The 57,091-nt window shown below is 68.4% G+C and carries 54 protein-coding genes, 3 tRNA genes, 1 other RNA gene and 1 pseudogene (2 of these 59 running past the window's edge); 18 read left to right on the top strand and 41 right to left on the bottom strand.

Features of this window, described 5'->3' with window-relative positions; all coding sequences use genetic code 11:
* From ygfZ to ACZZZQ_RS12915, 3 genes are all read right to left on the bottom strand, one after another.
* On the bottom strand, nt 1–866 hold the 5' portion of the coding sequence (gene ygfZ / locus ACZZZQ_RS12925; protein WP_463507715.1) for a CAF17-like 4Fe-4S cluster assembly/insertion protein YgfZ. The gene continues 256 nt to the left of window position 1, outside the view; only the first 866 of its 1,122 coding nucleotides appear in the window; its start codon is at nt 864–866; its stop codon lies beyond the left edge, outside the window.
* Between the two features lies 1 nt (nt 867).
* On the bottom strand, nt 868–1,470 hold the full coding sequence (locus tag ACZZZQ_RS12920; RefSeq protein ID WP_053097319.1) for a nitrobindin family protein: 603 nt from the start codon (nt 1,468–1,470) through the stop codon (nt 868–870).
* A gap of 164 nt (nt 1,471–1,634) precedes the next feature.
* Entirely contained in the window at nt 1,635–1,922 is a 288-nt protein-coding gene (locus ACZZZQ_RS12915; RefSeq protein ID WP_053099202.1) for a hypothetical protein, read from the bottom strand.
* Between the two features lie 72 nt (nt 1,923–1,994).
* Here ACZZZQ_RS12915 and ACZZZQ_RS12910 point away from each other — a divergent pair, with 72 nt between their 5' ends.
* The 8 genes from ACZZZQ_RS12910 to ACZZZQ_RS12875 all read left to right on the top strand — a co-directional run bounded on the left by ACZZZQ_RS12910 (nt 1,995) and on the right by ACZZZQ_RS12875 (nt 11,246).
* Entirely contained in the window at nt 1,995–2,678 is a 684-nt protein-coding gene (locus ACZZZQ_RS12910; RefSeq protein ID WP_053097321.1) for a winged helix-turn-helix transcriptional regulator, read from the top strand.
* Between the two features lie 54 nt (nt 2,679–2,732).
* Nucleotides 2,733–4,898 (top strand): RNA degradosome polyphosphate kinase, encoded by a 2,166-nt coding sequence (locus tag ACZZZQ_RS12905; RefSeq protein WP_053097323.1) that lies wholly within the window; start codon nt 2,733–2,735, stop codon nt 4,896–4,898.
* Nucleotides 4,895–5,872, top strand: coding sequence for an NUDIX hydrolase (locus ACZZZQ_RS12900; RefSeq protein ID WP_053097325.1), 978 nt, complete (start codon nt 4,895–4,897; stop codon nt 5,870–5,872). Before ACZZZQ_RS12905 ends, ACZZZQ_RS12900 begins: the two co-directional genes overlap by 4 nt.
* 192 nt (nt 5,873–6,064) lie before the next feature.
* On the top strand, nt 6,065–7,168 hold the full coding sequence (gene pstS, locus ACZZZQ_RS12895) for a phosphate ABC transporter substrate-binding protein PstS (protein ID WP_053097327.1): 1,104 nt from the start codon (nt 6,065–6,067) through the stop codon (nt 7,166–7,168).
* Between the two features lie 129 nt (nt 7,169–7,297).
* The gene (gene pstC, locus ACZZZQ_RS12890) at nt 7,298–8,266 is read left to right on the top strand and encodes a phosphate ABC transporter permease subunit PstC (protein ID WP_053097329.1); all 969 of its coding nucleotides are present in this window, start codon (nt 7,298–7,300) and stop codon (nt 8,264–8,266) included.
* 1 nt (nt 8,267) lies between these two features.
* Nucleotides 8,268–9,377, top strand: a complete 1,110-nt coding sequence (gene pstA / locus ACZZZQ_RS12885; RefSeq protein WP_053097332.1) for a phosphate ABC transporter permease PstA — start codon at nt 8,268–8,270, stop codon at nt 9,375–9,377.
* 37 nt (nt 9,378–9,414) lie between these two features.
* Nucleotides 9,415–10,194: a phosphate ABC transporter ATP-binding protein PstB gene (pstB, locus tag ACZZZQ_RS12880; RefSeq protein ID WP_045254296.1), complete on the top strand. Its 780-nt coding sequence runs from the start codon at nt 9,415–9,417 to the stop codon at nt 10,192–10,194.
* A 602-nt stretch (nt 10,195–10,796) separates the two neighbouring features.
* Nucleotides 10,797–11,246 carry a DUF559 domain-containing protein gene (locus ACZZZQ_RS12875; RefSeq protein ID WP_463507714.1) on the top strand — a complete coding sequence of 150 codons (450 nt, stop codon included), beginning with the start codon at nt 10,797–10,799 and terminating at the stop codon, nt 11,244–11,246.
* 145 nt (nt 11,247–11,391) lie between these two features.
* On the opposite strand, the gene ACZZZQ_RS12870 is transcribed toward ACZZZQ_RS12875, so the two are convergent.
* From ACZZZQ_RS12870 to sigK, 4 genes and pseudogenes are all read right to left on the bottom strand, one after another.
* The gene (locus ACZZZQ_RS12870) at nt 11,392–12,276 is read right to left on the bottom strand and encodes an aminotransferase class IV (protein WP_463507713.1); all 885 of its coding nucleotides are present in this window, start codon (nt 12,274–12,276) and stop codon (nt 11,392–11,394) included.
* A gap of 206 nt (nt 12,277–12,482) precedes the next feature.
* Nucleotides 12,483–13,111 (bottom strand): annotated as a pseudogene (locus ACZZZQ_RS12865) (DNA-directed RNA polymerase subunit beta).
* A 28-nt stretch (nt 13,112–13,139) separates the two neighbouring features.
* Nucleotides 13,140–13,949: an anti-sigma factor gene (locus ACZZZQ_RS12860; protein WP_463507712.1), complete on the bottom strand. Its 810-nt coding sequence runs from the start codon at nt 13,947–13,949 to the stop codon at nt 13,140–13,142.
* Complete coding sequence (gene sigK, locus ACZZZQ_RS12855) at nt 13,946–14,545, bottom strand: ECF RNA polymerase sigma factor SigK (protein WP_187250573.1); 600 nt, start codon at nt 14,543–14,545, stop codon at nt 13,946–13,948. The genes ACZZZQ_RS12860 and sigK overlap by 4 nt, the downstream gene beginning before the upstream one ends.
* A gap of 223 nt (nt 14,546–14,768) precedes the next feature.
* Here sigK and ACZZZQ_RS12850 point away from each other — a divergent pair, with 223 nt between their 5' ends.
* The 3 genes from ACZZZQ_RS12850 to ACZZZQ_RS12840 all read left to right on the top strand — a co-directional run bounded on the left by ACZZZQ_RS12850 (nt 14,769) and on the right by ACZZZQ_RS12840 (nt 16,292).
* Nucleotides 14,769–15,431, top strand: a complete 663-nt coding sequence (locus tag ACZZZQ_RS12850; protein ID WP_053097339.1) for a fasciclin domain-containing protein — start codon at nt 14,769–14,771, stop codon at nt 15,429–15,431.
* 131 nt (nt 15,432–15,562) lie between these two features.
* Nucleotides 15,563–15,635 (top strand) — tRNA-Lys (locus tag ACZZZQ_RS12845).
* 108 nt (nt 15,636–15,743) lie between these two features.
* Nucleotides 15,744–16,292, top strand: a complete 549-nt coding sequence (locus tag ACZZZQ_RS12840) for a type 1 glutamine amidotransferase domain-containing protein (RefSeq protein ID WP_053097341.1) — start codon at nt 15,744–15,746, stop codon at nt 16,290–16,292.
* A gap of 23 nt (nt 16,293–16,315) precedes the next feature.
* Here ACZZZQ_RS12840 and ACZZZQ_RS12835 read toward each other — a convergent pair whose 3' ends face one another.
* The 14 genes from ACZZZQ_RS12835 to ACZZZQ_RS12770 all read right to left on the bottom strand — a co-directional run bounded on the left by ACZZZQ_RS12835 (nt 16,316) and on the right by ACZZZQ_RS12770 (nt 28,289).
* Nucleotides 16,316–16,837: a CGNR zinc finger domain-containing protein gene (locus ACZZZQ_RS12835; protein WP_463507711.1), complete on the bottom strand. Its 522-nt coding sequence runs from the start codon at nt 16,835–16,837 to the stop codon at nt 16,316–16,318.
* 241 nt (nt 16,838–17,078) lie between these two features.
* Nucleotides 17,079–17,711, bottom strand: coding sequence for a M23 family metallopeptidase (locus ACZZZQ_RS12830; RefSeq protein ID WP_463507710.1), 633 nt, complete (start codon nt 17,709–17,711; stop codon nt 17,079–17,081).
* A complete protein-coding gene (locus tag ACZZZQ_RS12825; RefSeq protein WP_463507709.1) occupies nt 17,708–18,235 on the bottom strand; it encodes a DUF1697 domain-containing protein in 528 nt (175 codons plus the stop codon). Before ACZZZQ_RS12825 ends, ACZZZQ_RS12830 begins: the two co-directional genes overlap by 4 nt.
* A complete protein-coding gene (locus tag ACZZZQ_RS12820) occupies nt 18,232–18,813 on the bottom strand; it encodes an isochorismatase family protein (RefSeq protein ID WP_463507708.1) in 582 nt (193 codons plus the stop codon). Before ACZZZQ_RS12820 ends, ACZZZQ_RS12825 begins: the two co-directional genes overlap by 4 nt.
* Before the next feature lie 86 nt (nt 18,814–18,899).
* Nucleotides 18,900–18,975 (bottom strand) — tRNA-Thr (locus tag ACZZZQ_RS12815).
* 51 nt (nt 18,976–19,026) lie between these two features.
* Complete coding sequence (locus tag ACZZZQ_RS12810; protein WP_463507707.1) at nt 19,027–20,583, bottom strand: alpha/beta hydrolase; 1,557 nt, start codon at nt 20,581–20,583, stop codon at nt 19,027–19,029.
* Nucleotides 20,580–21,737, bottom strand: a complete 1,158-nt coding sequence (locus ACZZZQ_RS12805; protein WP_053097355.1) for a DNA polymerase III subunit delta' — start codon at nt 21,735–21,737, stop codon at nt 20,580–20,582. The genes ACZZZQ_RS12810 and ACZZZQ_RS12805 overlap by 4 nt, the downstream gene beginning before the upstream one ends.
* A 111-nt stretch (nt 21,738–21,848) precedes the next feature.
* Entirely contained in the window at nt 21,849–22,478 is a 630-nt protein-coding gene (gene tmk, locus ACZZZQ_RS12800) for a dTMP kinase (RefSeq protein WP_463507706.1), read from the bottom strand.
* Nucleotides 22,475–25,333 (bottom strand): type I DNA topoisomerase, encoded by a 2,859-nt coding sequence (gene topA / locus ACZZZQ_RS12795; RefSeq protein WP_463507705.1) that lies wholly within the window; start codon nt 25,331–25,333, stop codon nt 22,475–22,477. Before topA ends, tmk begins: the two co-directional genes overlap by 4 nt.
* Before the next feature lie 98 nt (nt 25,334–25,431).
* A complete protein-coding gene (locus ACZZZQ_RS12790; RefSeq protein WP_056279855.1) occupies nt 25,432–25,761 on the bottom strand; it encodes an Rv3654c family TadE-like protein in 330 nt (109 codons plus the stop codon).
* 28 nt (nt 25,762–25,789) lie between these two features.
* Nucleotides 25,790–26,134, bottom strand: coding sequence for a TadE family type IV pilus minor pilin (locus ACZZZQ_RS12785; protein ID WP_053097363.1), 345 nt, complete (start codon nt 26,132–26,134; stop codon nt 25,790–25,792).
* On the bottom strand, nt 26,134–26,331 hold the full coding sequence (locus ACZZZQ_RS12780; protein ID WP_053097366.1) for a DUF4244 domain-containing protein: 198 nt from the start codon (nt 26,329–26,331) through the stop codon (nt 26,134–26,136). Before ACZZZQ_RS12780 ends, ACZZZQ_RS12785 begins: the two co-directional genes overlap by 1 nt.
* Nucleotides 26,332–26,385: 54 nt before the next feature.
* On the bottom strand, nt 26,386–27,282 hold the full coding sequence (locus ACZZZQ_RS12775; RefSeq protein WP_463507704.1) for a type II secretion system F family protein: 897 nt from the start codon (nt 27,280–27,282) through the stop codon (nt 26,386–26,388).
* A complete protein-coding gene (locus ACZZZQ_RS12770; protein WP_463507703.1) occupies nt 27,276–28,289 on the bottom strand; it encodes a TadA family conjugal transfer-associated ATPase in 1,014 nt (337 codons plus the stop codon). The genes ACZZZQ_RS12775 and ACZZZQ_RS12770 overlap by 7 nt, the downstream gene beginning before the upstream one ends.
* A gap of 413 nt (nt 28,290–28,702) precedes the next feature.
* Between ACZZZQ_RS12770 and acs the strand changes: the two genes are divergently transcribed.
* Nucleotides 28,703–30,670, top strand: coding sequence for an acetate--CoA ligase (gene acs, locus ACZZZQ_RS12765; RefSeq protein ID WP_295103597.1), 1,968 nt, complete (start codon nt 28,703–28,705; stop codon nt 30,668–30,670).
* 79 nt (nt 30,671–30,749) lie between these two features.
* Here the strand turns inward: acs and ACZZZQ_RS12760 are convergent, their stop codons facing one another.
* A complete protein-coding gene (locus tag ACZZZQ_RS12760; RefSeq protein WP_463507702.1) occupies nt 30,750–31,208 on the bottom strand; it encodes a RidA family protein in 459 nt (152 codons plus the stop codon).
* Nucleotides 31,195–31,428, bottom strand: coding sequence for a DUF4177 domain-containing protein (locus ACZZZQ_RS12755; protein ID WP_463507701.1), 234 nt, complete (start codon nt 31,426–31,428; stop codon nt 31,195–31,197). Before ACZZZQ_RS12755 ends, ACZZZQ_RS12760 begins: the two co-directional genes overlap by 14 nt.
* A 78-nt stretch (nt 31,429–31,506) precedes the next feature.
* On the opposite strand from ACZZZQ_RS12755, the gene ACZZZQ_RS12750 reads away from it, so the two are divergent.
* The 5 genes from ACZZZQ_RS12750 to ACZZZQ_RS12730 all read left to right on the top strand — a co-directional run bounded on the left by ACZZZQ_RS12750 (nt 31,507) and on the right by ACZZZQ_RS12730 (nt 36,451).
* Nucleotides 31,507–34,095: a transglycosylase domain-containing protein gene (locus ACZZZQ_RS12750; RefSeq protein ID WP_072591627.1), complete on the top strand. Its 2,589-nt coding sequence runs from the start codon at nt 31,507–31,509 to the stop codon at nt 34,093–34,095.
* Nucleotides 34,092–35,027, top strand: a complete 936-nt coding sequence (locus ACZZZQ_RS12745; RefSeq protein ID WP_072591628.1) for a metallophosphoesterase — start codon at nt 34,092–34,094, stop codon at nt 35,025–35,027. Before ACZZZQ_RS12750 ends, ACZZZQ_RS12745 begins: the two co-directional genes overlap by 4 nt.
* A gap of 53 nt (nt 35,028–35,080) precedes the next feature.
* A tRNA-Pro gene (locus tag ACZZZQ_RS12740) sits at nt 35,081–35,154 on the top strand.
* A 188-nt stretch (nt 35,155–35,342) separates the two neighbouring features.
* Entirely contained in the window at nt 35,343–35,699 is a 357-nt protein-coding gene (locus tag ACZZZQ_RS12735; protein WP_463507700.1) for a VanZ family protein, read from the top strand.
* Nucleotides 35,696–36,451, top strand: coding sequence for an HAD-IIB family hydrolase (locus ACZZZQ_RS12730; RefSeq protein WP_056279843.1), 756 nt, complete (start codon nt 35,696–35,698; stop codon nt 36,449–36,451). The genes ACZZZQ_RS12735 and ACZZZQ_RS12730 overlap by 4 nt, the downstream gene beginning before the upstream one ends.
* 34 nt (nt 36,452–36,485) lie before the next feature.
* On the opposite strand, the gene ACZZZQ_RS12725 is transcribed toward ACZZZQ_RS12730, so the two are convergent.
* The 18 genes from ACZZZQ_RS12725 to ffs all read right to left on the bottom strand — a co-directional run bounded on the left by ACZZZQ_RS12725 (nt 36,486) and on the right by ffs (nt 56,962).
* The gene (locus ACZZZQ_RS12725; RefSeq protein WP_463507699.1) at nt 36,486–37,745 is read right to left on the bottom strand and encodes an alpha-hydroxy acid oxidase; all 1,260 of its coding nucleotides are present in this window, start codon (nt 37,743–37,745) and stop codon (nt 36,486–36,488) included.
* Nucleotides 37,746–37,755: 10 nt separating this feature from the next.
* Nucleotides 37,756–38,478, bottom strand: coding sequence for a FadR/GntR family transcriptional regulator (locus tag ACZZZQ_RS12720; RefSeq protein WP_056279841.1), 723 nt, complete (start codon nt 38,476–38,478; stop codon nt 37,756–37,758).
* A gap of 138 nt (nt 38,479–38,616) precedes the next feature.
* Nucleotides 38,617–39,270, bottom strand: a complete 654-nt coding sequence (locus tag ACZZZQ_RS12715) for a thymidine kinase (RefSeq protein WP_463507698.1) — start codon at nt 39,268–39,270, stop codon at nt 38,617–38,619.
* Between the two features lie 7 nt (nt 39,271–39,277).
* The gene (locus ACZZZQ_RS12710; RefSeq protein WP_053099206.1) at nt 39,278–40,750 is read right to left on the bottom strand and encodes a malate:quinone oxidoreductase; all 1,473 of its coding nucleotides are present in this window, start codon (nt 40,748–40,750) and stop codon (nt 39,278–39,280) included.
* 83 nt (nt 40,751–40,833) lie between these two features.
* Nucleotides 40,834–41,904, bottom strand: a complete 1,071-nt coding sequence (locus ACZZZQ_RS12705; RefSeq protein WP_463507697.1) for an aspartate-semialdehyde dehydrogenase — start codon at nt 41,902–41,904, stop codon at nt 40,834–40,836.
* Between the two features lie 262 nt (nt 41,905–42,166).
* Nucleotides 42,167–43,450 (bottom strand): aspartate kinase, encoded by a 1,284-nt coding sequence (locus ACZZZQ_RS12700; RefSeq protein WP_463507696.1) that lies wholly within the window; start codon nt 43,448–43,450, stop codon nt 42,167–42,169.
* 95 nt (nt 43,451–43,545) lie between these two features.
* Entirely contained in the window at nt 43,546–44,484 is a 939-nt protein-coding gene (locus tag ACZZZQ_RS12695; RefSeq protein ID WP_463507695.1) for a DMT family transporter, read from the bottom strand.
* Complete coding sequence (recR, locus tag ACZZZQ_RS12690) at nt 44,481–45,074, bottom strand: recombination mediator RecR (protein WP_053097391.1); 594 nt, start codon at nt 45,072–45,074, stop codon at nt 44,481–44,483. The genes ACZZZQ_RS12695 and recR overlap by 4 nt, the downstream gene beginning before the upstream one ends.
* Nucleotides 45,075–45,141: 67 nt before the next feature.
* On the bottom strand, nt 45,142–45,519 hold the full coding sequence (locus tag ACZZZQ_RS12685; protein ID WP_463507694.1) for a hypothetical protein: 378 nt from the start codon (nt 45,517–45,519) through the stop codon (nt 45,142–45,144).
* Nucleotides 45,516–47,483 (bottom strand): DNA polymerase III subunit gamma and tau, encoded by a 1,968-nt coding sequence (locus tag ACZZZQ_RS12680; protein WP_463507693.1) that lies wholly within the window; start codon nt 47,481–47,483, stop codon nt 45,516–45,518. The genes ACZZZQ_RS12685 and ACZZZQ_RS12680 overlap by 4 nt, the downstream gene beginning before the upstream one ends.
* A gap of 104 nt (nt 47,484–47,587) precedes the next feature.
* A complete protein-coding gene (locus ACZZZQ_RS12675) occupies nt 47,588–48,667 on the bottom strand; it encodes a DUF2207 family protein (RefSeq protein ID WP_463507692.1) in 1,080 nt (359 codons plus the stop codon).
* 1 nt (nt 48,668) lies between these two features.
* Nucleotides 48,669–51,173, bottom strand: a complete 2,505-nt coding sequence (locus ACZZZQ_RS12670) for a glycoside hydrolase family 65 protein (RefSeq protein WP_056279834.1) — start codon at nt 51,171–51,173, stop codon at nt 48,669–48,671.
* Nucleotides 51,170–52,018, bottom strand: a complete 849-nt coding sequence (locus ACZZZQ_RS12665; protein ID WP_400341846.1) for an HAD-IA family hydrolase — start codon at nt 52,016–52,018, stop codon at nt 51,170–51,172. Before ACZZZQ_RS12665 ends, ACZZZQ_RS12670 begins: the two co-directional genes overlap by 4 nt.
* Before the next feature lie 54 nt (nt 52,019–52,072).
* Complete coding sequence (locus tag ACZZZQ_RS12660; protein WP_363521302.1) at nt 52,073–53,293, bottom strand: acetate/propionate family kinase; 1,221 nt, start codon at nt 53,291–53,293, stop codon at nt 52,073–52,075.
* On the bottom strand, nt 53,290–55,413 hold the full coding sequence (pta, locus tag ACZZZQ_RS12655) for a phosphate acetyltransferase (protein WP_053097402.1): 2,124 nt from the start codon (nt 55,411–55,413) through the stop codon (nt 53,290–53,292). Before pta ends, ACZZZQ_RS12660 begins: the two co-directional genes overlap by 4 nt.
* A gap of 60 nt (nt 55,414–55,473) precedes the next feature.
* A complete protein-coding gene (locus ACZZZQ_RS12650) occupies nt 55,474–56,049 on the bottom strand; it encodes a hypothetical protein (RefSeq protein WP_463507691.1) in 576 nt (191 codons plus the stop codon).
* Nucleotides 56,050–56,204: 155 nt separating this feature from the next.
* A complete protein-coding gene (locus ACZZZQ_RS12645) occupies nt 56,205–56,822 on the bottom strand; it encodes a rhomboid family intramembrane serine protease (protein ID WP_463507690.1) in 618 nt (205 codons plus the stop codon).
* A 43-nt stretch (nt 56,823–56,865) separates the two neighbouring features.
* Nucleotides 56,866–56,962, bottom strand: an RNA gene (ffs, locus tag ACZZZQ_RS12640) — signal recognition particle sRNA small type.
* Nucleotides 56,963–57,012: 50 nt separating this feature from the next.
* Between ffs and ACZZZQ_RS12635 the strand changes: the two genes are divergently transcribed.
* Nucleotides 57,013–57,091: the 5' end (the start) of a hypothetical protein gene (locus tag ACZZZQ_RS12635; RefSeq protein ID WP_463507689.1), read on the top strand. Its footprint extends 2,831 nt past the window's final position; the window shows 79 of its 2,910 coding nt (coding positions 1–79); the start codon lies at nt 57,013–57,015; the stop codon falls past the right edge of the window.

Genomic DNA, 57,091 nt, shown 5'->3' with positions numbered 1-57,091 from the left:
TCGCCGACCGCGGGCAGCACGGCTTCGCTGCCGTCGAGGTGCAGTGCCGCGAGCCTGCGCGGCGGGTGACCCAGGTTGTGGACCTTCGCGACGGTCTCCTGTCCGCGGTAGCAGCCCTTGTTGAGGTGCACGGCGGTGCGGATCCAGTCGGACTCGTGCGGCAGCGAGCGCTCGTCGACCTCGGCCGACCACCGCGGTCGCCAGGCGGCGATGCGCAGTGCCTCGGCGGCGAGGAGTCCGGCGACCTCTTCCGGTGAGAGCGTCGCTGCCAGCGCATCTGCTGCCTCGGCGGTCGCGATGGCCACCTTCCAGGCGAGGTCTGCACCCGGGTGATCGAGGACCTCGGCGTACTGGTGACCGCCCGCGCTCACGCGCTGCCACGGATCGGTCCAGATCAGCGGTGCGCCTGCAGGAGCGGATGCCGCAGCAGCCGCATGCTCAGCCGCCGCGCCTCCGTCGACGAAGCCGAGCAGCGCGAGATCGGGACGCACCGCGACGGTGGCCTGTGTGCGGAACTTCATCCGCGTCAGCCAGGTCGCCAACGCCTCGGCATCGCCGGCATCCGCGATCAGCCAGGTCGATGCCCCGTCGTCGAGGACGCCGGCGGCATGCTCGACGCGCCCCTGAGGGTCGAGCACGAGCATCTCGGTGCTCTCGCCGGGCGCGAGCCGACCGACGGACTGCGAGGTGATGGAATCCAACCATCCGAGTCGTTCGGGGCCCGCGACCTCGATGACCGTCCGGTCGTCGAGCGGCACGATCGCCCCGCCTGAGGCGAGGCGACGCTGCTCACGGAACGCGTCGCCGAAGTGGGCGATCCCGCCGTCGCCGGTCACAGCGCCGAGGATGCCGGAGAAACCGGTCATGTCAGACCTTGGCCAATCGTGCCGACGCGTGCGCCCGCATAGGAGTGCCGAGAGCCGCGATGTCCCAGGCCCAGAGCAGGTGGTTGTCGACGAGTCCGTACATGCGCGTCGCGGCGCCGTACTCCTTGGCACCCGCACCGCGGACGATCGCGTCGGAGGCGATGTCGATGCGCGGACCGTTGATCTCGCCGAGGTAGAGCTCGAGCGTCCCGTCGGCGTGTGCGAGAGAGACCTCGATCGGGAATCCGCCCGATGCCGCGCGCAGTTGCTCGACGTCGTCGACGCCGCGCGTGACCGGCTCGGTCAGCGGCGGCAGCAGCCCGGGCCCGGGGTCGGCGGCGGTCGCCGGACGGCTGAGTCTCCAGAAACCGGTCTCGGCGACGAGCGGGAGGGAGACCGCCTGGTCGTCGCCGGTGAACGTCGCAGTGGCCGAGTAGTTCAGGAACGGGCCGCCGTCGTGGCTGAAGCTCACGCGATGCGTGAACTCACCCTGTAGACGCTCGTCGCCGACCGGATAGTCGATGACGCCGGTTCCCTCCCAGACGCCGATGAGCCACGAGAGCGGCGCGAGGTCGGCGGGGAGATCGGTGGGGAGCTCGAGCACGATGCTCAGCGCTGGCCGCGGAAGAGGTTTCTCAGCACGACGACCGAGACGAAGGCGATCGCGAGGCTCGCCAGGCCCAGGAGGCCGATGAAGAAGAGTTCGAGCGCCATGAGGTCCATGGCCACCACTTTACCCTGCGGTAGACCCGGTGTCTCGCCTGCGGATCAGGTGAGGAGTGCGGCCAGGCCGAAGCCGACGGAGATCACGCCCATCAGCAGCAGCGCACCGATCGTGCTGGCACCCACACGGAAGATGAAGCCCTGTGTGCGCCCGTACTGCAGCTGCACGGCGAAGGAGAGGAGCACGATCGCGCCGAACGCGACGAGCAGCCACGGCACCCGCCACTCCTCGGCGACGAAGATGCCCACGCCGACAGCGGCCACCAAGGCGACGGCCCAGACGATGAGCACGCCGACGAAAGCATTACGCGGTGCGAGCGCTGGATCCGTCATGACTCCATTGTCACCCATCAGCGCCCGGTATCATTGCGGCACGGCGTACCCCGCCGTCCGGAAGGAGTGCGTGTGGCCCAGGTCCTGGTGTTGACCAATGCTCCGGTCTCGGAGCAGGTCCTGCCCGCACTCGAGCTCCTCAGCCATCGAGTGCGTCAGATCCCGGCCGAGCCCGCCCAACTCGTGAGCGCCCCCGAGTACGACATCGTGATCGTCGACGGCCGTCTCGATCTCGTCGGGGCGAAGTCCCTCTGCCGCCTGCTGCGGGCCACAGGGCAGGACGCCCCGCTGCTGCTCGTCGTCACCGAGGGCGGCATGAGCGCCCTCTCGGGCGAGTGGGGCATCGACGACGTGCTGCTGTCGACTGCGGGGCCGGCCGAGACCGACGCGCGGGTCAGGCTCGCACTCGCACGCCGTGACGAGGTCGCCGAACCGACCCGCGTACAGGCGTCTGGCGTCACGATCGACGAGCAGTCCTATTCGGCGAAGCTCCGCGGACGCCCGTTGGACCTCACCTACAAGGAGTTCCAGCTGCTGCACTTCCTCGCCACGCACCCCTCTCGCGTGTTCACCCGCGAGCAGCTGCTCAGCGAGGTGTGGGGATACGACTACTTCGGCGGCACCAGAACGGTCGACGTGCACGTCCGCCGACTGCGGGCGAAGCTGGGCGACCAGGAGCAGATCATCGGCACGGTGCGCAACGTCGGCTACCGATTCAACGTCTACGACGAGGAGCCGGTCGCCGCTGCGCGCTGACGCACGAGAGGTCAGTTCACGCGCGCGACACCTCACGGTGCTTAGATGTACCCCATGATCGATCCCGCACTCGCCGACGCAGGTCTCGGTGACGCTGAAGATGACGACTTCGATGCCATCGAGTCCCCGGACGCGCTCCTCCCCGACCACCGCTACCTCGATCGTGAGCTGAGCTGGCTCGCGTTCAACCAGCGCGTGCTCGAGCTGGCGGAGGATCCCTCGCTCCCCGAACTCGAGCGCGCGAACTTCCTCGCCATCTTCGCGAGCAACCTCGATGAGTTCTTCATGGTCCGCGTCGCCGGGCTCAAGCGTCGCATCGTGACCGGCCTGGCCGTGCCCACCAACATCGGCCGCTCCCCCGCCGACGCCCTCGCCGACATCGCTCGCGAGGCGCACGCGCTGCAGCTGCGCCACGCCGACGCGTGGAAGTCGCTGGTACGACCGGCTCTCGCCGAATCCGGCATCGAGATCACCGAATGGTCCGAGCTCAGCGACGACGAGCGGTCCAAGCTCTCCGAGTACTTCGGGGCGCAGGTCTTCCCCGTCCTCATGCCGCTCGCGGTCGACCCCGCGCACCCCTTCCCGTACATCTCGGGACTGTCGCTCAACCTCGCCATCCGCATCCGCAACGCCCGCACCGGCCGCCAGGAGTTCGCCCGCCTCAAGGTGCCGCCCATGCTTCCCCGCTTCGTCGAGGTGCCCGGAACCGGCGAGATCAAGCGCTTCCTGACGCTCGAGGAACTGATCGCCAACCACCTCGGCGACCTCTTCCCCGGTATGGAGGTCCTCGATCACCACGCCTTCCGCCTGACCCGCAACGAGGACGTCGAGATCGAGGAGGACGAGAGCGAGAACCTCATCCAGGCGCTCGAGGCCGAGCTGCTGCGGCGCCGCTTCGGCCCGCCGATCCGCCTCGAGATCACGGACGACATGGACGAGGTCACGATGGACCTCCTCGTGCGCGAGCTCGAGATCACCGACCAGGAGATCTACCGCCTGCCCGGGCCGCTCGATCTGCGCGGCCTGTTCGACCTGTCGCGCATCGACCGACCCGATCTCCGCTACCCGCCGCATCTGCCCACCACCGCGGTCGCCTTCCAGCCCACCGGCAGCAACACGCGGGCCGACATCTTCAAGGCGATCCGCAAGTCGGACGTGCTCGTGCACCACCCGTACGAGTCGTTCACCACCAGCGTCGTGGCGTTCCTGGAGCAGGCGGCGCGCGACCCGCACGTGCTGGCCATCAAGCAGACGCTCTATCGCACCTCGGGTGACAGCCCGATCGTCGAGGCGCTGATCAACGCCGCCGAGTCCGGCAAGCAGGTGCTGGCGCTGGTCGAGGTCAAGGCCCGCTTCGACGAGGCCAACAACATCGTCTGGGCGCGCAAGCTCGAGAAGGCGGGAGTCCACGTCGTCTACGGCCTCGTCGGACTCAAGACCCACTGCAAGCTCGCCCTCGTCATCCGCGAGGAGGACGGCGTGCTGCGCCACTACTCGCACATCGGCACGGGCAACTACAACCCGAAGACCAGCCGCATCTACGAGGACTTCGGGCTGTTCACCACCGACGCCCAGGTGGGCAAGGACCTCACGCGTCTGTTCAACGAGCTCAGCGGCTACGCGATCGAGAAGAAGTTCAAGCGTCTCCTCGTGGCGCCGCTTCACCTGCGCAAGGGACTGGTGCGCCAGATCGACCACGAGCGCCGCAATGCCGAGGACGGCAAGCCCGCCGGCATCCGCATCAAGGTGAACTCGATGGTCGACGAAGAGGTCATCGACGCGCTGTACCGCGCCAGTGCCGCCGGTGTGAAGGTCGACGTGTGGGTCCGCGGGATCTGCAGCCTGCGCACCGACCTCGAGGGCATCAGCGACAACATCACCGTCCGCAGCATCCTCGGCCGCTACCTCGAGCACTCGCGCATCTTCGCATTCCACAACGACGGCGACGCCCAGGTCTACATCGGCAGCGCCGACATGATGCATCGCAACCTCGACCGCCGCGTCGAGGCGCTGGTGCGCGTCACCGACCCGGTCCACATGAAGGATCTGCTCGATTTCTTCGATCTCGCCATGGACCCGGGAACCACGTCGTGGCACCTCGGAGCCGACGGCGTCTGGACCCGCCACGCCGAGGATGCCGCAGGCAAGCCCCTCGTCGACCTGCAGGACAAGACCATGGGGTTGATCCAGCGGCGTCGTCGAGCACGGGCGGTTCGATGAGCGCGCACACGAGCACCCAGACCGCACGGTCGAAATGGACGGACAAGGCCGTGTATGCGGCCGGCGCGGTCGTGTGGAGGCTCATCGACGGCAAGCTGCGCATCCTCCTGATCCATCGCACGAAGTACCGCGACGTCACGCTCCCCAAGGGCAAGGTGGATCCCGGCGAGATGCTCGCCGAGACCGCGGTGCGCGAGGTGCATGAGGAGACCGGCATCCGCGTCTCCCTCGGCGTGCCCGTCGGCGTCAGTCGGTACCACCTGCCGTCGAGCAAGCAGAAGGTCGTGCACTACTGGGCGGCCGAGGCGACGGCCGACGCGATCCGCGCCTCGACGTTCGTGCCCAATCGCGAGATCGCCGCCCTCGAATGGGTGAGCGTCAAGAAGGCCCGCGCCCGGCTGAGCTACCCCGTCGACATCGAGATCCTCGACTTCTTCACGCAGCTCGTCGACGACGGCGTGCTGCGCACCTTCCCGATCATCGCTCTGCGTCATGCGAAGGCGCTCTCGCGCTCGGACTGGGACGGGGCGGATGCCGCACGGCCTCTGACAGACCGCGGCGAGCAGCAGGCGAAGTCGATCGTCGGTCCACTGCGGGCGTTCGGTGTGCGCAAGATCATCACGAGCGATGCCGTGCGCTGCATGCAGACCGTGGCACCCCTCGCGAAAGCCCTCGACCGCAAGACCGTCACGACCCCGAAGATCAGTCAGGATGCGTGGGAGGACGGCGACGACGATCTGCGTTCCGTGGTCGGCCGGCGCGTGCGCTCCGGCAAGCCCGCCGTGCTGTGCAGCCATGGCCCGGTCCTCCCCGGAATCCTGACGGAGATCGCGCTGGCGACCGGCACCGTCCGCGGCTCGTACGTGAGCAGCGCAGCCGATCTCGAACCGGCCGCCTTCTCGGTCGTCCACCTCTCGGCGTCGAATCCGGGGTCGGGGATCATCGCGATCGAGACGCACATCCCCAAGGCGTGACACCGACCGTCTCGCGCTGCGAGCCGTGGGAAGGCCGCACCCGGTTCCGGGTGCGGCCTTTCGCATGCCCCAGAGAGACGCGTGCCGTTCACCTCCCGTTCACCTGCGCGGGAGAGTCTCGTTAACCGCCGCACATAGCGTCACTGTGTGCCCTGCACCGGGCCCCACCCATCAAAGATCGAAGGATCCACAGTGAAGATCTCCCGAATCGCACGTATCGGCGCCGTCGGCGCCGTTGCCGCTCTCGCACTCGCCGGCTGTGCCGCGAACGAAGGCGGAACCGGCGGCTCCACCGACGCCCCGAGCGAGTCCACGCTCTCCGGCACGATCGAGGCCACCGGCGCCTCCTCGCAGGAGGCCGCGCAGCAGTCCTGGGTCGCCGCATTCCAGACCGCCAACCCCGACACGACGGTGAACTACACCGCCACCGGTTCGGGCACCGGCCGCGAGAACTTCATCGCCGGCTCCTCGAACTTCATCGGCTCCGACCGCGCGTTCGACGCCGACGAGCTCGCCGCAGGCGGCTTCGGCTCCTGCACCTCCGACGACATCGTCGAGATCCCCGTCTACATCTCGCCCGTCGCCGTCGCGTTCAACCTCGAGGGCATCGACGAGCTGAACCTCGACGGCCAGACCATCGCGAAGATCTTCTCCGGCGCCATCACCAACTGGAACGACGCCGCCATCGCCTCGCAGAACGAGGGCGTGGAGCTTCCCGACCAGGCGATCGTCCCCGTGCACCGCGCAGACGCGTCGGGCACGCAGGAGACCTTCACCAAGTACCTCAGCGCCGTCGCCCCCGACGTGTGGACCTACGAGGCCAGCGACGAGTGGCCGCTGTCGACCGGTGAGGCCGGCGACGGCACCTCGGGCGTCGTCGACGCGATCACCAACGGTGTCGGCTACATCGGCTTCGCCGACGCATCGCGCACCGCCGACCTGGGCCAGGTCGCCGTCGAGGTCGAGGGCGAGTACGTCGCGTACTCCGCCGAGGCAGCCGCAGCGCTCGTCGAGGCTTCCCCGCTCGAGGAGGGTCGCTCCGACCACGACCTCGCGTACGCCGTCGACCCGGCCGCAGCGCCCGCCGGCTCGTACCCGATCGCACTCGTCTCGTACCTCATCGGCTGCGTCGAGTACGACGACGCCGAGACCGCCGGTCTCGTGAAGGCGTACTTCCAGTACGTCGCGTCGGCCGAGGGCCAGGACGCAGCAGCAGAGGCCGCGGGCAGCGCCCCGATCTCGGACAGCCTGCGCGAGCAGATCAACACGGCGATCGACGCGATCGTCACGGAGTGATCGACGGCTCAGCACACCGCTGAGCCCCGGTCCCGACGCCCCCGTGGTGTCGGTCGTAGGACTCGACCGACACCGCGGGGGCACCCGCATGAAAACCCCGAACGTCCCTCAGAGCCTGGAGTCGCTCCGATGACCACAACCTCAACGGGTCCCGATACCACCCGTTCCACCGGGACGCGCACCGCTCCCCGCCGCCGCGGCGACCTCGTCTTCTCGGGCACCGCGCTGGCGGCGGGAATCATCATCCTCGTCACCCTCGCCGCGGTGGCCGTCTTCCTCATCGTGCAGGCGATCCCCGCACTGTCGTCCGACACCTCCAACAACCACATCCTCGAAGGGCAGTCGTTCCTGTCGTGGGTGTGGCCGTTCGTCTTCGGAACGCTGTGGTCGAGCTTCATCGCCCTCGTCATCGCCGCCCCGATCGCCATCGGCATCGCGCTCTTCATCTCGCACTACGCCCCTCGCCGCCTCGCCGGCGTCCTCGGCTACATCATCGACCTGCTGGCCGCCGTGCCCTCGGTCGTCTTCGGCCTCTGGGGAGCGCTCACCTTCGCGCCGATGCTCGTGCCCTTCTACAAGTGGCTGAACACGAACCTCGGCTTCATCCCGCTCTTCAGCGGAACGCCCTCCGGAACCGGCAAGACGATCCTCACCGCCTCCCTGGTGCTCGCGGTGATGATCCTGCCGATCATGACCGCGATCTGCCGCGAGGTCTTCCTGCAGACGCCGAAGCTTCACGAAGAGGCGGCCCTCGCGCTGGGAGCCACGCGCTGGGAGATGGTCCGGATGGCCGTGCTCCCCTTCGCACGCAGCGGAATGGTGTCGGGCGCGATGCTCGGTCTCGGTCGCGCACTCGGCGAGACGATGGCAGTGACCCTCGTGCTCTCGCCGCTCGGCATCGTCACCTTCAACCTGATCAACCCGGAGAACCCCACGACGATCCCTGCGATCATCGCGCTGCGGTTCCCCGAGGCCCACGACGAAGGCGTCAACACGCTGATCGCCGCGGGTCTGATCCTCTTCATCGTCACCTTCGCGGTCAACTTCGTGGCCCGCTGGATCGTCTCGCGCCGCGCCGAGTTCTCGGGAGCCAACTGACATGACCGCCACCCTCACGCCCTCGCCGTCGCCCGCGTCCGTCGTCGCTCCGACGCACATCACCTCGGCCGGCCACCTGCCCAAGTGGGCCCCCTGGGCACTGCTGCTGGTCGCATTCGTCGTCTCGGCGACGATCTTCGCCTTCATGAACGTGGGCAACGACCCCGCCGACTTCAACATCGCGCTGACGCTCGTCGTCGGCCTGCTGTTCTACATGGTGCTCATCATGGTGATCTCCACCGTGGTCGAGAGCCGTCGCCACGCGATCGACCGTCTCATGACGGCGCTGGTCTCCGGCGCCTTCGTGGTCGCGCTCCTGCCCCTGATCTCGCTGCTCTACACCGTGGTCGTCAACGGCCTCATGCGGTTCGACGGAGAGTTCTTCAGCTTCTCGATGCGCAACATCGTCGGCGAGGGCGGCGGCGCGGTGCACGCCATCTGGGGCACGCTGCTCATCACCCTCGGCGCGACGATCATCTCGGTGCCGATCGGCCTGATGACCTCGATCTACCTCGTCGAGTACGGCGAAGGCCGCAAGCTCGCTCGCGGCATCACCTTCCTCGTCGACGTCATGACCGGCATCCCGTCGATCGTCGCAGGTCTCTTCATCTACTCGGTCTTCTCGATCATCGTCGGACCGGGCACGCGAATGGGCATCATGGGTTCGCTCGCGCTCTCGGTGCTGATGATCCCGGTCGTCGTGCGCGGCTCGGAAGAGCTGCTGCGCATCGTGCCGAACGAGCTCCGCGAGGCGGCCTACGCACTCGGCGTGCCGAAGTGGCTCACCATCCTCAAGGTCGTGCTGCCCACCGCGATCGCCGGAATCCTGACGAGCATCATGCTGGCCATCTCGCGAGTGATCGGCGAGACCGCCCCGCTGCTGCTCACCGTCGGAATCGTGCAGGGCATGAACCTGAACATGTTCAGCGGCCAGATGGCCACACTGCCGGTGTTCTCGTACATGCAGGCCAAATACCCCGGCATCCCCGTCGATGCCTACCTCGAGCGGGCCTGGGCAGCCGCCCTCACCCTGATCGTCATCGTGATGGTGCTGAACCTCCTGGCTCGCGTCATCGCCAAGGTGTTCGCCCCCAAGATCAACGGCCGCTGAGCCGTCACACCCGACTGAAGAAGAAGAAGGATTTCACGTGTCCAAGAGCATCGAAGTCAACGACCTCAACGTCTACTACAGCGACTTCCTCGCGGTCGAAGGCGTCAGCATCGACATCAAGCCCAACACCGTCACGGCCTTCATCGGCCCCTCGGGCTGCGGCAAGTCCACGTTCCTGCGCACCCTGAACCGCATGCATGAGGTCATTCCCGGCGCGCGCGTCGAGGGCGAGGTGCTGATCGACGGCAAGAACCTCTACGGCACCGGGGTCGACCCCGTGCTCGTGCGCCGCCAGGTCGGCATGGTCTTCCAGCGCCCGAACCCGTTCCCGACCATGTCGATCAAGGAGAATGTGCTCGCGGGCGTCAAGCTCAACAACACGCGCATGGCCAAGAGCGACCAGGATGCCCTGGTCGAGAAGTCGCTGCGCGGGGCGAACCTCTGGAACGAGGTCAAGGACCGCCTCGACCGCCCGGGCTCCGGCCTGTCCGGCGGTCAGCAGCAGCGTCTCTGCATCGCGCGTGCCATCGCCGTCTCCCCCGACGTGATCCTCATGGACGAGCCCTGCTCGGCGCTCGACCCGATCTCGACCTTCGCGATCGAGGAGCTCATCGCCGAGATCAAGACCCAGTACACGGTCGTCATCGTGACGCACAACATGCAGCAGGCGAGCCGCGTGTCCGACAAGACGGCGTTCTTCAACATCGCGGGCACCGGCAAGCCGGGCAAGCTCATCGAGTACGACGACACCCGCACGATGTTCACCACTCCGTCTGTCCAGGCCACCGAGGACTACGTCTCGGGTCGCTTCGGATAAGCATCCGCCTCAGCTTCGACCGGGCGCCCGTTCTTCGCGGGCACAGCTTCGGAGCTGCTGGTTCGAAACGCCGTGTGTCCCTCTGGTCCCACGGCGTTTCGTCGTTAAGGTCCGTATCGGTACCCGGGCCAGACCGCGGCACTCATCCTGCAGAGACGAGCCAGGACGAATTGCGTCCACAGATGCCGGCATCATGGTCGAGAACGAGCATCGTGATCGCGGATGCTCCTCTGATGTGCAGCTCATCATCGATCGAGATCTGGACCTGGCGCGACCTTCGGGCGAGAAGCTCACGCCGGGCTCTCGACGCTCGCGTGCGGCGCGGGCAGCTCCGTCGAATCCGACGGGGGGTCTACGCTGCCGACACGGCCTGCGCGAGCGCCGTCGAGGCTGCTGAGCATGGAGGCTCTCTGGGATGCGCCAGCGCAGCACGGCACCTCGGCATCTGGGTTCTCGAGGATCCAGCTCTGCACGTCTGGCTTCGCGCAGACAGACACCATCACCCAGGCGTCAGCCGTGAGTGCACCTGCATCCGTCATTGGGATTCAGGCGCTTCCTCGCGAACGTTCGGGCTCCCTTCGGCACCTCGGATACTGCTGCAGATGCTCCACTGCCGCGGCGGCGAGGCGTTCTTCGTCGCGCTCGAGTCCGCGCGCCGCCTCGGCCTGATCGACGGCGATGGGCTGCGATGGCTGCGGCTGCACGTCGATACCTTTGGACGAGACCTGATCGACTTCTCCCGCGCGGATGCCGACAGCGGCCTGGAGTCACTCGTTCGGCTGCGACTCCGCAAGTACGGATGGTTCGTCCGCTGCCAAGTGCGGTTCGTCGCGAGCGGCATCGTCGATCTCATGATCGATGATTGGCTTCTCATCGAGACGGATGGCAAGGCGAATCATGAGGGACAGTCGTATCGACACCGCGATCTCACCCGGGACGCCACGGCCGCAGCGTGGGGGCACGCCACACTTCGGTTCGACTATGCGATGGTCATACATGACTGGGATCTCGTCGAGCGAGCGATTGTCGGAATGATGGCGCTCAGGCCCTGATCATTCTCGGATCAGCGCCCCATTTACGGGCACAACTTCGGATGCCGGTCGACGACGCGCCGATCCGGGTGATTGCGCGCGGCGGGTCGGTCGAGAGCTCCGAAGTTGTGCCCGTAGCGGGCGGTCGGGCCAGGCGCACGGCACCTCAGTCGCGGGGCGAGAGGAGGTAGTCGTTCAGCTCGGCCGTCAGGGTGTGATCGACCGGGATGTCGACTCCGTCGACGGCGGTGATCGGGGCGGCGAGGCGGACGCTCGAGACCAGCCATGCGGCGTCAGCCCGGGGAAGGTCGGATGCCGGCACTCGGCTGTATTCTGCGACGAGTCCCTTCCCGGCAAGATAGTCGTAGACGCTCAGCTGCGTCGTGCCGTGCAGGATGCCGCCGTTCGGGGCCGGTGTCACGAAGCGATCCCCGACACGCAGGATCAGCGACGCGGTCGGCGCCTCGAGCACGAAGCCGTCACGCGACAGGAAGATGGCGTCGTCGGCTCCTCGTCGATGCGCCTCGCGAAGCGCCGCCATGTTCACGGCGTAGGAGAGCGTCTTGGCGCCCAGCAGCAGCCACGGTGCTTTCTCGGCCACGTCGAGGTCGTATCCGCGGTCGAGGGTGACGACGCGGATTCCCTGTTCCCGCACAGTCGAGAAGTCGGATGCCGGCGCCGCCGTGACCCAGGCCGTCGGCGTGGGGCCGTGCTCGACGCCTCGGCTGAGGATGAGCTTGATGACGTACTCGCCCCGCTCGCAGTGTGCGGCGGCCCGCTCGATCGCCTGGTGCCACTGCGCCTGGTTGGGAAGCGGCAGATCGCACAGCTGCGCCGAGTGAGCCAACCTCTCGAGATGCGGCACGACCTCCTGCGCATGACCGTCGATCACGCCGATCGACTCGAACACTCCGTCGCCGCGCTGCGTGCTCAGCTCCCCCACGCTGAGCGCCGGAGCGGCCGCATCGACGAGAGTGAAAGTCTCTGCGAAGTCGGAACGGTCGACGTCAGCCGCCGCAGGATCGATCATCAGAGCAAAGCGCCGTGTCATGATCCGAGCCTAGGGCCCCGGGAATAGCTGCAGCATGATCTTGTTACAATGGAGTGGCCGGGCCGCATAACCCCGGGCTCCAATTTTTGCCGCTGCGAGCGGCCTTCCGCCGAGAGGCGTTTTTGCGGCCCGGTCTTTTCATGCCCGGGCGCGGGTCGTACCCGTCGCGAGTCCGCGAGGGCTTGCGCTCCCCCGGACGCGTCCGCTCAGGCCAGGGCTCCGGACCGCCACAGCACAGCAGAGGCCGAGAGGTCCTGCGCATAGCTGCTCAGCCGCAGGGCGCGGGTGGTGAGCTCACTGGCGCGCGACGGCTCGGTCGGCTCGTAGTCGTCCGCTGTGTGCGTCGCTCCCGAGGCCTGGACCCGGCAGAACGCCGCCGCTCGGTCGAGGGCGACCGCGAAGTCCCCCGGAACGCGCCACGGAGGATCGTGTCGATCAGCGCGACGAGCTCATCGGGGTTCGCCGGCACCGGCGCCCCGGCGATCACGGCATCCACCGACGCCAGTTCCACCCTGCCGCGCTCGTAGAGCAGGGCAGCGGTCTGCGGGTCGCCGTGGATCGCCAGCTGCAGGATGTAGAGCCGCCAGAGGGCGCCCGGCAGGGTGCGGGACGGTGCCTTCGACCAGAGCTCGGCGATCTCGTCGATGCCGTGCTCATCGGTGAAGGCGACGAGTCTGTCAGCGCTCACACCGCTCTCGTCGGCACGGACACGGGTCAGCAGAGCGGATGCCGTCGCGTGCGCGATGCGCGTCTCCTCGGCGGGATCGTGACTGCCGACGATGTTGTCGAAGGCGCTGGTGGGCCGGCGCACCGGACGGGAGAACTGCTCAGGCATCAGTCCAGGGTACGCGCGATCCGGGAGGTCAGGCTGTCGGAATCACGACGACGGGGTCGGTCGTCGGCAGGCCGGAGGGCGAACCGCCGTCCTGCTCCACCGTGACCGCGATCACGTCGCCCGCCTGCATCTCTCCGGCGAGCACTGCCGTCGCTTCGCCGTCTTCGGCCGCGAACACGCCTGCCGGCACCGGGGTGTCGCCTCGGACGTACCAGAGCTCGTAGGTCTCCCCCTCGGCGAGCGACGGGATGCCGTCGGTCACGAGCACGGACTTGCCGAGCGACGCCGACCAGTGCGCGGTCGCCGTGCCACCGCTCTCGAGAGAGACGCTGGCCTGCTGAGCATCATCGGCCGACTGGATGTCCTCGAGAGCGACGACGCTGGCCGGACGGTTGATGTACGTGTTGATCGCGACAGCGCCCGCTCCCACACCGACGAGCAGTGCGAGGCACGCGGCGAGCGCGAAGAGGAAGCGGAGGCGGTGTGCCGGAGCCTTCGGCGCGGCTTCCCCACCGCGAGCGGTCGGAGAGGAAACTTCCGCAGGCGCGGCATCCGACGTCTCGTCCGCCAGCGCGTCAGGTGTCGAATCGGCGAGCACGATGTCGCCGTTCTGCGGTGTCTCCGCGATCCGTGCGAGCAGCGTCGCGCGGATGTCGGGCGACGGAACCACCGGAGCTGCGCCGTCGGCGAGGAATCCTGCGCTGTCGGCATCCGCATCGACGATGCCCTGCCACTCGGGATGCGCTGCGAGAGCGGCGTGATAGCGCTGCTGGTCATCGGGCGACAGCGCGTCGAGTGCCGCTCCTGCCGCGAGTTCTGCGAATTCCTGCTCGTTCATGCCGTCACCCCCATAGCTGTCCTCAGACGCGAGAGCCCATCTCGCATCCGTGTCTTGATCGTCCCCAGCGGTGCCCCGACGAGCACTGCCACTTCGTTTTGACTGTAACCGCCGTAGTAGGCCAGGACGAGAGCTTCGCGCTGAGCCTCAGGAAGGCCCGAGAGTGCGTGAACGACCTTCTCGCCCTCGATGCCCAGCTCCACCGTCTCCGCGACACTGTCGTGCGCGACTCCGATATCCCTGAACCCGGCTCGCACGTCTCGGTCCGCACTGGACTGGGACGCCCGAACCCGGTCGACCGCACGACGGTGCGCGATCGTCATCACCCAGGTTCTTCCCTGTCCCTTGTTCGGAGCGAACTTCGTAGCGGATTGCCAGATCTCCAAGAAGACTTCCTGAAGCACCTCTTCGCTCTGCGAGCGATTGACGAGAACCCTGAGAATGAGGCCGAAGACACGGGACGACAGACTGTCGTAGAGCTCCGCGAACGCGCGCTGATCGCCGCCGCCGATGCGCAGAAGCAGGTCAGCGACAGCATCCCGAGCCGTACCGTCTTCCGGTACGTCCATTCCGTCGATGACCATCTCTAACAGCATGCCGCATCCACCCCGCTTTCCCGTGCAGCCGCCACCCGAAAGTGACGGAAATGAGTCCTCTTAAGTGCGGTTCGTCGAATGATGTTCGCGGCCGACCCCCGGAACGGATTGGATTCGACGACTCGAAAAAAACTTTGCGATTTCTCCCATCCGATCCCGACGGGGCTCCGAACGACTGTCAACGCCACGGAGAGGCCGTGGCAGTGTTCTGAAGGAGCTTGAGATGTTCAGCACCAAGAAGAAGGTCACCGCAGCCATCACCCTCGGCCTTGCGAGCGCATTCCTGCTCTCCGCATGTTCCATGGGCGGCACCACCGAAGAGCCGGCAGAGTCGACGGCCCCCGAGTCGTCCGAGACGATGGCTCCCGAGACCGAGACGATGGACCCGGCCGCCAACCTGGTCGGCCCCGGCTGCGCCGCATACGCAGAGGCTGTGCCGGACGGCGCAGGCTCCGTCGAGGGCATGGCTCTCGACCCGGTCGCCACCGCCGCATCGAACAACCCGCTGCTCACCACGCTGGTGGCGGCAGTCAGCGGACAGCTGAACCCCGACGTCAACCTCGTCGACACGCTCAACGGCGACGAGTTCACCGTCTTCGCTCCGGTCGATGACGCCTTCGCGAAGATCGACCCGGCCACCATCGAGGCTCTCAAGACGGACAGCGCCACGCTGAGCTCGATTCTGACGTACCACGTGATCCCCGGACAGCTGACCCCCGATGAGATCGTCGGAACGCACGCCACCGTGCAGGGTGCAGACGTCGAGGTCACCGGCAGCGGCGACGACCTGATGGTCAACGACGCGACCGTCATCTGCGGTGGAGTCCAGACCGCGAACGCCACCGTGTACCTCGTGGACACGGTTCTGATGCCCCCGGCCGAGTAAGGCCCGGGAACGCCGAGGCGGACACTCGGTAAGCCATCTCACCTCTCGGGGGAGGTCGGTGGGATGGTGCAAGGAGCCGCTGACGACATCGTCGTCAGCGGCTCCTTCTTTGCGCCCTAGACTGGAGGGGCGGGCCTCTAGCTCAGTTGGCAGAGCATCGGACTTTTAATCCGCGGGTCGTGGGTTCGAGCCCCACGGGGCCCACCGTTATCACCGTCGGCCGGATCCGGCCACCCCCTTCACCGCATCCGCTTCCTGCGCGAGAGTCGTGGCGTCCCCATCCGGGACATCCACCCCACGAAAGGACGCATCATGGCGACTCTCACCGACAGCCGAGTGGCATTCCTCGCGACAGACGGATTCGAGGACAGCGAGCTGACCAGTCCGTGGGAAGCGGTGCAGGGCGAGGGCGCGAGCGCCACGCTCATCGCACCGGACGGACAGCAGATCACCGGCAAGAACGGTCACGTGCAGCACGTCGACCTCACCTCCGAGAAGGCCACGGCCGACGAGTTCGACGCTCTCGTGCTTCCGGGCGGTGTCGTGAACGCCGACCACCTGCGGCTCGACAAGGCATCCATCGACCTCGCGCGCTCGTTCTTCGAGCAGCACAAGCCCGTCGCCGTCATCTGCCACGGCGCCTGGATCCTGATCGAGGCCGGCGTGGTCGACGGACGGACGCTGACCAGCTACCCGAGCCTCGCGACCGACCTCCGCAATGCCGGAGCCACCTGGGTCGACGAGGAGGTCGTGGTCGATGCGGGGCTCGTCTCGAGCCGCACGCCCGACGACCTTCCCGCGTTCAACGCGAAGCTGATCGAAGAGGTCGCTGAAGGCAAGCACGCCGAGCAGACCGCGTGATCTGAGCACCGGGCGGTCCGGTGTCAGGCGCCCGCGCGCGCCCGGTGACGCCGGACCGCCGCTCTGTTCGCACAGCGCACCGAGCAGAACCGCTGGCGGCCGTTGCGCGTCACATCGACGACCACGTTCGTGCAGGGCGAGGCCTCGCAGCGCCCGAGTCGATCCATGCCGCGGGTGACCAGGTGCAGCGAGGTTCCGACGGCGAAGATCGCACGGAGGACGTAGGGCAGAGACTGGACGTCGTCGCGGTAGTGCAGGTGCCAGCCTTCCCCGTCGTGGTTCGTGAGGCGAGGGTAGGCCGCCGCCCTGGCCATCTGCGCGTTGAGGATCTCCGCGCGGGCGTCCGGGTCCCGTGCGTCGACGATCGTCAACCAGTCGTCGACCACTTCTCTCACGCGTGCGCGGTCGTCCGCCGCGGGTGGGAACGTCATCGTCATCCCCATCTCGAGTGTGCGCTCCTCGATGCCCGGACGGTCGGCGGGGAAGTCGTCGGCGAGGGATGCCGCGAGAAGCACCGCGTATTCTCCGTAAGGGTTGAGATGCATAAGGCCATTACATCACGCTGGAGTCATGACCTCCCTGCACACTCTGCCGATCCCTCACCAGACAGCGAGAATCCACGAGCACGCCTGGACCGCGGACTCCCGGCATCCGACCAGCGAGGGCGTCGTCGTGTACGTCCGCTGCGCTGAGTGCGGCACGCATCGCGTCGATCTCGAGACGCACCCGCAGCGGCCGGCGACGGCCCTCAGCGCCGAGTTCGTCCGGACCCGCCGAGACGAGACATCAGGCCGTGACGATGTCTCCGTTGCGTGGCATCCACGGCTGCTGCCCTGACCGCTGGAAGGCCATCGGGATGCCGCGCGCATCCCGCTCCAGCGTGTCCGACACCTGCAGATGCAGGTGGGGCTCGGTGCTGTTGCCGGAGTTTCCGCAGTCGCCGATCCGATCACCCGGAACGACGAGATCGCCGACCCGCACGGTCACGCTGCCCGCACGCAGGTGCGCCAGCAGTACCAGTCCCCTGTCGCATCTGATGGCGACGTGATTGCCGGCGACAGCCCCCGCGCCCCGACGCACACGCGAGGGCTGCGTGAGGGCGTATCCGAGAAGGGCACCCACCGAACGACGCGCGACGTGGTCGACCTCGCCGTCATGGACACGGACGACCTCGCCCGACACCGGCGAGAGGATCGAGCGCCCGAAACCGACGAAACCCTCCGGGCTCTCGGTGCCGAGCAGGCTCCGGACCGTGCGCGGCGCGCTGCGCCCGTCCGCGCCCACCGGGACGAAGTCGATCGCATACGAGCTGCCGAACAGCGTGGTGCCGTGGCTCGGAACGCGGGACGCCGGGCTGTTCTGCACCAGCCATCCTCCTGTGAAGGGCAGGGACAGCACCACCGGCTCCGAGGGAGTCATTCCGTCAGCTCGATGAGCTTGCGCACGGTGCGCGCATTGCGTGCCGTGCCGGCGACGCCGAGCAGCCTATCGAGCACCGCCTTGGTGAGCTTCGTGGTGTGCACGCCGCCCTCGGCGTAGTCGATCCACAGATCGTCGTCGACGAGCGCTATCCGCTCCCCCGGCACGAGCCGCTCCCGCAGCGCGTCGACCGCACCTGCCGACGCGGGGCCCTCGAGGAACATGGCGTGCAGCAGATTCTCGGATGCCCCGTGGAACGGCTGGTTCGCGTGCGACCGCACGAGCTGGTCGTGCGTGCGATGGACGACGGGCGTATCGACGCCGAACTCGGTCGCGATCATCGCGCGCACGTCGGCGCAGACCGATCGCGGGTCACTCGGCTGCTCGCAGATGATGTTGCCGCTCGCGATGTAGGTCGAGACCTCGCCCAGCTCGGGCGCGATCAGTTCGCGCAGCCGCGCCATCGGCACCCTGTTGCGGCCCGAGACGTTGACGGCTCGCAGGAGCAGGACACTGCGGGTCACGCAGCGTCGCTCGCGATGAGCTCGGCGCCTGCGTGTGCGAGCTCTGCGAGGGCTGCCGTGCTCGGCTCCGGCGCGACACCCGCGATCAGGTCGGTGAGGATCCGGACGCGGACTCCGTGTGCGATCGCATCGAGAGCGGAGGCGCGCACGCAGTGGTCTGTGGCGATGCCGACGACGTCGGCCGTGATGACCCCGGCGGCGGTGAGGATCGCTCCGACCGTCTCCCCCGACTCGGTCGCGCCCTCGAACATCGAGTATGCCGGGCGACCCTGCCCTTTGTGCACGTGGTGCGTGACGGCATCCGTCACCAGCAGGGGATCGTAATCCGCACCCGGCGTGCCCGCGACGCAGTGCACGGGCCAGATGTCGACGAAATCCGGAACCTCCCCGAAGTGGCCGCCGTTGTCGCCCTCGGCGTCGTGCCAATCGCGTGAGGCGACGATGACGTCGTACTCCGATGCATGCAGGGCGAGGAAGTCCGATACCGCGGATGCCACGTCGTCGCCGCCCGCCACGGCCAGCGCCCCGCCCTCGGTGAAGTCGTTCTGGACATCGACGATCAGAAGCGCTCTGCTCATGATCCGAGGGTACGCCGCCCCCGCGCGCCCGCCCAACCCCGGGAAACCAAAAGGCCCCGGGATGTTGTTCACATCACGGGGCCTGCTGGAGCCGCTTGTCAGAATCGAACTGACGACCTTTTCATTACGAGTGAAATGCTCTGCCGACTGAGCTAAAGCGGCGCGATCATCGATATTACCCGTTCCGGAGCCGCACCGCGAATCGAGCCGACATCACTCGCAGCGGACGTCGCTCTCGGGCACCACATCGTCGAGCAGGAAGGCCTCCACAGTGCTGTCGACGCAGCTGTTGCCCTTGTTGTATCCGGTGTGCCCTTCGCCCACGCGGGTGATCAGCACGCCCTCTTCGAGCTGCTGTGCGAGCGACTCGGACCACTCGTACGGGGTCGCCGGGTCATTGGTCGTGCCGACCACGAGGATGGGGCCCGCGCCCTCGGCGTTGATCTCGCCCCGGGTGCCGGTCGGCGGATAAGGCCACACCGAGCAGGAGTCGGGTCCGTTCCAATACGGAGCGATGGTCGGAGCTCCGTCCGCGATCTTCTTCTCGGTCGCCGCCTCGGCGGCAGGATCGTCCTCGACCGGGTAGTCCATGCAGTTGTACGCGCGGAACGCCTCGCTCGAGTTGTCGAGGTACGTGCCGTTCTCGCGACCGTTGTAGAAGTCGGCGAGGAAGAACGCCGTCGTCGGGTCGCCCTGCAGCGCCTCGTCGAGGGCCTGGGTGAGGTACTGCCAGCTGTCCGCCGAGTACAGTGCCGCAATGATGCCGGTCATCAGCGAGTCCGCGCCGAGCATGCGTCCGTCGCCGTTCTCGAGCGGAGCGGCGTCGACACTCGCCAGCAGCGCACCGAGGTCGGCCATCGCCTCGTCGACCGTGCCGGTGAACGGGCACTCCCCCGAGTCGAGGCAGTCCTGCATGTAGGCGCGAAGGGCCGACTCGAATCCGAGCGCCTGGGTCGCGCCGACATCGAGGCCCGAGACGGCAGGGTCGATCGCGCCGTCGAGCACGAGGCGACCCGCCTTCTCGGGGTAGAGGTCGGCGTACGTCGCACCGAGGAAGGTGCCGTACGAGTAGCCCAGGTAGTTGAGCTGCTTGTCGCCCAGCACCGCACGGATCAGATCCATGTCACGCGCCGCGTTGATCGTCGTCACGTACGGCAGGATGCCGCCGCTGTTCGCCTCGCACGCGTCGGCGAACTCCTTGTGCGCATCGAGGAGCTCCGCCTCCCACTCGGCGCTCCCGCGCTTGCCCGCGGGGATCGAGTAGAGGTAGTCGTCCATGCCCGCAGCATCGAAGCACGTCACGGCCGTCGATTCGCCGACGCCGCGGGGATCGAAGCCGATCACGTCGTAGTTCTCGATGAGGGCGGCTCCGACGGCGAAGTCGAGGCTGTCGCGGATGAGTTCGACTCCACTGGCGCCGGGACCGCCCGGGTTGGTCAGCAGCGAGCCCTGAGCCGTTCCCGTCGCCTGGTGGCGCACGACGGAGAGGGTGATCTCTCCCTCCCCCGGGTTCTCCCAGTCGAGCGGCGCGGTCACGTCGGTGCAGTCGAAGCCCGTGCCGCATTCGCTCCAGGTGAGCGTCTGCCCGTAGAACGGCAGCAGGTCGTCGGCGACGCCCTCCGTGTCAGGAGCGTTGGTGGTCGACGGCTTCGGCTCGGCCTGCTCGGGGATCATCGAATACAGACACCCGGAGAGTGCGACCGATGCCGCGGCGAGGCCCGCGATCACAGCGACGGCACGTCGGATGCGGGAAGTCGGTCGATTGTTCACGGTGTCCTCCCGCTCGTGACAGTCACGAGCAAGCTCTCGAGGGCGAGCAGCGGTGCGACATTGCGCTCCAGCGACTGGCGTGTGTCGGCAAGGTGGTCGAGTACGACAAGAGTACGGGTCTCGGGCCAGGCCGCCGCGAGAGCAGCCAGATCCTCACGAAGCTCACGGTTGATCAGCTCGTCGTCCCTGCCGAACTGCAGCATCACGACGTCACGGAACAGCGACTGGAGATCGGTGAGCACCCTGTCGATCCCGTCGCGCAGACTTCGGGTCGCGCGTTTCTTCTGATCGTCTTCCAGGGCTGAGATCTGCGCTCGCAGGGCGGGCGGGACAGCCTGCCCCTCGGCGATCCCGACGGTGCGGAGCAGGGAGGCGCGCTCGGCCGCATCGCGCTCGGCAGTGAGCGCCTTGGCGTCGTCCGTGGCCGCCTGGATGATGCGCCCGGCGACCTCGACGGCGTCGTTGACACCGCGAACTCCCAGCACCGACCTCAGGGTCTCGTCGCGGCGGCGACGGGCGGATTCGTCGGTGGCCAGACGCTGGGCCATGCCGATGTGACGCTGTGCGTGGCGGGCGGCCTGCTCGGCGATGGCTTCATCGACCCCCGTGCGGAGGGTGATCAGACGTGCCACGTCTGCGACGTCGGGCTCACGCAGTCGCAGCGAGCGGACGCGGGAGCGGATCGTCGGCAGCAGGTCGGCTTCGCTCGGTGCGCAGAGGATCCAGACGGTCTGCTCGGGCGGCTCCTCGAGCGCCTTCAGGAGCACGTTGGAGGTTCGCTCGACCATGCGGTCGGCATCTTCGACCACGATCACGCGGTAGCGGCCCGCAGAGGGCGCGAAATACGAGCGCTCGACGAGCGCACGGGCCTCCGCGATCGTGATGATGACCTTGTCGGTGCGCAGGGCGGTCACATCGGGATGCGTTCCCGCGAGGACCTGACGCATGGCCGCCTCGTCGTCCGGGTGATCCGCGACGAGCGCCGCGGCGAAGGCATGCGCGAGGGTGGATCGTCCCGACCCGGGAGGACCCGTGATCAGCCAGGCGTGCGAGAGCGCGGACGGATCGGATGCGGCATTGCGCAGGGTGTCGACCGCGGCATCCTGCCCCCACACGTCGGCCCACGGGAAAGGGGCGGCGACAGTCTGGGGCATGCCCTCAGCCTAATCGGGAGCACCGACGTACGCGGCACCGCCGGGCGATGTACGTGGCACCGACCGGGTGATGCCCTGGCCATGACGTGGTCGGGCGCACCGCCGGGCCGATCAGCCGATGAGCGTCGAGACCCGATCGCGGATCTGCTCGGCGATGTTGTCCGGAGTCGCGGCGGCATCGAGAACCAGGAACCGCTCCGGTTCGGCCTGGGCCAGGGCGAGGTACGCGTCGCGGACGCGGGCATGGAACTCGGTCTTCTCGGCTTCGAGCCGGTCGAACGGCTTGTCGGCGGAGTCGAGTCGCACGCGCGCCGACTCGGGATCGAGGTCGAGCAGCACGGTGAGATCGGGAAGCGCTCCCTCGGCTGCCCAGAGCGACAGGTCGCGGATCTCGTCGCCGTCCAACACGCGTCCCGCGCCCTGATAGGCGACGGACGAGTCGAGGTAGCGGTCCTGCAGCACGACCTCGCCGCGGGCGAGCGCCGGTCGAACGACGGTCGCGACGTGGTGCGCGCGATCGGCCGCGTAGAGCAGAGCCTCTGCCCGCGGGGCGATGTCGCCGCGATGGTGGAGCACGATGTCGCGGATCAGCTGGCCGACCTCCGACCCACCCGGCTCACGGGTGCGCACGACCGTCCGCCCCGCATCCGTCAGCCACTGCCCGAGCAGGTTCGACTGCGTGGTCTTCCCCGATCCGTCTCCGCCTTCGAGCGTGATCCAGACTCCGGAGTCAGACGTCACGAACCGGCCTTCTTCGCGGCATTCGCGGCACGGGTGGCAGCGGCCTTCTTGGCGGCTGCGGACCGCGCGGCTGCCTTCTCCGCATCGGTCGCGGTCGCCTTCTTCGCCGGAGCCTTCTTGGCCGCGGGCTTCTTCACGGCGGGCTTCTTCGCGGCGGGCTTCTTCGCCGCGGGCTTCTTCGCCGCGGGCTTCTTCGCCGCACCGCGTTTGGGCGCCGGCCCCTTGGCTCGCTTGTCTGCCAGCATCTGCACCGCGGTCTCGAAGGTGATGTCCTCGACCTTCTGGCCCCGGGGAATCGTGACGTTGGTCTCGCCATCGGTGACGTAGGCGCCGAAGCGTCCGTCGCGGATGCGGATCGGCTTGCCGCTCACGGGATCTGCCTCGAACTCGGCGAGCGCGCTGGATGCTCGGCGGGATCCGGCGCCGTACTTCGGCTGCGAATAGATCTCGAGGGCCTTCTCGAGGGTCACATCGAAGATCTGCGATTCGCTCTCGAGCGAGCGCGAGTCGGTGCCCTTCTTCAGGTAGGGCCCGAACCGGCCGTTCTGCGCGGTGATCTCCTCGCCGCTCTCCGGGTCGGCTCCCACGACGCGCGGCAGGCTGAGAAGCTGCAGCGCCGTGTCGAGATCGATCGTGTCGACCGACATCGAACGGAACAGCGAAGCGGTGCGCGGCTTGGGCGCGGCATCCTTCTTCGCCCCACGCTTGGGCTTGGGCGCCTCGACGACCTCGCCGGTGGCCTCGTCGACCGCCGCATCTTCAGAGACGGGGTCGTTCTCCTGAACGTAGGGCCCGAATCGGCCGTCCTTGACGACGACGATCTTGCCGTTGTCCGGGTTCGTGCCGAGCACGCGGTCGCCGGCGACCGGCGCATCGATGAGCTCCTGCGCCTTGGCCTCGGTCAGCTCGTCAGGAGCGAGGTCTTCGGGAACGTTGACGATGCGCGGCTTCTCGTCCGGAGCGTCGGGGTTCGCGACCTCGAGGTAGGGTCCGTACTTGCCGAATCGCAGGGTGGCGGTCTCGGTGATCGGCGTGGAGTTGAGCGCACGTGCGTCGATCTCGCCGAGGTTGTCGACGGTCTGGCGCAGTCCGACGTGCGAATCCGAGCCGTAGTAGAAGGAACGCAACCATTCGACGCGCTTCTGCTCGCCACGGGCGATCGCGTCGAGGTCGTCTTCGAGAGCTGCGGTGAAGTCGTAGTCGATCAGGTCGGCGAAGTGCTCCTCGAGCAGGCGCACGACACTGAAGGCGAGCCACGTCGGCACGAGAGCCTGGCCGCGCTTGGTGGCGTAGCCGCGATCGATCACGGTGCCGATGATGCTCGCGAACGTCGAAGGGCGGCCGATGCCGTGCTCCTCGAGCGCCTTGACGAGCGATGCCTCGGTGAAGCGCGGCTTCGGGGTCGTGCGGTGCCCCTTCGCCTCGGCATCGGACATCCGGAGGTCATCGCCGACGGCGACCGCAGGGAGCGACTGATTCTCGTCGGCGTCCTTGTCGTTGCGCTTCTCGTCGCGTCCCTCTTCGTATGCCTCGAGGAAGCCCTTGAAGGTGTAGACCGTGCCCGATGCGGTGAACTCGGCCTTCTGCCCGTCGGCGTCGACCGCGATCGTGACGGTCGTGGTCTCGTACTTCGCGTCGGCCATCTGGCTGGCGACGGTGCGCTTCCAGATGAGGTCGTAGAGGCGGTGCTCCTCGCGGTCGAGTTCGGCGGCGACCGACTTCGGGGTGCGGAAGTTCTCACCCGACGGGCGGATGGCCTCGTGCGCCTCCTGGGCGTTCTTGCTCTTCGACTTGTAGACGCGCGGCTTGAGCGGCACGGCGCTGTCGCCGTACAACGCGACGGCCTGGCTGCGAGCGGCCTGCACCGCCTGGGTGCTCAGCGCCACCGAGTCGGTTCGCATATAGGTGATGTAGCCCTTTTCGTAGAGCCGCTGGGCGACGCTCATCGCCTGCTTGGCACTCATGGAGAGCTTTCGTCCGGCCTCCTGCTGCATGGTGGAGGTGGTGAACGGCGCGTATGGGCTGCGGGTGCCGGGCTTCGCCTCGACCTTGGTGACCGTGCCCGTGCCTGCGGCGTCGATCGCCAGCGCGAGGGCCGCCGCCTTCGCCTCGTCGAGGATGATGACGGCCTTCTTGAGCTTGCCGTCGTCGTCGAAGTCGGTGCCTCGGGCGAGCTGACCGCCGTCCACGCGGACCAGACGGACCTTGAATCCGGACGACGAGGACGCGAGCGCCTCGACGTCCCAGTACTCGGCGGACACGAACGCCATGCGCTCGCGCTCACGCTCGACGATCATGCGGGTGGCGGCGGACTGCACTCGGCCGGCAGACAGACCGGTCTTGACCTTGTACCAGAGCACGGGCGAGACATCCCACCCGTACAGTCGGTCGAGGATACGGCGGGTCTCCTGCGCGTCGACCAGGTCGGTGTCGAGCTCACGCGTGTTGCCGATGGCCGCTTGGATCGCGTCCTTGGTGATCTCGTGGAACACCATCCGCTTGACGGGGACCTTGGGCTTCAGCGTCTCGAGCAGGTGCCACGCGATGGCCTCGCCCTCGCGGTCCTCATCAGTGGCGAGCAGAAGCTCGTCGGCAGTCTTGAGCGCCCGCTTGAGTTCGGCGACGGTCTTCGTCTTGCGATCGGAGACCACGTAATAGGGGTCGAAGTCGTTGTCGACGTCGATCGAGTACTTTCCGTACGCCTGCTTGTCCGCGGCGGGGATGTCCTTCTTGTCTGCGAGGTCGCGAATATGGCCGACCGAGCTGAGCACCTCGTAGCCATCGCCGAGGTACCCCTGGATCGACCGCATCTTCGTCGGAGACTCGACGATGACGAGCTTCTTGCCTTCAGCCAAGGGAGCATCCTTTCTTCGAAGCACACCATACACACCGCCGTGATGGGTTGGTCACAGAGGTCGCCTGCATTTTCGCCGGAAAGTGCCTCGCGCCGCAGTCAGATCCCCTCGGGTGGCCCAGCACGGGCTCGGGAGACGGCAGCGAGTCCAGCGTACTTCGCCTTGACCTGCACGGTCGCCACGAAGCCATCGACGGCGCATTCGGTGAGTGCTGCACCGGAGGCCGCGGCGACCCGCGCGGCGAGGGTGCACGGGTCGACCGTGACGACGACTGCGCCGCTGGCAGCGTCGGCCGCTGCCAGGGCCGCGGCGTCGGCAGCTCCCGCTGCGCGCTGCGCAGTGACTGCCGCGCCGCCGACGGCGGCGAGTCCGAATGACAGAGTCGCGCCGACCACCAGCACGCCGGCCGCGAGCACCGACCCCGCCATCAGTGCTCCACCTCCACCGTCGAGAACATCAGAGTCCTCCGGCGAGCGCGCAACTCGACGCGCGCACGCCCACCCTCACGAAGCCGCCGACGGTGAAGTCGGTCTCTGCGGACACGCACACGAGATCGCCCGACGTGCTGCTCGACATCGAGGCACCGGGCACTGCAGCCGACACCGCATGTGCGGCGGCCCCCTCGTCTTCTCCTCTGCCGAGGAGCCGGGCCGCGTCAGCGGTCGCATCCTGCAGTGCCACCTGACGGGAGGCTGCGCCCAGAGCGCCGGCTCCGAGTAGGAGGACGAGCACGACGGCGGGAACCGCGAGCGCGAGCTCCGCAGTCACGGAGCCGCGCTCGCCGGCATGGACGGAAGTCATCACGACACCGTCAGTGCCCGACGCACCAGGTCCGTGAGGATGCCACGCACCTCGTCTGACCTCATGATCACGACCAGGAGGCCGGCGAAGGCGACGGCCGCCATCGTGGTGATGGCGTACTCGGCGGTGGCCGCGCCACTGTCGTCGCCGAAGAGGGTTGCCGCGCTGCGCCGGGTGAGCGAGGGGATGGTGTTCATGTGTTCCTTCTTTCTGTGGGACGGATACGCGGTGCATCCGGTGGAACTCGGCCGTCACAGCGGCAGTGGAGTGGAGGCGAGCACGCTCAGCAGAAGCGGTGCGACGCCGAGCAGCAGGAAGGCCGGGAGAGTGCAGACTCCGAGCGGGATGAGGAGCGTCGTCGAGAGCTTGGCCGCGCGAAGGCGTCCGTCCACCCGTGACGCGTGTCTCTCCTGGCCGGCGGAAGCCCGAAGCAGTTCACTCGCCGGGACCCCGGCAGCATGCGACAGCTCGAGCACCGCGCCGATGCGAGCGTCGTCACCGGTAGAGGATGCCGGGCTCTCGGCGACGAGGCGCAGGGCTCGTGGGATCGACGCGCCTCCTGAGAGGGCGACCGCCATGAGCTCGGCTCGCATGCCCGGTGTTCCCGGTTCGGGACGCGCCCGCGTGAGGAGTCGCCCGGTCCACGCGCGCGCCGCTGCGACGAGCAGGAGCCCGGCGACCACGCACCCGGCGCCGGCGGGCGTCCCGACGATGACGCCGACAGTGTCGAAGCCGAGGGCGAAGCCGAGGAAGAGGCCGGCGAACGGCATCCAGAGCAGGAGCTTGGCGGTTCCCGCGGGCTCGGCGAGCGCGATGCGCACGTCGTCCGCGGCGGATGACGCGTCGCGTAGCGTCTCGGCGAGCATCCTCAGCACCTCGGCGAGCGGTGCGCCGACGGTCGTCGCGATCTCCCAGGCGGCCGCGAGGTCACGCCACGCGCCACCCTCCGCTTCGATGGCCGCGATGAGCGGGACGCCGCCATCCACCCGCTGGACCACGGACGCAGCGTGACGGTCGCCGATCGAGGCGAGATGGCGCCATGCGACCATCGGCAAAGCGCCGGCTTGGAGAAGCACCGCGAGCGTCTGCACCGATGTCGCGGCGTCGCCCCCGGTCTCGACGACCGGACGACGCCATCCCCTCACCACGGCCGCACCTCCTCGATGCTCAGCCGATCCCCGCTCACCGCGAGCTCGCCGGCGTGCGCGATGCGTCTCCGCCCGCCGGGCGCCCTGTCGAGATGGAGGACGATCGTGAACGCACTCACGGCCTGGCGCGCGAGCGCCGTGGCATCCATCGCCGCGAGGGCGCCGAGCGCTTCGAGCCGGGCCGGCACGTCGCTGAGACCGCTCGCGTGGAGAGTTCCCGCTCCCCCGTCGTGTCCGGTGTTCAGAGCAGTCAGGAGTTCTCTCACCTCCTCGCCGCGGCATTCTCCGACCACGAGACGGTCGGGGCGCATGCGCAGCGACTCGCGGACCAACCGGGCGAGGCTGATGCCGCCGGCGCCCTCGAGATTCGACTGCCGTGCCTCCAGAGCGACGTGGTGGGGATGCTGCGGGCGCAGTTCGGCGACGTCCTCGATCGTGACGATGCGCTCAGAGGCCGGGACGGCTGACAGCAATGCCGACAGCAGCGTGGTCTTGCCCGTTCCTGTCCCGCCCGTGATGAGGATGTTGGCGCGCTCGGCGACGAGATCGAGAAGCCAGCTGTGCTGGGCGGCGTCGAATGAGCCGAGCGCCGCCAGCGCGTCGAGATCTGCAGCGCGCACTCTGGGCACACGGATCGAGAGCGCCGTCCCCGACGTCGAGATCGGCGCGAGTACGGCATGGACGCGGATGCCGGAGTCGAGCCTGACATCGACACACGGAGCCTGGTCGTCGAGATGTCGACCGCCGAGTCCGACGAGCCCGACCGCGAGGTCGCGGACCTCCCGTTCGGACGCGCTCCACCCGAGCACGGGTTCCGCACCGTGCCCTCGGTCGATGAACAGCCCGGATGCGCCGTTGACGAAGATGTCGGTGACCTCCTCGTCTGCGCAGTGCTCGGCGAGGAGACCGAAGGCGGGATCGACCTGCAGCGGCGAAGGAGCACCCCGGACGGTTCCGTCGGCGAGCGCCACCGAGCCGCGCGGCTGAATGACGAAGGGATCAGGCATGCCCCGAAGCTAGGGCTCGCGGCGGGTCCGCGGGGTCGCCGCGGCGCTCCGGCGACGACCACTGTGAGCAACGTCTGGACGATGGCATCCGTGCAGAGCGGGTGTGGACGGTGTCAGATCGCGAGCCACAGGATGGGAGCGCTCCCGGCATAGAGATGGGCGGCACCTCACGGGGGGAATGAGATGCCGCCCACGGCGTCCCTCATGGGGGAATCGGGCACGCCAAGGCCAGAATGAGAATTCGGCTGTCGTCGAGTGTACGCAAGGCGACCGTCCTGACAAAACCCGTCGGACTACCGACTTTCGGCAGTAATGCGATGTCCGTGCCCGGGACTAGATTCGCCCTGACCTGATCGCGTCAGAGATGCGTTCATGCCCGCACGACCTGCCACGCCGCAAAGGAGCGCCTGCCGATGAGCAGCCAGATCGATCACCTTCTCGATGAGACCCGCCAGTTCCCGCCGTCCGAGGAGTTCGTCGCCCAGTCGGTCTCGTCTCCGCGGCTGTATGAGAATGCGTCGACCGACCGCGAGGCCTTCTGGGCCGACCAGTCACGCGAACTGCTGGAGTGGCACAAGCCGTTCACGCGCGTGCTCGACTGGTCGACCCCGCCGTTCGCGAAGTGGTTCGACGACGGCGAGCTCAACGTCGCGTACAACTGCCTCGACCGCCACGTCGAGGCGGGCAACGGCGACCGTGTCGCTCTCCACTGGGAGGGCGAACCGGGCGACTCCCGGTCGATCACCTACGCCGAGCTGACCGAGGAGGTCAAGCGCGTCGCGAACGTGCTGGAGGGGCTCGGCATCGGCCATGGCGACCGCGTCGCGATCTACCTGCCGATGATCCCCGAAGCGGTCGCATCGATGCTCGCCGTCGCCCGCGTCGGCGCCATCCACTCCGTCGTGTTCGGCGGGTTCAGCGCCGACAGCCTCCGCTCGCGCATCGATGACGCAGGGGCGAAGCTCGTCATCACCGCCGACGGCGGCTACCGCAAGGGCCGCGTGTCCGCGCTCAAGCCGGCCGTCGACCAGGCGCTCGCCGACCGCGGCGACGGCGAGCAGCAGACGGTCGAGCACGTGCTCGTCGTCAAGCGCGGCGAGAACGAGGTCGACTGGGAGGACGGTCGCGACCTCTGGTGGCACGACGTCGTCCCCGCGGCCTCCCCCGAGCACACTGCCGTGGCCTTCCCCGCCGAGAACCCGCTGTTCATCCTTTACACCTCCGGGACTACGGGAAAGCCCAAGGGAATCCTGCACACCTCCGGCGGGTACCTCACTCAGGCCGCCTACTCGCACAAGTACGTGTTCGACCTGCATCCCGAGACCGACGTGTACTGGTGCACCGCGGACATCGGGTGGATCACCGGACACAGCTATGTCACCTACGGTCCGCTGGCGAACGGCGCGACCCAGGTCATCTATGAGGGCACGCCTGACGCGCCGCACCCCGGGCGCTGGTGGGAGATCATCGAGAAGTACAAGGTCTCGATCTTCTACACGGCGCCCACCGCGATCCGCTCGTTCATGAAGATCGGCCGCAGCGTGCCCGCGAAGTTCGATCTGTCGTCGCTGCGCCTGCTCGGCTCGGTGGGCGAGCCCATCAACCCCGAGGCGTGGATCTGGTACCGCGACGTGATCGGCGCGGGCAAGACGCCCATCGTCGACACCTGGTGGCAGACCGAGACAGGCGCGATCATGGTCTCTGCACTGCCCGGTGTCACCGCCACCAAGCCGGGATCCGCCCAGGTGCCGCTGCCCGGAATCTCGATCGACGTCGTCGACGAGTCGGGCGCCGAGGTGGGCAACGGCAACGGCGGCCTCCTCGTCGTCACCGAACCGTGGCCGAGCATGCTCCGCGGCATCTGGGGCGACCCCGAGCGGTTCACGGAGACGTACTGGGAGAAGTTCGAGAAGCAGGGCTACTACTTCGCCGGTGACGGTGCGCGCCTCGACCAGGACGGCGACCTCTGGTTGCTCGGCCGGGTAGACGACGTCATGAACGTCTCCGGACACCGCCTCTCGACGGCCGAGATCGAGTCGTCGCTCGTCGCACACGAGGCGACGGCCGAGGCCGCGGTCGTCGGCGCGGCAGATGAGACGACCGGTCAGGCCGTCGTCGCATTCGTGATCATCAAGGAGAGCTACCTCTCGGCGCACGACCCCGCCGGACTCGCGCAGCAGCTGCGCCTCTGGGTGGGTGAGCAGATCGGCGCGATCGCACGGCCCCGCGACGTGTACATCGTGGGCGAGCTTCCGAAGACGCGCTCGGGCAAGATCATGCGGCGTCTGCTGCGCGATGTGGCTGAGGGGCGCGAGGTCGGAGACACCACCACGTTGGCCGACACCGCGGTGATGAGCATCATCTCGGCGCAGGTCAAGTAGCACGGATACAGCAAACGCCCCCTTCCGAACCGATCCGGAAGGGGGCGTTGCCGTGTGCGCGTGGTGAGGGGTGGCGACCTCAGGCCAGGATGAACGTGGCCTCGACTTCGACCGGGCTGTCGAGCGGGAGCACCGGCACACCGACGGCCGCGCGGACATGCTGCCCGGCGTCGCCGAAGATCTCGCCGAGCACCAGGCTCGCCCCGTTGATCACGCCGGGCTGGCCGGTGAAATCGGAGGTGGATGCCACGAAGCCGCCGAGCCGCAGCACTCCGGCGATCCTGTCAACGCCCCCGGCCGCAGCCGCAGCCGCCGCGAGAGCGTTCAGGGCGCAGGTGCGCGCATAGGCGTTGGCGTCCTCGGCGGTGACCTCTGCCCCGACCTTGCCCGTCGCGGGCAGCGTTCCCTCGACGAAAGGCAGCTGGCCGGAGGTGTAGACGAGTCCGTCGTGCACGACCGCCGGGACGTAGGCTGCGACCGGCGCCGCGACGACGGGGAGCTCGATGCCCAGCTCGGTCAGGCGCTCAGAGACGCTCATGCCGCTCCCCTTCGAACTGGCGGGACGCCTCGGCTGCGGCAGCGAGACCGGCGTTGCCCGAGGCATCCGCCGTCACCGGGCGCTTGAAGTAGGCGACGAGCCCACCCTCGGGGCCCTGGATGACCTGCACGAGCTCCCAGCCCTGCTTGCCCCAGTTGTTGAGGATCGCTGCGGTGTTGTGGATCAGCAACGGGGTGGTCAGGTACTCCCAGGTGGTCATGGCTCTCCTGTCTGGCGGCATCCGCGACGGCGGCTGCGTCAAAGGCGGTATTCAGGGAACTCCCCTACGATCTAGCGTATGCCTCAAAAGAATCGCACGGTGAAAGGTGCGCTCGGCGGAGTCCTCGGACTCGTCGGGCTGAGCACCGTCGCCGGTCTCCTCGTCGCGGCCAGCGTCACCCCGGTGCTCGCCATGACCGGTATCGCCGGGTCGCAGGCCCTCACCATCTTCGAGGACCTCCCCGAGAACCTCCAGGTCGGCGCTCCGATGCAGCAGTCGACCATCTATGCGACGGGTCTCGACGGCAACCCCGTCGCACTGGCGTCGTTCTACGAGCAGAAGCGCATCCCGGTCGCCTACGACCAGGTCGCGCCCGTGATGTACGACGCGATCCTCTCGAGCGAGGACAAGAACTTCTACACCCACGGCGGAATCAACCTCGGCGCGACGATCAAGGCCGCAGTCGGGAACGTCGCCGGCACGACCGATCGAGGAGCGTCCACGATCACCCAGCAGTACGTGAAGAACGTCCAGGTGCAGGAATGCGAACAGGACGTCGATCCTGGAGCCGAGGACTACTCGAAGCAGATCGAGCAGTGCTTCCTCGATGCGGCAGTCGCGAAGGGCGGCGAGGGCGTCGAGCGCAAGCTGCAGGAGATGCGCTACGCGCTGAAGATCGAGAAGGACTACTCGAAGAACGAGATCCTCCTCGGCTACCTCAACATCGCCAACTTCGGCGGCACCATCTACGGCATCGAGGCCGCAGCGAACCGGTACTTCTCCACCAGCGCGGCGAATCTCAGTCTCGCGCAGGCGGCGACGATCGCCGGCATGGTGCAGGAGCCCAACCGATTCCGCATCGACCGCCCCGAGGGAATCTGGACGGATGACGCCGGCGTGGCGCACAACGGGGACGCCGACGGCTACAAGGACACGAAGGATCGCAGAGACTACGTCCTCAATCGGATGCTCGCGGACGCGAAGATCACGCAGGCCGCGCACGACGAGGCCGTCGCCTCGCCGGTCACGCCGCTGCTGAGCGAGCCCCAGCAGGGCTGTGCGGCCGCGGGCGACAACGCGTACTTCTGCCAGTACGTGAAGGCCGTCATCGAGAACGACGAGGCGTTCGGCGCCACGGAAGAGGAGCGTCGCTCGAACCTCCGCCGCGGCGGAATGGAGATCTACACCTCCCTCGATCTGCGGGTCCAGCAGCCCGCGATCGACGCGGTCAGGGCGCAGGTCCCGCAGGCGATGCCCGGGATCCTCGTCGGTGGCACCGGAGTGTCGATCGAGGCGTCCACGGGTCGGGTACTCGCCATGGCACAGAACACCGTCTTCAACGAGACGACCGAGGCCAACCTGGCTGCGGGCGAGACCTCTCAGGTCTTCGCGGCCGACAAGGCGCATGGCGGCTCGACCTACGGGTTCGAGACGGGATCGACCTACAAGCTGTTCACGCTTCTGAGCTGGCTGGAGTCCGGCCACTCCGTGAACCAGGTCCTCGACGGTCGCCTCAAGACCTTCAGCCCCTTCACCAGGTGCGGGGACAAGGTGACGAACAGCTCCAAGATCAACAACTTCGGCAACTCCGGCGGCTCGGTGGGCAGCGTGCGACAGTTCACCGCGCAGTCCCTGAACACCGGTTTCCTCGCGATGGCGCAGCAGCTCGATCTCTGCGACATCAACGAGGTGGCGAAGCGACTCGGCGTCCACTACGGCAACGGCGACGACATCACGGTCGGCGGAACGAACGCCAACACCGCTCCGAACGATCCGTTCCCGACGGTTCTGGGCTCGAAGAGCGTGGCTCCTCTGCAGATGGCCGGCGCCTACGCCACCGTCGCCAACAACGGCGTCTACTGCGAGCCTCGCGTGATCGACCGGGTCGTCGGCGAGGACGGCGCGGAGATCACTCCTCCCGCGCAGAAGTGCTCCCAGCAGCTCACCCCTGAGGTCGCCGCGACCGCCGCGTACGCACTGCGAGGCGTCATGGAGGGCAACGGCACCGGAACGAGGGCCAACCCGTACGACGGAACCCAGCTGATCGGCAAGACCGGTACCGCCGAGAAGGAGCACACCATGCTCGTCGAGTCGAGCACCAAGGTCACGACAGCGGTGTGGGTCGGAAACGTCGACGGCCGCGTGCCGCTGAACGACTTCCGCAACGGCAACGGGACGCGACTCGGCGACATCCGCTACGGCCTCGCCAAGGCGATCCAGGGTGCCGCGGATGCCGTGTACCCCGCGGAGGACTTCCCTCGCCCCGACGACAAGCTGGTTCGTCAGGTTCTGACGAACGTTCCCGACGTGGTGGGCAAGTCCGTCGGCGAAGCGACCTCTCTCATCGAGGCTGCGGGCTTCACCGCAGCCGTCGGACCCGCCGTGGACGGTCCCGCCGGCGATGTCGTCATGGCGCAGGACCCGTCCGGACAGGCCCCGAGCGGTGCGACGATCACGATCTCGCCGAGCAACGGCCAGGGCGCGACGGTGCCCGACATCACCGGACAATCGAAGGCCGAAGCGCAGAGCGCGCTGTTCGGGGCAGGGTTCTCGTCGATCGACTTCGACGGGTCATGCAACGGTCAGAACGCCGCGGTCACGTCCACCGACCCGGCCGCGAACACACCGACGACGAAGAGCACGTCCATCAAGGTCCGCTGCAAGTGACGTCTCGCCACGCGGCGCACCCGGCCCTCATCGCGCTCGGCGCGGTGGGGGCCGCTGGTGCCGCAGCCGCCGTCTGGGGCATCGGCATCGAGCGCTACCTCTTCACGGTGCGTGAGGCGACCGCATCCGCTCTCGCCCCGGGTTCCGCACCGTTGCGCGTGCTGCACATCTCGGACGCGCACATGGCTCCGTGGCAGCACCGCAAGCAGGACTGGCTCGCGTCACTCGCGCAGCTGAAGCCCGATCTCATCGTCAACACCGGCGACAATCTCGGACACCGCGACGGTCTCGCCGGGATCAGACGTGCCTTCGAGCCGTTCGCCGGAATCCCCGGCGTCTTCGTGCACGGTTCCAACGACGTCATCGGCCCCTCGCCGCGGAACCCGATCCGCTACTTCGCCGGCCCGTCGCAGCGCCCGCGAGAGCTGAACTTCCTCGACACCGATGCGATGGACGCGTACTTCACCGACGAGCTCGGATGGACGAGCCTGAACAACGCCGCAGCGCGACTCATGGTGGCCGGCAGTCCCCTGGACCTGTTCGGCGTGAGTGATGCGCACTGCGACTGGGACCGGCTCGAGGACCTGCCGGACGCCATCGATGCTCTCGGCCCGCGGACTGCCGGCACATCCGTTCTCGGCGTCACGCACGCGCCCTATCAGCGCGTCCTGAACGGGTTCGTGGAGATGGGCGCCGACGCCATCCTCGGAGGCCACACGCACGGCGGTCAGGTGTGCCTGCCCGGTTTCGGTGCTCTCGTAGCGAACTGCGACATCCCGCTGAAGCAGGCGAAGGGTCTCAGCACGTGGACTCAGGGCGATCGCGCCGTGCCCCTCAATGTCAGCGCGGGCTGCGGACACTCGATCTACGCGCCGATACGCTTCGCGTGCCGCCCCGAGGCGACGCTGCTGACCCTGACGGCGCGCGGTTGATGCCTCGATTCGGCGCTGGGAGCATTTCGCTGTAGACTCGGAGGGTTGCAAAACGGGGTGTGGCGCAGCTTGGTAGCGCGCTTCGTTCGGGACGAAGAGGTCGCAGGTTCAAATCCTGTCACCCCGACAAGTAACACCGGAAGGCCGTCCTCGCGGGCGGCCTTCTCTGTATCCGGAACGAGGAGAAAGGCACCGCATGAGTCGCTTGCTCCCCCGCCTCGACGACTGACCCGAGGCATCGCCCTCGCTCTCGCCCTGCCGTTCTTCGGCGGCATCGCGCTGCTGACGCTCACGCCGACGCGCATCGAGCAGTCCATGCCGAACCTGCTCGATCTCGTTCTGTCCGTTTCGCACCGACTGGGGTGGGAGTCTCTTGATTTCACTCGCCTCGAGGTCATCGCCAACGTTCTGGTCTTCGTGCCCATCGGCATCCTGGCTTTCATCCTCATCCCCCGCCGCCTCTGGCCGCTGGCGCTCGCCCTGGGCGCGGCAGTGTCCCTCTCCATCGAGGCCGCCCAGCGCCTCGCCCTGCCGAATCGCACGGCCACCGTGTCCGATGTGATCGCGAACTCCGGCGGCGCGCTGATCGGCGTCGCGCTCGCGATCCTGTGCACCCTCCTCTTCGCTCCGCGTGTCTCTGAGCACCGCCCGTCTACTCTGGAAGCATCATGACCTCGCCTGCACTCGTCGCCTTCGATCTCGACGACACCCTCGCCCCGTCGAAAGAGCCCATCGATGCTCGCATCGCCTCGTTGCTGCTCGCGCTGCTGCAGCGGGTCGAGGTCGCGATCATCTCGGGCGGCAACGAGGCGCAGTTCCGCGCTCAGGTGATCGCGCGGCTCGGAACCATCGACGAGGCGGCCGCGGCGCGGCTGCACCTGCTCCCCACCTGCGGCACACGGTACCTGCGCCACGACGGCACGGATTTCTCGCCGCTCTACGCCCATGACCTCACCGCGGAGCAGAAGGCCGGCGCTCTCGCCGCCCTGCGCGAGGAGGCGGAGCGTCTGGGGCTGTGGGAGTCTCAGCCCTGGGGTGAGATCCTCGAGGACCGCGGATCCCAGATCACCTTCTCTGCGCTCGGGCAGAAGGCTCCCCGCGATGCCAAGCACGAGTGGGACCCGTCCGGTGCGAAACGAGAAGCTCTTCGGGACGCCGTGGCGGCGAGACTCCCCGAGCTCGAAGTGCGATCCGGCGGTTCGACCTCCATCGACATCACTCTGGCCGGCATCGACAAGGCCTTCGGCATGAAGCAGCTCGCCGAGCACACCAGCATCCCCCTCACCTCGATGCTGTTCTACGGTGACCGACTCGATGAAGGCGGCAACGACTACCCCGTCCTGGCGATCGGAGTGCCCTCGGTCGCGGTCGAGGGGTGGGAGGACACCGCAGACAAGCTCGACGAGCTTCTCGCGACCCTCTGACCGCCCACCCCTCCCCTCGAATCCGGGGACGAGGTCAGCGGACGACGGCCTCCGACGCTGCCCGTGCGACCGGCACGAGGCGCGTGAGCTGAGTGACGTGCGACGGCTCGAGCTCCGCGAGTGAGGCGACGCCCAGAAGACGCATGGTGCGTTCGATCTCCGTCCGCAGGATCTCGATCGTGCGGTCGACGCCCGCACGGCCGCCAGCCATGAGGCCGTAGAGGTAGGCGCGTCCGATGAGGGTGAAGTCCGCTCCGAGCGCGACCGCCGCGACGATGTCCGCGCCGTTCATGATCCCCGTGTCGACCATGACCGTGAAGTCGTCACCCACGGCGGTCCGGACCTCCGGCAGAAGGTGGAACGGAATGGGCGCGCGGTCGAGCTGCCGCCCGCCGTGGTTGGAGAGCACGATGCCGTCGACGCCGGCGTCACGCAGGCGCACCGAATCCTCGACGTTCTGCACGCCCTTGATCACGATCTTGCCCGGCCAGATGTCACGGATCACCGCAAGGTCGTCGTAGCTGATCGTGGGGTCCATCGCCGCGTCGAGCAGCTCGCCGACGGTGCCGCCGGTGGTGCTCAGCGACGCGAACTCCAGCTTCGGGGTCGTCAGGAAGTCGTACCACCACCACGGACGCGGGATGGCATTGATGATGGTGCCGAGCGTGAGCTGCGGCGGGATGCTGAAGCCGTTGCGCTTGTCACGCAGCCGCGCTCCGGCGACCGGGGTGTCCACCGTGAACTGCAGCGTGTCGAAGCCCGCGGCGGCAGCACGGCGAGTGAGTTCGTAGGAGATCTCGCGGTCGCGCATGACATAGAGCTGGAACCAGTTGCGTCCGTGCGGGTTGGCCGCCTTCACGCCCTCGATCGACGTCGTGCCCAGGGTCGAGAGGGTGAACGGGATGCCGGCCGCCGCCGCCGCTCCCGCGCCGGCGACCTCGCCCTCTGTCTGCATGAGACGCGTGAAGCCTGTCGGCGCGATGCCGAACGGGAGCGCCGACGGGCCGCCGAGGATCTCGACCGCGGTGTCGACGTCCGGAGCCGGCCGGAGGATGCCGGGGTGGAACTCCACATCCTGGAATGCCTGGCGTGCCCGCGTGAGCGACAGCTCGCCCTCGGCGGCGCCATCGGTGTAGTCGAAGGCCGCCTTGGGCGTGCGCCTCTTGGCGATCGTGCGCAGGTCGTCGATCGTGAGCGCCGCGTCGAGACGGCGCTTCTTGCCGTTGAACTCGGGCTTCTTGAACTTCATCAGGTCGAGAAGCTCTGCGGGGTTGGGAACCTGGCGCTGGACCATGGCTGTCCTCTCAGTCGGTGGGTCGGACGCTGCGGGTGAGCCCCGCCGCGGTGTAGTAGCCGGTGATGTGCGCTCGGACGAGGGTCTGGGCGGTCGCCGCGTCACCCGCGGCGATGGCCTCGATGATGGCTCGGTGCTCGGCGCGCAGCAGGTCTGCCATGGCATCCCAGTCGGCGATGGATGAGGCGCCCTGCTGCACGTACGACTCGATGGAGGTGCGCAGGCCCGCCATGATCGCGGCGACGACGGTGTTGCCGCTCGATTCCGCGAGGGCGAGGTGGAGCTGGGCATCGAGGGCGAGGAACTCGTCAGGCGTCAGGGCGCCGACGTCCATCGCATCGAGCACGCTGTGCGCCGCGGTGAGATCGGGCGCGTGCTGGCTCGCGAGAGCGGCGACGACGGCGTCTTCGAGCAGCAGTCGGGTCTGCACCACGTCCGCGAGCGGAAAGCCCTGTGCGGCGACCTGGAGGCGCAGAAGCGTCGACATGCCACCGGACGGGGTCGCGATCACGATCGCGCCCGACTGCGGCCCCGAGCCGGTCGAGGTGCGGATCAGCCCCATGACCTCGAGCACGCGCAGCGCCTCTCGGACGCTCGAGCGCCCGACACCCAGGTCCGCGGCGAGCTCGCGCTCCGAGGCGAGACGATCACCGGGGCCGAGACGCCCGTCGAGCAGGTCGCGCTCGACATGTTCGAGCACAAGCCTCCAGGCGCGGGCTGGCTGCTCCGGCATCCGCTCTCCTCATCGTGTGCATCGGCGGCATCGATCCTCGACGCGGCTGTGGTCTGACCACAGTACCGTGTGTGGTCAGACCACGCAATCGGGGTACGACGACACAGCGCCCGAGGGCGGAGCAGGACGCGAGGGCGTTCAGCCCAGTCGCCCACCCGACTCTTCGAGGTAGCACGCGCCGCACAGCGACTCGTAGGTCGTGATCTCCGGCGCCAGCGATCCGTCAGCGCCCTCGTCGATGGCGACCTGGTCGCCGTCGAAGACGAACCGACCACCGATCACACGACCGTTGAAGACGGCCTTGCGCCCGCAGCGGCAGATGGTCTTCAGCTCCTCGAGGGAGTGCGCGATCGCGAGCAGACGAGCCGACCCCGAGAAGGCGTGGGTGAGGAAGTCATTGCGGATGCCGTAGGCGATCACCGGGATGCTGTCCTCGATCGCGATGCGGAAGAGGTCGTCGACCTGCTCCGCCGTGAGGAACTGCGCCTCGTCTATCAGGAGGCAGGCGACATCGATCGACCCCCCGCGGACCGGTTCATCGGCGACCGCACGGCGCACGCGATCCCGGTGCTCGTCGAAGAGCTCGCGGACGTCCGCATCGGGAGCGATGAGATAGTCGACGTGCCGCGTGACACCGAGTCGACTCGCGATCTCGGATGCACCCTTGGTGTCGATCGCCGGCTTCGCGAGCAGCACGTGCTGGCCGCGCTCCTCGTAGTTGTACGCGGCCTGGAGCAGCGAGGTGGACTTGCCCGAGTTCATCGCCCCGTAGCGGAAGTAGAGCTTCGCCACCGGCGCGCTACTCGTTGATGCCGAGCGTGGCCGCCGTCGCCGCGGTGGACTTCGCCGCCAGCTCGGGATCCTTGTTCAGCTGCTCGCCGAATGTCGGGATGAGCTCGCGCAGTTCCGACTCCCAGCCGGGGTACTCGTCGGGGAAGCACTTCTTCAGCAGATCGAGCATGATCGGCACGGCGGTGGAGGCGCCGGGCGAGGCGCCGAGCAGACCGGCGATCGAACCGTCGGCCGCGGACACCACTTCGGTGCCGAACTGCAGGATGCCGCCCTTCTTGGGGTCCTTCTTCATGACCTGGGCGCGCTGCCCCGCGTCGATGAGCGTCCAGTCCTCGTCCTTCGCCGTCGGCATGAACGTGCGCAGGCTGTCGACCTTCTTGGCGTGGTTCTTCAGCAGCTCCCCCACCAGGTAGGTGATGAGGTCGGGATTCGCGAACGCGACGCGCAGCATCGGCCACAGATTGTGCGTGCGCACCTGCGACACGATGTCGAGCATCGAGCCGTTCTTGAGGAACTTCGGGCTGAAGGTCGCGAACGGGCCGAACATCAGGGAGGCCTCGCCGTCGACCACGCGCGTGTCGAGGTGCGGGACCGACATGGGCGGGGCGCCCACCGAGGCCTGCGAGTACACCTTCGCCTTGTGCTGTGCGACGATCTTCGGGTTCGAGGTCTTGAGGAACTGCCCGCCGATCGGGAAGACACCGTAGCCCTTGATCTCGGGGATGCCCGAGCGCTGCAGCAGCTTGAGCGCCCAGCCGCCGGCGCCGACGAACACGAAACGCGCCTTGATCTGGTTCGGCGTGCGACCGATCGTCGTGCGGTAGTTGATGAGCCAGGTGCCGTCCTTCTGCTTCTTCAGGCTCTTGACCTCGTGGTTGGTGCGCAGCGCGACGCCCGACTCGGTGAGGTGGTCGAAGAGCTGGTGCGTCAGCGCACCGAAGTCGACGTCGGTTCCGGCGGGCACGCGGGTGGCCGCGAACGGCTCGCCCTTACGGCGCTGCTGCATGAGCAGCGGCGCCCACTTGTTGATGACGCGGGAGTCCTCGCTGTACTCGATGCCCTCGAACAGCGGCTGCTTCTTCAGGACCTCGTAGCGGTCCTTGAGGTACTTGACGTCCTTCTCACCGCGCACGAACGTCATGTGCGGCGTCGCGTTGATGAAGGTCGACGGCGCATCGAGCACGCCGCGATCGACCAGAGACGACCAGAACTGACGACTCTGCTGGAACTGCTCGTTGATCGAGACGGCCTTGGCGGGGTCGAGCGGAGCGCCCTTCTGCTGCGGCATGTAGTTCAGCTCGCAGAGCGCCGCGTGGCCGGTGCCCGCGTTGTTCCACGGGTTCGACGATTCCTGAGCCACATCGGAGAGTCGCTCGAACGCGACGATCTTCCAATCCGGCTGCAGCTCGTGCAGAAGGGTACCCAGGGTGGCGCTCATGATGCCACCACCGATCAAGACGACATCGACGGTTTCGGTCACCACGACAGTCTAGTTCGCGGTCACGGCACGACAGACCACGCGGGGCCGTCCGGCGAGACCGGATCCGCATGACCGCGATGCGGTCAGGCTATGGCGACCAGGCGCTCGGCGAGGATCTCGGCGATCTGCACCGCGTTCAGCGCCGCGCCCTTGCGCAGGTTGTCGTTGCTGATGAACAGCACGAGGCCCTTGTTCTCGGGAGCGGACTGGTCGGCGCGGATTCGTCCGACGAAGCTCGGGTCCTTGCCCGCGGCCTGGAGCGGCGTGGGCACCTCGTCGAGGACGACACCGGGGGCTGCGCCGAGCACCTCGGCGGCGCGCTGCGGCGTGATGTCGCGGGCGAACTCGACGTTGATCGAGAGCGAGTGGCCCGTGAAGACGGGAACCCGCACGCACGTGCCGGCGACACGGAGGTCGGGCAGCTCGAGGATCTTGCGGCTCTCGTTGCGGAGCTTCTTCTCCTCGTCCGTCTCGTTCTGACCGTCGTCGACCAGGTTGCCCGCGAACGGGATGACGTCGAACGCGATCGGAGCGACGTACTTCTCGGGCTCCGGGAAGTCGATCGACGAGCCGTCGTGCACGAGGCGCAGCGTGTCGCCCTGGGCGAGGACGCCCTCGACCTGCCCGAGGAGCTCCTGCGCACCGGCGAGACCCGAACCGGAGACGGCCTGGTAGGTCGAGACGATCAGGCGCTCGAGACCCGCTTCGGCGTGCAGCGCCTTCAGAACCGGCATGGCTGCCATGGTCGTGCAGTTCGGGTTGGCGATGATGCCGCGAGGGCGGTCGTCGATCGCGTGCGGGTTGACCTCGCTGACGACCAGCGGAACCTCGGGATCGTTGCGCCAGGCGCTGGAGTTGTCGACGACGACGGCTCCGGCCTCGGCGAAGCGGGGAGCGTAGGCGCGGCTGGCGGTCGCGCCGGCCGAGAAGAGGGCGATGTCGATGCCCGCGGCATCCGCCGTCTCGACATCCTCGACGATGACGGTCGCGCCGCCGAACTCGATGGCGGTGCCTGCAGAGCGCGACGACGAGAACAGACGCAGCTCGCGAATCGGGAAGGACCGTTCGGCGAGAATCTCGCGCATCACGGTGCCCACCTGGCCGGTGGCGCCGACGATGGCGACGGAGAGTCCTGAGTCGGAGATGCGGGTCATGATGTTCCTTGGCGTCGTGCAGTGCTGCATGCGAGGCTTCAGGCGCGACGTCGGGATGCGGATGCCGCGCCTGGCGCCGATGTCAGGGTTTCGGTGAGTCTACCGTGCCGTCCGGTGATCGAGGACCGACCGTCGGGCGGGGTGCGGGCCGGGTCAGCATCCCGAGTCAGTTTTGCGGATCGAGTCACGATTCGCGGACGGGATCAGCTGACACTTCCGCAGATCGTGCGGTCATCCGCAGATCGTGCGCGATCGGCGAGGGTCAGCGACCGGTGCCGGCGTGGACCGTGGCCTCGGCGTCGCCGTCGAGTCCGTACGCGGTGTGCACGGTGCGGGCGGCCTCGGCCAGGTCGGTGTCGCGGAGCACGACCGAGATGCGGATCTCGGACGTCGAGATCATCTCGATGTTGATGCCACCGGCCGACAGCGCCTCGAACAGCGTCGCGGAGACGCCCGAGTGCGTCCGCATACCCGCTCCGACGACCGACAGCTTGCCGATCTGATCGTCGTGCACCAGGTTCTGGAAGCCCACTTCGGTCTGCTCCCCCGCGAGCGCCTTGAGCGCAGCCGAGGAATCGGCCTTGGGAACCGTGAACGAGATGTCGGTGCGGCCCGTAGCCGACACGTTCTGCACGATCATGTCGACGTTGGCGCCGGACTTCGCGACGATCTTGAAGATCTCCGCCGCCTTGCCCGGCACGTCCGGAACGCCGGCGACGGTGATCTTGGCCTGGCCGAAATCGGTGGCGACACCGGCGACGATCGGTTCTTCCATGGCTTCTGCTCCCTCGGCTTCGCGAGGGTTCTTCATACCCTCGCCCAGAACGTATGTGCCCTCGGACGACGAGAACGTCGAACGGGCGTGGATCAGGACGCCGTGACGGCGTGCGTACTCGACAGCGCGGATGTAGAGCACCTTCGCGCCGTTGGCGGCGAGCTCGAGCATCTCCTCACTGCCGATGTGGTCGAGCTTCTGCGCCTTCGGGATGACGCGGGGGTCGGCCGTGAAGATGCCGTCGACGTCGCTGTAGATCTCGCAGACGTCGGCGTCGAGGGCCGCGGCGAGAGCGACGGCCGTCGTGTCCGAGCCTCCGCGTCCGAGCGTGGTGATGTCGCGGGTGTCGCGGTTGAAGCCCTGGAAGCCGGCGACGATGACGATGGCCCCCTCGTCGAGCGCTTCGCGCAGACGGATGGGGGTGACATCCACGATGCGGGCGGCGCCATGCTGCGAGTCGGTGATCATGCCCGCCTGGCTGCCGGTGAACGACCGCGCCTCGAAGCCCATCGAGTGGATGGCCATGGCCAGGAGCGCCATCGAGATGCGCTCACCGCTCGAGAGCAGCATGTCGAGCTCGCGCGGAGCGGGAATCGGCGCGACCTCGTTGGCGAGGTCGAGCAGCTCGTCGGTCGTGTCGCCCATCGCGCTCACGGCGACGACGACGTCATGGCCGGCGCGACGCGTGTCGACGATGCGCTTGGCGACGCGCTTGATGCTCTCTGCGTCGGCGACTGAGGAGCCGCCGTACTTCTGCACGATGAGGGCCACGTTCACTCCCTGGGATGTCGGGCGGATCCGCCCACCCCCATTCTACGTTTGGCGCATATGCGCTTCTTCGCATGTGACGGTCGTGCCCGGGTGGGTCAGGGCGCGGGCGGCAGGGGCACTGCAGGCAGGTCGGCTCGGGCAGCGGCCTGGGGACGGAGGCGTCCGCCGGTGGCCGCGAACCAGCAGCCCGCGATGATCAGCGGGAATCCGATGAGCAGCCCCGGCGTCAGCGGCTCGGCGAGCACGATCGCACCGAGGATGATCGCCACGACCGGGTTCACGTAGGTGAACAGCGGCGCGCGGACGGGGCCGACCTCGCGGATGAGAGCGAAGAATGCCAGGAAGGCGACGGCGGTGCAGATGACGGCCAGCGCGAGGAGCGCGAAGATCGAGGAAAGCGTCGGCATCTGGTGCTGCGTGAGCAGCCCGATGGGCAGGTAGATCACGCCGATCATGAGCAACGACAGCGTGATGGTGCCGAGCGACGGGACGTCGTTCAGCTGTCGGGCGACGATGAAGGGGGCGATGGCATAGAGGATGGCGACCAGCAGCACCTCGCCGGCCGCGATCAGACTGACCTCACCACCGAACAGTCCGGGCCCGGCGACGACGATCGCGACGCCGATGAATCCCACGAGAAGACCGATGCCGCGCGCCGGGCGCAGGACTCCGCGGTCTCCCCCGCCCAGTGCGATGAGCGCCGCGAACAGCGGCACGGTCGCGACGAGCAGACCCGTCATGCCCGAGGGCAGGGTCATCTCGGCGTGGCCGAGCAGCACGAACGGACCCGCCATCTCGACGAGGCCGAACGCGAGCACCCAGGGCCAGTGCTTCCACGCCGCTCTCAGCGCACCGCCGCGAAGCGCGAACGGGAGGAGGAGCAGCGCCGCGATGAGGGTGCGCCCGGCGACGATCGCGGGGGGCGACAGGGACTCGACCGCGATGCTGATGAACAGGTACGGCACGCCCCACAGCAGCGCCATGGCCCCGAAGAGCAGCCACCCGCGTCGCGAGAAGCCGCCCTGTGCGTTCACAGCACGCGCCGACCCTCGAATGCGCGCCCGAGGGTGACCTCGTCGGCGTATTCGAGGTCGCCACCGACCGGAAGGCCGGAGGCGAGGCGGGACACGGTGATCTGCATCGTGGTGAGCAGGCGGCTGAGGTAGCTCGCAGTCGCCTCGCCCTCGAGGTTGGGGTTCGTCGCGAGGATGACCTCCTGCACCGTGGCGTCGCCGAGACGCGACATCAGCTGGGCGATGCGCAGGTCGTCGGGGCCGATGCCGGCGATCGGGCTGATCGCGCCCCCGAGCACGTGGTACAGGCCACGGAACTCGCGGGTACGTTCGATCGCGGCGACGTCCTTCGCGTCTTCGACCACGCAGATGACGGCCGGATTGCGTCGGGGGTCGCGGCAGATCGCACAGCGTTCCTGCTCTGCCACGTTGCCGCAGATCTCGCAGAAGCGCACCCGCAGCCGCACTTCCACGAGCAGCTCGGAGAGACGCGCGACGTCGAATGTCGGCGTCTGCAGGATGTGGAAAGCGATGCGCTGCGCGGACTTGGGGCCGATTCCGGGGAGTCGACCGAACTCGTCGATCAGCTCCTGGACGATGCCGTCATACATCAGGAGAACCTCGTCGGGGGCTCGTAGGGCTCTTCGCGAACGAACGTCGCGCCGAGCACCTGGCGGATCACGGCCTCGCCGTAGCGCTGGACTCCCCGGCGGGGGCGCGCTCGGTGATCGCCGGGGCTGCGGCGGCCGAAGCCACTCTGCGCGCAGGGGATGCCTGTGCGGTCGTCGACCGCGCGGAGGGAGCGGTCGACGGCGAGCCTCCGGCGGGCGGCGCCGCCTGCGACATCGGCGCCGGCTCGTACGACGGGTCGTAGGGCGGCTCGTCGTCGAAGTACGGCGGCTCATCGTCGATGGGCGGAGGTGCGTCGTCTCGGATCTCCGGTGAGACGTCACTCGTCGCGCGGCTCGGAGGCGCCGCCGTCTGAGGCGCCGCCGTCTGAGGCGCCGCTGCGGCAGAGGTGGCAGCAGGCACAGACGCCGCCGGCGGAGCGGTCACCGGAGCGGGCTCAGCGAGCTCGGATGCCGGGATCGACGCCACCGCCCACTCGGTGACGGGGGCCGAGGAACTCCCTGTCTGAGGAGCCGACGACCGAGCGGCCACGGTCTCCGTCTTCGGCGACTCACCACGCGGCTTCTCGGCGTGCGGGGTCTGCGATCGCGGTGACTGAGCTCGCGGTGACTCCGCTGACGCAGGCTCCGATGCGGGCGCGTCGTCGGTCGGGCGTCCCGATGAAGGCGTCGCGGGCTGGCGAGGCGCTCCCCCGCTGGCATCGGAGCAGGGAGGTACTTGACGCGCACGCCGAGCTCCTGCTCGATGGCGCCGCGCAGATGGTCGGAGGGACCCGAACCCGGCGTCGTGCCCTTGAACTTGGCGACATCGTGCTGGCTGGTGAAGCCCAGAGTCAGCACCTCGGTCTCCGTGACGTATGCGAGCGGCTGGACGGCGGTGGCCAGCAGCCACGACGTGCGGCTGACGCTCTCGAGCCGCTTGAGGACGGCCGGCCAGGCGGCGGTGATCTGCTCGAAGGCGACTGGCCCGGAGGGCGCTGCGACATCGGCGGCCGGTGCGGCGTCGACAGCCGGTGCAGCGCTCGACGTCGCATCGGCAGGGGTCGCTTCGGCCGTGTCGGACTCCCCGGTCTCCCCGCCGGCCGGCTCGGTCGTGGTCGCCGGTCGATCGGCCGCAAACTGAGGAGCAGCGGCGGGAGCGGCGGGAGCAGCAGCTGCGGGAGCAGCCGACGAAGCAACGGGAGCGGCGGGAGCAGCCTGCGCAGGCGCGGACGCCCGCGGCGGGGCGGAGGTGGCAGCGGCCGGTGCGGACGGGACGGCGGCGACGGCATCCGCTCCCGCAGCGAGCACGCGAGCGACCATCAGCTCGAGGTGCAGTCGGGGCGAGGTGGCGCCCGACATGTCGTCGAGGGCGGCGCTGACGATGTCGGCCGTGCGCGAGAGTCGGGCCGACCCGAAGGAATCGGCCTGCGTGCGCATGCGCGCGAGCTCGTCGTCGGCGATTCCACGGAGCACCGACGACGCTCCCGCACCCACAGCCGCGATCACGATGAGGTCGCGCAGACGCTCGAGCAGATCGTCGACGAAGCGACGCGGGTCCTGGCCGGTCTGCACCACGCGGTCGATCGCCGGGAACGCCGCTGCGGCGTCGGCGCCGGCGAGCGCATCGACGATCTCGTCGAGCAGCGCGGCGTGCGTGTAGCCGAGGAGCGCCACGGCGCGCTCGTAGGCGACGGTCACGGTCTCGGAACCTGCGGGCGAGTCGGAGCCGGCGATCAGCTGGTCGAGAAGAGAGAGGGTGTCTCGCGGCGAGCCTCCCCCGGCGCGGACCACCAGAGGAAGGACACCGCGCTCGGCGACCACGCCCTCTTCGCCGCACAGCTTCTCGACGTACTCGAGCATCGCGGCCGGAGGCACCAGTCGGAACGGGTAGTGGTGCGTGCGCGAGCGGATCGTGCCGAGCACCTTCTCGGGCTCGGTCGTCGCGAAGATGAACTTGACGTGCTCGGGCGGCTCTTCGACGAGCTTGAGGAGCGCATTGAACCCCTGCGGCGTCACCATGTGCGCCTCGTCGAGGATGAAGATCTTGTAGCGATCGCGGCTGGGGGCGAACGTCGCCCGCTCGCGCAGATCACGTGCGTCGTCGACGCCGTTGTGGCTGGCCGCGTCGATCTCGACGACGTCGAGCGAGCCACCGCCCGCCCGCGACAGCTCGACGCAGCTCGGGCACTTTCCGCAGGGCACGTCGGTCGGGCCCTCCGCGCAGTTCAGGCAGCGGGCGAGGATGCGCGCAGACGTCGTCTTTCCGCATCCACGGGGTCCGGAGAAGAGGTAGGCGTGGCCGACACGGTCGCCGCGGAGCGCAGTCATCAGCGGTTCGGTCACCTGGGACTGCCCGATCATCTCGCCGAACGACTCGGGGCGGTAGCGGCGGTAGAGGGCTGTGGTCACCAGAACAGCCTACGGCGTGCCACGGACGTTCAGGCAGACGAACGCCGACGATCGCGCGCGGGATCCCCGACGCGCCGCTGAGACGGCCGAGGTTCGGCGAAGGCTCACGACGACGCGGCCTCGAAGACGCCGCCGACCACCTCGACGACCCCGCCCGTCGCGTCGACCAGCTCGCCGACCGCACTCACCAGATGCACGACGCCACCCACCGCTTCGATCACCTCGACCACGGCTCCCGCGACCTCCATCGCGCCCTCGATCCCCTCGGCGAGCCGCAGGGCCTGCGACTCGGTCTGCAGCACAGCCGTCCATGACCGTTCCAGACCGAAGAGCACCGCGTAGGGCAGCAGTCGCTCGTTCAGCAGGAACCTCTGCAGTCGTTCCGCCGACGCCGCCGACGAGACGTCCGCCCGCAGATCCGCCCCGTCTGTCGACTGCGAGAACCGCAGCGGCTCCGCCTCGGCGAGGGCGATGTACTCGCGCATCCCGGCGAGGTGCGCGCGCAGCGGCTGCGCCGCAGGGCGGAACCGGCGCCACGCCCGCGGAGCGACCATGATCGCCGCGACCGCCGCGACCAGGCCGACGACCAGCACGGCGTAGAGAGCCGCACCCGGCTCGCTCACCGACCAGGCGGCGATGAGCAGCAGAAGGCAGATGCCGCCCACCAGCACCGCGGCGACGCGGATCAGGAACGTGGCCCACCCGCGTCGACTCCGGTCGATGAGCCCCGCGGCCGCGAGCCGCTTCTCCGCCTCGTCGAGGACACCGCGCACCCGGCGGTGCAGAGCCCGGGCATCCGCACTGAACCGTCGCACCCGCCCCGGGGTGTGATCCGGCCCGAACAGCGCCTCGAGCACGCTGAGCTCCTCGGACGTGAACGTCGCACCGTCGACGACCTCCATGCCGACTGGTGCACGCCGGTGCGACCTGCCGGTCGTCGCCGCGTCGGCGTCGACCAGCAGCCGCACCTTGCGCTGCACGGCCAGATCGATCAGCGCGGCGGCTACGGCCTTCCGATCCGCGTTCAGCAGCAGCGCGTCGTGCAGCACGGTCGCACCCTCGGCCGGGCTGAACCGCGCACCGGGGGACGCGACGCGCTGCACCGAGCGCGCCCGCTCGACCACCGCGAACACGAACAGGAGCAGCGCGGGCGCGAGTCCGAACAGCGCTGCGGTGATCAGCACCTCAGTCGATCGGCTCGATGATGGGGATGGCGGTCGTGATCACCGGGACGGATGCGGACAGCCGCGTGCCGTCCTCGCGCAGCGCGTCGGCGAACTGCCGCAGCGACGGGCGACCGGGGATGAGCGGTCCCTGATCCGCGAGTGGGACGACGACCTCCTGCTCGGTCGTGGCGATGTATGCCACATCGCGCACCGTGAACGGCACCGGGTCTCCGGAGAGCACTCGCACGCGCAGCTCACCCGTCGTGAGCGTGACCTGCAGAGAGGCCCCCTGCCACTGCAGCGGGTACGACAGCGACGGCCAGTCGGCGGGCAGCCGCGGGTCGAAGCTGAGCTCGCCGGCATAGTCGCGCATACCGCCGAAACCGCAGACGAGAGCGGTCCACACGCCTCCGGCCGACGCGACGTGCACACCGTCCGCCGCGTTGTGGTGCAGGTCGTGCAGGTCGACGAACAGTGACTGCCGGAAGTACTGCAGAGCGAGATCCTGGTAGCCCACCTCGGCGGCGAGGATCGACTGCACGACGGCCGACAGCGTCGAATCGCCCGTGGTCAGCGGGTCGTAGTAGTCGAAGTCGGCCTTCTTCTCCTCCGGCGTGAAGTGGTTGCCCTGCAGGAACAGCGCGAGCACGACATCCGCCTGCTTGAGCACCTGGAACCGGTAGATGACGAGCGGGTGGAAGTGCAGCAGCAGCGGTCGCTGCTCCTTCGGCGTGTGCGCCAGATCCCAGACCTCGCGCTCGAGGAACAGCGAGTCCTGCGGGTGGATGCCGAGCCGTTCGCTGAACGGGATGAACATCGCGTCGGCGGCGCGCTCCCACCCTTCCGCCTCGCCCTCGGCGAGTCCGGTGCGCTCGACGACCCTGGCGAACTCCTCGCCGTTGGCCTCCTGCGCCTCACGCACGACCTTCGCCGCGTAGCGCAGGTTGTAGCGCGCCATGACGTTCGTGTAGAGGTTGTCGTTGACGACGGTGGTGTACTCGTCAGGACCTGTCACACCGTGGATGTGGAAGGTCTCGATGCCGTCGTCGTCCTTCGTGTCGGCGACGAGGCGCGAGGTGCGCCAGAACCCGAGTGTCGCCCACAGTCGCGCCGTCTCGATCGCGATGTCGATGCCCTCACGCCGCAGGAAGTCGTCGTCGCCCGTCGCGCGCACGTACTTGCCGAGCGCGAAGCTGACGTCGGCGTTGATGTGGTACTGCGCCGTGCCAGCCGCGTAATAGGCGGAGGCCTCTTCGCCGTTGATCGTGCGCCACGGGAACAGCGCGCCCGCCTCGTTGAGCTGCGCGGCCCGTCGGCGAGCCGCCGGAAGCATGAGCACTCGCGCCCGGAGCGCGTTGCGCGCCCACTGCGGCGACGTGTAGGTGAGGAACGGGAGCACGTAGATCTCGGTGTCCCAGAAGTAGTGTCCGCTGTATCCCGACCCCGAGACGCCCTTCGCGGGCACGCCGGTTCCGTCGGCGCGGGCCGAGGCCTGTGCGAGCTGCAGGAGGCACCAGCGGGTCGCCTGCTGGATGTCGTCCTGTCCGCCGATCTGCACGTCGCTGCGAGCCCAGAAGGCAGCGAGCCACTCGGCCTGTCGATCGAACTGCGCCTGGACGCCCTCGACCGCGACGCGGTCGAGGGATCGACGGCAGCGGTCGACGAGCTCACGGGCCGGCACACCGCGAGAGGTGTGGTAGCTGACGAGTTTGGTGACCGTGATGGGCACCCCGGCCTTCGCCTGCACCCGGAACACGTTCTTCGAGATGTCCGCCTCGATGAGAGTGCGCGAGGTGTAGTCGTTCTCGGTCTCGATGATGTGGTCGGCGACCACTGCGACCGTCATGCCTGATGCCGCGACGCTGTAGGACAGCGCGGAGCGCAGTCCGTCCTGCCAGTACTCGCCGGGCTCGAGCACGCGCTCGGCGATCTTCTCGGCCTTGCGCGGATCGAATCCGCCCTTGGCCTGGTTCGGGGTGCCCGCGTACACGCCGGCACCGTCCTGGCGGTTGATCATCTGGCAGCTGACGGTGACCGGGGCGTCGGCGTTCTCGACGACGACCTCGAGTCGCAGCACGGCGAGGTGGCGCTCCTCGAAGCTGACGATGCGCTCGTCGCGCATCCGCACGCGCTTGCCCGACGGGGTCTCCCACACCACGGTGCGCTCGAGCACGCCGGTGCGCATGTCGAGCGTGCGGCGGTACTCGCGCACGTCCGCCTCATCGAACGAGATCGGCTCGTCATCGACATAGACGCGCATGACCTTGGCGTCGGGGGCGTTGACGATCGTCTGCCCCACCTCGGCGAAGCCGTAGGCCTGCTCGGCGTGCCGGATCGGCCACGTCTCGTGCAGTCCGTTGATGAAGGTGCCGTGCTCGTGGGCGCCGCGCCCCTCGATGTGGTTGCCCCGGAGTCCGAGGTAGCCGTTGCCGACGGCGAACAGGGTCTCGGCGACCCCGTCTTCGGAGTAACGCGTCTCGATGAGGCGCCAGGGGTCTACGGGGAAGCGGTCGCGGTCGATCATGCGGTCTCCTCGTTGTCGGAGCGGGGTGCCTGAGCGGCGGAGTCGGACGGCGCGGACTCGTCGGCCGCGGGGTCGAGGAACACGTCGAGATCGTCGACGACGACCGTCGCGCCGGCGGCGCGCAGCGCGTCGGCCCCGGTGCCGCGGTCGACGCCGACGACGGTCGCGAATCCGGCTGCGGCGGCAGAGGCCGCGCCCGAGGTCGCGTCCTCGACGGCGATGCTGCGGGCCGGGTCGACGCCCAGCGCCACGGCGCCGGCGCTGAACATGTCGGCGGCGGGCTTGGAGGCGAGGTTCTCGCGCTCTGCGACGACACCGTCGACCACGATGCGGAAGAACGAGCGGATGCCGGCGGCAGCCAGCACCTCTTCGGCGTTCTTGGAGCTCGAGACGACACCGAGCGGGATGCCGGCGGCGGAGAGCTTCTCGACGAGTGCGAGCGATCCGGGGAACGGGGCGATGCCCTCGCCACGCAGGGACTCGGCGAACGCGGCGTTCTTGCGGTTGCCGATGCCGCAGATCGTCTCGGCCTCGGGCGGGTCGTCGACCGCACCCCAGGGGATCTCGACGTTGCGGCTGCGCAGCAGACTGGCCACGCCGTCATAGCGCTTCTTGCCGTCGACGTAGTCGAAGTAGTCGGCATCCGAATACGGAGGCGTGATGCCCCAGCGCTCGAACACGTCGTCGAAGACGACCTTCCACGCGCGCATGTGCACTTCGGCGGTCGGCGTCAGCACGCCGTCGAGATCGAACAGGACGCCTTCGGCGCGGAGCGGATCGGGCAGGGCTTCGGGCACAGCAGCCTCCAGGAGAAGGACGAGGGTTCCGGCACCTCTCCGTGCCACTGTGCAAGCGTAGTGCGGCTCGGCACCGAGCGGTAACCCCCGAGGGCGTATCGGTCAGAGCAGACGGAACGTCTGCCGGGCGATCTCGAGCTCTTCGTTCGTGGGCACCACGAGCACAACGACTCTGGACGCGTCCGTCGAGATCCGCCGGACTCCGCGCTGGCGTGCGGCATTGCGCCCGTGATCGATCTCCACGCCGGCGAATCCGAGCGTCGCCATCGCTTCCGCGCGCACGGCCGCTGCGTTCTCGCCGACCCCCGCGGTGAAGGAGATCACGTCGACTCCGCCGAGCTGCGCGATGTACGACCCCGCATACGCCCTGAGCCGGTGGATGTAGACGTCGAACGCGAGCGTCGCCGCCGCATCTCCCGCTTCCCTGCCCGCGAGGATGTCGCGCATGTCGCTGCGCCCTGCGAGGCCTTTGAGCCCACTGCGCGTGTTGAGGAGCGCATCGAGATCGTCGATCGAGTACCCGGCTCGACGCGAGAGGTGCACGAGGGCCGCAGGATCGAGATCCCCGGACCGGGTCCCCATGACGAGCCCCTCGAGCGGAGTGAGCCCCATCGAGGTCTCCACCGATCGGCCGCCCTCGATCGCGGTCACCGAGGCGCCGTTGCCGAGATGGAAGACGAGCTGGCGGAGTGTGCCGAGGTCGCGCCCGAGGAACGCGGCGGCCGACTCGCTCACGAACTGGTGGCTGGTGCCGTGGAATCCGTATCGGCGCACCCGGTGCTCCGCGGCGAGCTCTGCGTCGATCGCATAGGTGTAGGCGGCCGGAGGCAGTGTCTGATGGAACGCCGTGTCGAACACGGCGACGTGCGGGACGCCGGAGAACACCGCCCTCGCCGCGACGATCCCGGCGAGGTTCGCGGGGTTGTGCAGCGGGGCGAGCACCGAGAGCTCCTCGATCTGCTCCTCGACGTTCGGCGTGACGAGGGTGGGTGCGTAGAACCGTGCCCCGCCGTGCACCACCCGGTGTCCGACTGCGACGGGCGGATGCTCGTCGAGCAGCGGACCGTGCTCGGCGAACTGGTCGAGCATCACCGTGAACGCGGCATCGTGATCGGCTACGGGCTGCTCGGAGTCGTACGAGGCATCGAGCATCGTGACGACGGCATCCCCTCCGGCATCCGGACGCACCGTGTGGCGGACGGCACTGAGGTCCTGTCCGATCCGGTCGATGAGTCCCGTCGCGAGCTCGTTCTCGTTCTCGATGTCGATCAGGCTGTACTTGAGCGACGAGGAACCGCTGTTGATGACGAGGATCGCACTCATGCGGTCTCTCCTTCGGACTGCGCCTGGATCGCCGTGATCGCGACGGTGTTGACGATGTCGTCGACCAGGGCACCGCGCGAGAGGTCGTTGATCGGCTTGTTGAGACCCTGCAGCACGGGGCCGATCGCGACGGCACCCGCCGATCGCTGCACCGCCTTGTACGTGTTGTTGCCGGTGTTCAGGTCGGGGAAGACGAAGACGGTCGCCCGCCCTGCCACCGCCGAGTCGGGGAGCTTCGCCTTCGCCACCGCCGCGTCGGCCGCGGCGTCGTACTGGATCGGGCCTTCGACGAGCAGCTCGGGTGCACGCTCATGCACGAGTGCGGTCGCGGCTCTGACCTTGTCGACGTCGGCACCCGAGCCGGACTCCCCCGTCGAGTACGACAGCATCGCGATGCGCGGCTCGATGCCGAACTGCTGTGCGGTCGCCGCCGACGAGATCGCGATGTCGGCCAGCTGCTCGCTCGTCGGATCCGGGATCACCGCGCAGTCGCCGTAGACGAGCACCCGGTCGGCGAGCGCCATGAGGAAGACGCTCGACACGACGGTGACGCCCGGCTTGGTCTTGATGATCTCGAACGACGGGCGGATCGTGTGCGCCGTCGTGTGCGCGGCACCCGAGACCATGCCGTCCGCGAGGCCCAGGTGGACCATCATCGTGCCGAAGTACGACACGTCGGTGACCGTGTCGGCGGCCTGGGCCAGCGTGATGCCCTTGTGCGCCCGCAGCCGCGCGTACTCGGCCGCGAAGCGCTCGACCATCTCGGGATCGTTCGGGCTGATCACCTGGGCCGCCGAGATGTCGACGCCCAACTCGACCGCCCGAGCCCTGACCGCCGACTCGTCGCCGAGGATCGTGAGATCCGCGACCTCCCGGGCCAACAGGGTCGCCGCCGCTCGGAGGATGCGGTCGTCATCGCCCTCCGGCAGCACGATGCGTCGACGGTCGGAGCGTGCTCGCTCGATGAGGCCGTACTCGAACATCAGCGGAGTGACGACGCGCGACTCCGCGAGACCCAGCTGAGTGGTGAGCTCGGCGATGTCGACGTGGGTCTGGAAGAGCCCCAGCGCCCGGTCGTAGCGGCCCCGCGACTCGGGCGAGATGCGGCCACGGGCCCCCATCACGCGCACCGCGGTGTCGTAGGTGCCGAGGTCGGTCGCGATGATCGGCACGGTCGAGGTGAAGCCGTCGAGCAGCTGGACGATCGGCTCGGGAAGCGGGAAGGGGCCGTTCAGGATGATGCCGGCGACTCGGGGGAACGTGCCGGACGCATCCGCGAGCAGCGTCGCGAGCAGCACCTCGGTGCGGTCGGCGGGGATCACCACGACCGACTCCTCCGTGAGCCGGGGAAGCACGTTCACCATCGACATGCCCGCGACGACGATCGTCAGCGCCTCGCGTGCGAGACGGTCGCGGTCACCCTTGATGAGCCGGCCGTCGACCGCGGCGAGGATGCCGTCGATCGACGGTGCCACCAGGGTGCGGTCCTCGGGGATCGCCCACACCGGCGTGGTCTTCTGCGGGCGCACCGCCGCGACGGCCTGTTCGATGTCGTCGAGCCGATCGGGGTCGGCCCGGTTCACGATGATCGCGAACAGCTCCGCACGCTCGACCTCGAGTTCGGCGAGCGCGAGCGCCCCGATCTGTCCGACCGCGGCGGGAGTGCGGGCGGTGGTCGTGCCCAGCTGCTCGGCCTGCCGCTGCTGATCGCGACCGCTGAGCACGAGCAGCACGGGCGCCGCCAGGTTCGCGGCGATCCGGGCGTTGTACCCCAGCTCTGCGGGGCTGGCGACATCGGTGTAGTCGCTGCCGATGATGACGACCGCGTCGCACTGGGCTTCGACCGCCTTGAACCGGGCGACGATGGTCGACAGCGCCCGGTCGGGGTCGTCTCGCACATCGTCGTAGGTCACGCCGATGCAGTCCTCGTAGTCGAGGTGCACCCCGTCGTGTGCGAGCAGCAGCTCGAGCACGTCGTCGCGCTCGGTCACCGACCGGGCGATCGGGCGGAAGACGCCGACCCGCGGGGTGACGCGCATGAGCGCGTCGAGCACGCCGAGGGCGATGGTCGACTTACCGGTATGGCCTTCGGCCGAGGTGATGTAGATGCTCTGCGCCACAGTCCCACCCTAGGTGCACGACCTCATGATCTCGCTGGGTTGACAGCCGTGCGAAACAGCTCAGCAGGGCGTCGAGAGCGCATCGACCACGGCTGCGGCGTCCGAGGCGTAGCGCGTGTAATAGGTGGGGTCGAGGTTGATCTGCACCCGGTGGATCGCGAGCGACGGATCCATCGACTGCCAGTCGGGGACCCTCGCGAGGCGCTCGTAGAACAGCGTCGCGGCGGTCGCCGGGTCCATGCGCTGCTCGGCCGAACCCCACCAGTGCTGCTGTTGGAAGAGTCCGATGCTCGTCGTCCGGCTGCCGTCGGGGTTCGTGAACCCGCTCGTCTCCCAGTCGCCGTAGTCGATGTTGTTCAGGCTGCTCTCGCCCATCGCCGTCATGACGCCCAGGATCTGCCCGTCTCGACCGAAGCCGAGCGCGGTCGCCGTCTGCATGATGGTCGCGGCGTTCTCGAGCTGCTCCCCCTGCCAGCCCGCGACACCCGCCTCCGGGAACGTGGTCGGATCGGAGATGCAGATCGCCAGCGGCTTCTCGTGGGCGAGTCCCAGCGGGATCAGCACCGCGGCGAGCGCGACCACGATCACCGCCGCCGCAAAGAGTGCGACGCGTCGCAGCACCTTCGCCCGCCGCATCCGCCGCTGCGCTCGACGTCGCGGCGACGCGCGGTGCGTGCGTGCGCGCTGCCGACTCGCCGTCTTGCCGTCAGTCGCCTTGCGGGCGCCTGCCTTCCTGTGAGCCGCCGTCTTCCTCGTCGACGGCGTCTTCCTCGTGGTCGCGCCCCGAGAGCTCATACGCTGCGGGTCTCGCGTCTGCCTCTGCCGACGAACGCGGCGAGGCCGCCCCCGATCGCACCGAACAGATGCGCCTGCCACGAGATGCCCTCGCGAACGCCGACGACGCCGGCGAGCATCGAGCCGCCGTAGAGGCCGATCACGATGAGCGCGACGATCGCATAGAGCACGCGATGAGCGACTCGTCCCGGCGCGAAGACCCGCATCACGGTGTATCCGAAGTACCCGAAGACGAGTCCTGATGCCCCGACGGTCAATGCTCCTGGCGCGTTCACGAGCCATGTGCCGAGGCCGCCGACCACTGCGGCGAATGCGGTGACGGTCCAGAACCTGCGAGCGCCCTCGACAGCGACGAGGCTGCCGAGCACGAGAAGCGGCACGGTGTTGCCGATCAGGTGCGCCCAATCCGCGTGCAGGAGAGGCCCGACCACGATGCCCCCGAGACCCGAGAGGTCCCAGGACCGAAGACCGAAGCCCGTGAAGGATCCGGGGAGGATCGCGTCGACGAGCTGCACGAGCCACATCAGGGCGACGAGCAGCAGAGGCGCCGCGAAACGGCCGAGCGCGCTGGAGCGCGGGGAGTCGGCGGTGCGGGTCACATCGGGCCTTGTCACGTCACGATCCTGTCAGGACTGCCCCGGAGGACCCTGACAAAAAGAAAGTGACCCTCCGCGCACCCAGCAGAGCCCGGTTACCCTTGCTGCGTTTCCGCCCTGGGGGAATTGGCCTGGATGCCGCCACGCGGAGAGCCGTCGACAAGTCTAGCCGATGTCTGCCCCTGCTCTTTGACAGACTGGGCAGGTCATGGATCCCGTCGCCGCCCCTCCCCTGTCGACGTGGCATTTTCCGGGAACGCTGCGCACCTACCAGGCCGAGGTCCTCG

The sequence above is a fragment of the Microbacterium sp. AC132 genome (assembly GCF_979258525.1).
This window is presented reverse-complemented; position numbering and strand designations above follow the sequence as displayed.

Coding starts and splice junctions, on each gene's coding strand:
- ACZZZQ_RS12915 (WP_053099202.1), bottom strand. CDS start 1,922: ATGACGGATCCAGCGCTCGCACCGCGTAATGCTTTCGTCGGCGTGCTC.
- ACZZZQ_RS12905 (WP_053097323.1), top strand. CDS start 2,733: ATGATCGATCCCGCACTCGCCGACGCAGGTCTCGGTGACGCTGAAGAT.
- ACZZZQ_RS12900 (WP_053097325.1), top strand. CDS start 4,895: ATGAGCGCGCACACGAGCACCCAGACCGCACGGTCGAAATGGACGGAC.
- pstC (WP_053097329.1), top strand. CDS start 7,298: ATGACCACAACCTCAACGGGTCCCGATACCACCCGTTCCACCGGGACG.
- pstA (WP_053097332.1), top strand. CDS start 8,268: ATGACCGCCACCCTCACGCCCTCGCCGTCGCCCGCGTCCGTCGTCGCT.
- ACZZZQ_RS12875 (WP_463507714.1), top strand. CDS start 10,797: ATGCTCCACTGCCGCGGCGGCGAGGCGTTCTTCGTCGCGCTCGAGTCC.
- ACZZZQ_RS12870 (WP_463507713.1), bottom strand. CDS start 12,276: ATGACACGGCGCTTTGCTCTGATGATCGATCCTGCGGCGGCTGACGTC.
- ACZZZQ_RS12860 (WP_463507712.1), bottom strand. CDS start 13,949: ATGAACGAGCAGGAATTCGCAGAACTCGCGGCAGGAGCGGCACTCGAC.
- sigK (WP_187250573.1), bottom strand. CDS start 14,545: ATGCTGTTAGAGATGGTCATCGACGGAATGGACGTACCGGAAGACGGT.
- ACZZZQ_RS12850 (WP_053097339.1), top strand. CDS start 14,769: ATGTTCAGCACCAAGAAGAAGGTCACCGCAGCCATCACCCTCGGCCTT.
- ACZZZQ_RS12840 (WP_053097341.1), top strand. CDS start 15,744: ATGGCGACTCTCACCGACAGCCGAGTGGCATTCCTCGCGACAGACGGA.
- ACZZZQ_RS12835 (WP_463507711.1), bottom strand. CDS start 16,837: ATGCATCTCAACCCTTACGGAGAATACGCGGTGCTTCTCGCGGCATCC.
- ACZZZQ_RS12830 (WP_463507710.1), bottom strand. CDS start 17,711: ATGACTCCCTCGGAGCCGGTGGTGCTGTCCCTGCCCTTCACAGGAGGA.
- ACZZZQ_RS12820 (WP_463507708.1), bottom strand. CDS start 18,813: ATGAGCAGAGCGCTTCTGATCGTCGATGTCCAGAACGACTTCACCGAG.
- ACZZZQ_RS12805 (WP_053097355.1), bottom strand. CDS start 21,737: ATGCCCCAGACTGTCGCCGCCCCTTTCCCGTGGGCCGACGTGTGGGGG.
- ACZZZQ_RS12790 (WP_056279855.1), bottom strand. CDS start 25,761: ATGGCGGGGTCGGTGCTCGCGGCCGGCGTGCTGGTGGTCGGCGCGACT.
- ACZZZQ_RS12785 (WP_053097363.1), bottom strand. CDS start 26,134: ATGACTTCCGTCCATGCCGGCGAGCGCGGCTCCGTGACTGCGGAGCTC.
- ACZZZQ_RS12780 (WP_053097366.1), bottom strand. CDS start 26,331: ATGAACACCATCCCCTCGCTCACCCGGCGCAGCGCGGCAACCCTCTTC.
- ACZZZQ_RS12770 (WP_463507703.1), bottom strand. CDS start 28,289: ATGCCTGATCCCTTCGTCATTCAGCCGCGCGGCTCGGTGGCGCTCGCC.
- acs (WP_295103597.1), top strand. CDS start 28,703: ATGAGCAGCCAGATCGATCACCTTCTCGATGAGACCCGCCAGTTCCCG.
- ACZZZQ_RS12760 (WP_463507702.1), bottom strand. CDS start 31,208: ATGAGCGTCTCTGAGCGCCTGACCGAGCTGGGCATCGAGCTCCCCGTC.
- ACZZZQ_RS12755 (WP_463507701.1), bottom strand. CDS start 31,428: ATGACCACCTGGGAGTACCTGACCACCCCGTTGCTGATCCACAACACC.
- ACZZZQ_RS12750 (WP_072591627.1), top strand. CDS start 31,507: ATGCCTCAAAAGAATCGCACGGTGAAAGGTGCGCTCGGCGGAGTCCTC.
- ACZZZQ_RS12735 (WP_463507700.1), top strand. CDS start 35,343: ATGCCGAACCTGCTCGATCTCGTTCTGTCCGTTTCGCACCGACTGGGG.
- ACZZZQ_RS12730 (WP_056279843.1), top strand. CDS start 35,696: ATGACCTCGCCTGCACTCGTCGCCTTCGATCTCGACGACACCCTCGCC.
- ACZZZQ_RS12725 (WP_463507699.1), bottom strand. CDS start 37,745: ATGGTCCAGCGCCAGGTTCCCAACCCCGCAGAGCTTCTCGACCTGATG.
- ACZZZQ_RS12720 (WP_056279841.1), bottom strand. CDS start 38,478: ATGCCGGAGCAGCCAGCCCGCGCCTGGAGGCTTGTGCTCGAACATGTC.
- ACZZZQ_RS12705 (WP_463507697.1), bottom strand. CDS start 41,904: ATGACCCGCATCTCCGACTCAGGACTCTCCGTCGCCATCGTCGGCGCC.
- recR (WP_053097391.1), bottom strand. CDS start 45,074: ATGTATGACGGCATCGTCCAGGAGCTGATCGACGAGTTCGGTCGACTC.
- ACZZZQ_RS12670 (WP_056279834.1), bottom strand. CDS start 51,173: ATGATCGACCGCGACCGCTTCCCCGTAGACCCCTGGCGCCTCATCGAG.
- ACZZZQ_RS12660 (WP_363521302.1), bottom strand. CDS start 53,293: ATGAGTGCGATCCTCGTCATCAACAGCGGTTCCTCGTCGCTCAAGTAC.
- ACZZZQ_RS12650 (WP_463507691.1), bottom strand. CDS start 56,049: ATGCGGCGGGCGAAGGTGCTGCGACGCGTCGCACTCTTTGCGGCGGCG.